Annotated in this window: 53 protein-coding genes and 1 riboswitch (1 of these 54 running past the window's edge); of the genes, 39 read left to right on the top strand and 14 right to left on the bottom strand. The window is 41.8% G+C overall.

Translation table 11 applies throughout. The features are described 5' to 3' along the window. The 9 genes from mnmG to rpsD all read left to right on the top strand — a co-directional run. Positions 1–1612 carry the 3' portion of a tRNA uridine-5-carboxymethylaminomethyl(34) synthesis enzyme MnmG gene (gene mnmG / locus O3602_RS07890; protein WP_371611477.1) on the top strand. 299 nt of this gene lie to the left of the window's left edge, so 1612 of the gene's 1911 nt are visible here — the last part of the coding sequence; the start codon falls outside the window, past its left edge; it ends in the stop codon at positions 1610–1612. 195 nt (positions 1613–1807) lie between these two features. Next, positions 1808–3787: a DHH family phosphoesterase gene (locus O3602_RS07885; RefSeq protein ID WP_003012850.1), complete on the top strand. Its 1980-nt coding sequence runs from the start codon at positions 1808–1810 to the stop codon at positions 3785–3787. After that, entirely contained in the window at positions 3784–4236 is a 453-nt protein-coding gene (rplI, locus tag O3602_RS07880) for a 50S ribosomal protein L9 (RefSeq protein WP_371611476.1), read from the top strand. The genes O3602_RS07885 and rplI overlap by 4 nt, the downstream gene beginning before the upstream one ends. Positions 4237–4261: 25 nt before the next feature. Further along, on the top strand, positions 4262–5620 hold the full coding sequence (dnaB, locus tag O3602_RS07875) for a replicative DNA helicase (protein WP_003012964.1): 1359 nt from the start codon (positions 4262–4264) through the stop codon (positions 5618–5620). A gap of 1 nt (position 5621) precedes the next feature. After that, entirely contained in the window at positions 5622–5894 is a 273-nt protein-coding gene (locus tag O3602_RS07870) for a Veg family protein (protein ID WP_003009183.1), read from the top strand. A 34-nt stretch (positions 5895–5928) separates the two neighbouring features. After that, a riboswitch (TPP riboswitch) is annotated at positions 5929–6030 on the top strand. 74 nt (positions 6031–6104) lie between these two features. Further along, complete coding sequence (locus O3602_RS07865) at positions 6105–6863, top strand: ABC transporter permease (protein ID WP_371611475.1); 759 nt, start codon at positions 6105–6107, stop codon at positions 6861–6863. A 57-nt stretch (positions 6864–6920) separates the two neighbouring features. Further along, a complete protein-coding gene (locus O3602_RS07860; RefSeq protein ID WP_003012915.1) occupies positions 6921–7916 on the top strand; it encodes an ABC transporter substrate-binding protein in 996 nt (331 codons plus the stop codon). Further along, positions 7909–8640: an ABC transporter ATP-binding protein gene (locus tag O3602_RS07855; RefSeq protein WP_003012800.1), complete on the top strand. Its 732-nt coding sequence runs from the start codon at positions 7909–7911 to the stop codon at positions 8638–8640. Before O3602_RS07860 ends, O3602_RS07855 begins: the two co-directional genes overlap by 8 nt. A 205-nt stretch (positions 8641–8845) precedes the next feature. Continuing rightward, positions 8846–9457, top strand: a complete 612-nt coding sequence (gene rpsD / locus O3602_RS07850; RefSeq protein ID WP_003002210.1) for a 30S ribosomal protein S4 — start codon at positions 8846–8848, stop codon at positions 9455–9457. Between the two features lie 189 nt (positions 9458–9646). On the opposite strand, the gene O3602_RS07845 is transcribed toward rpsD, so the two are convergent. Continuing rightward, entirely contained in the window at positions 9647–10180 is a 534-nt protein-coding gene (locus O3602_RS07845) for a TetR/AcrR family transcriptional regulator (RefSeq protein ID WP_003001962.1), read from the bottom strand. A gap of 132 nt (positions 10181–10312) precedes the next feature. Between O3602_RS07845 and O3602_RS07840 the strand changes: the two genes are divergently transcribed. Next, positions 10313–13108, top strand: coding sequence for a YhgE/Pip domain-containing protein (locus O3602_RS07840; protein WP_003012771.1), 2796 nt, complete (start codon positions 10313–10315; stop codon positions 13106–13108). An 86-nt stretch (positions 13109–13194) separates the two neighbouring features. On the opposite strand, the gene O3602_RS07835 is transcribed toward O3602_RS07840, so the two are convergent. Both O3602_RS07835 and O3602_RS07830 read right to left on the bottom strand, forming a co-directional pair. Next, positions 13195–13878 (bottom strand): DUF4947 domain-containing protein, encoded by a 684-nt coding sequence (locus tag O3602_RS07835; protein WP_050807266.1) that lies wholly within the window; start codon positions 13876–13878, stop codon positions 13195–13197. Between the two features lie 89 nt (positions 13879–13967). Further along, positions 13968–15215, bottom strand: coding sequence for a carbohydrate-binding domain-containing protein (locus O3602_RS07830; RefSeq protein WP_151379223.1), 1248 nt, complete (start codon positions 15213–15215; stop codon positions 13968–13970). Positions 15216–15429: 214 nt separating this feature from the next. Here O3602_RS07830 and O3602_RS07825 point away from each other — a divergent pair, with 214 nt between their 5' ends. The 11 genes from O3602_RS07825 (at position 15430) to O3602_RS07775 (ending at position 26215) form a co-directional block, all read left to right on the top strand. Next, on the top strand, positions 15430–16209 hold the full coding sequence (locus tag O3602_RS07825) for a polyphosphate polymerase domain-containing protein (protein WP_155172769.1): 780 nt from the start codon (positions 15430–15432) through the stop codon (positions 16207–16209). Further along, entirely contained in the window at positions 16202–16885 is a 684-nt protein-coding gene (locus tag O3602_RS07820; protein ID WP_270299950.1) for a DUF4956 domain-containing protein, read from the top strand. Before O3602_RS07825 ends, O3602_RS07820 begins: the two co-directional genes overlap by 8 nt. 92 nt (positions 16886–16977) lie before the next feature. Beyond that, on the top strand, positions 16978–18237 hold the full coding sequence (locus tag O3602_RS07815) for a S41 family peptidase (RefSeq protein WP_371611474.1): 1260 nt from the start codon (positions 16978–16980) through the stop codon (positions 18235–18237). Positions 18238–18406: 169 nt separating this feature from the next. Then, positions 18407–18535 carry a teichoic acid D-Ala incorporation-associated protein DltX gene (locus tag O3602_RS07810; protein ID WP_003002102.1) on the top strand — a complete coding sequence of 43 codons (129 nt, stop codon included), beginning with the start codon at positions 18407–18409 and terminating at the stop codon, positions 18533–18535. 18 nt (positions 18536–18553) lie between these two features. Next, positions 18554–20104 (top strand): D-alanine--poly(phosphoribitol) ligase subunit DltA, encoded by a 1551-nt coding sequence (dltA, locus tag O3602_RS07805; protein ID WP_151379226.1) that lies wholly within the window; start codon positions 18554–18556, stop codon positions 20102–20104. Beyond that, positions 20101–21354: a D-alanyl-lipoteichoic acid biosynthesis protein DltB gene (dltB, locus tag O3602_RS07800; RefSeq protein ID WP_003009160.1), complete on the top strand. Its 1254-nt coding sequence runs from the start codon at positions 20101–20103 to the stop codon at positions 21352–21354. The genes dltA and dltB overlap by 4 nt, the downstream gene beginning before the upstream one ends. A gap of 15 nt (positions 21355–21369) precedes the next feature. Further along, positions 21370–21609, top strand: a complete 240-nt coding sequence (gene dltC, locus O3602_RS07795) for a D-alanine--poly(phosphoribitol) ligase subunit DltC (RefSeq protein WP_003002265.1) — start codon at positions 21370–21372, stop codon at positions 21607–21609. Then, on the top strand, positions 21602–22870 hold the full coding sequence (dltD, locus tag O3602_RS07790; protein WP_371611473.1) for a D-alanyl-lipoteichoic acid biosynthesis protein DltD: 1269 nt from the start codon (positions 21602–21604) through the stop codon (positions 22868–22870). Before dltC ends, dltD begins: the two co-directional genes overlap by 8 nt. A gap of 251 nt (positions 22871–23121) precedes the next feature. Then, positions 23122–23346: a hypothetical protein gene (locus tag O3602_RS07785; protein ID WP_003002041.1), complete on the top strand. Its 225-nt coding sequence runs from the start codon at positions 23122–23124 to the stop codon at positions 23344–23346. Between the two features lie 97 nt (positions 23347–23443). Next, positions 23444–25198 carry an aspartate--tRNA ligase gene (aspS, locus tag O3602_RS07780; protein WP_371611472.1) on the top strand — a complete coding sequence of 585 codons (1755 nt, stop codon included), beginning with the start codon at positions 23444–23446 and terminating at the stop codon, positions 25196–25198. A gap of 75 nt (positions 25199–25273) precedes the next feature. Further along, positions 25274–26215 carry a YitT family protein gene (locus O3602_RS07775; RefSeq protein WP_151379229.1) on the top strand — a complete coding sequence of 314 codons (942 nt, stop codon included), beginning with the start codon at positions 25274–25276 and terminating at the stop codon, positions 26213–26215. 27 nt (positions 26216–26242) lie between these two features. On the opposite strand, the gene pulA is transcribed toward O3602_RS07775, so the two are convergent. The 6 genes from pulA to O3602_RS07745 all read right to left on the bottom strand — a co-directional run bounded on the left by pulA (position 26243) and on the right by O3602_RS07745 (position 33806). Continuing rightward, positions 26243–28318, bottom strand: a complete 2076-nt coding sequence (gene pulA / locus O3602_RS07770; RefSeq protein WP_371611471.1) for a type I pullulanase — start codon at positions 28316–28318, stop codon at positions 26243–26245. Positions 28319–28326: 8 nt separating this feature from the next. Continuing rightward, entirely contained in the window at positions 28327–29310 is a 984-nt protein-coding gene (locus O3602_RS07765) for a LacI family DNA-binding transcriptional regulator (protein WP_371611470.1), read from the bottom strand. Positions 29311–29321: 11 nt separating this feature from the next. Continuing rightward, positions 29322–30134, bottom strand: a complete 813-nt coding sequence (locus tag O3602_RS07760; RefSeq protein ID WP_371611469.1) for a DUF1189 domain-containing protein — start codon at positions 30132–30134, stop codon at positions 29322–29324. Between the two features lie 143 nt (positions 30135–30277). Then, on the bottom strand, positions 30278–31120 hold the full coding sequence (locus O3602_RS07755; RefSeq protein ID WP_270299959.1) for a sugar ABC transporter permease: 843 nt from the start codon (positions 31118–31120) through the stop codon (positions 30278–30280). 1 nt (position 31121) lies between these two features. Next, the gene (locus tag O3602_RS07750) at positions 31122–32417 is read right to left on the bottom strand and encodes a sugar ABC transporter permease (protein WP_151379233.1); all 1296 of its coding nucleotides are present in this window, start codon (positions 32415–32417) and stop codon (positions 31122–31124) included. Between the two features lie 132 nt (positions 32418–32549). Next, a complete protein-coding gene (locus O3602_RS07745; RefSeq protein ID WP_371611468.1) occupies positions 32550–33806 on the bottom strand; it encodes an extracellular solute-binding protein in 1257 nt (418 codons plus the stop codon). A gap of 449 nt (positions 33807–34255) precedes the next feature. Between O3602_RS07745 and malQ the strand changes: the two genes are divergently transcribed. The 4 genes from malQ to nrdI all read left to right on the top strand — a co-directional run bounded on the left by malQ (position 34256) and on the right by nrdI (position 39305). After that, entirely contained in the window at positions 34256–35785 is a 1530-nt protein-coding gene (gene malQ, locus O3602_RS07740; RefSeq protein ID WP_003012781.1) for a 4-alpha-glucanotransferase, read from the top strand. Between the two features lie 45 nt (positions 35786–35830). After that, positions 35831–38089: a glycogen/starch/alpha-glucan family phosphorylase gene (gene glgP, locus O3602_RS07735; RefSeq protein WP_003012930.1), complete on the top strand. Its 2259-nt coding sequence runs from the start codon at positions 35831–35833 to the stop codon at positions 38087–38089. Positions 38090–38273: 184 nt separating this feature from the next. Continuing rightward, positions 38274–38789 carry a hypothetical protein gene (locus tag O3602_RS07730; protein ID WP_003012953.1) on the top strand — a complete coding sequence of 172 codons (516 nt, stop codon included), beginning with the start codon at positions 38274–38276 and terminating at the stop codon, positions 38787–38789. A 48-nt stretch (positions 38790–38837) separates the two neighbouring features. Further along, positions 38838–39305 (top strand): class Ib ribonucleoside-diphosphate reductase assembly flavoprotein NrdI, encoded by a 468-nt coding sequence (gene nrdI / locus O3602_RS07725; RefSeq protein WP_141561986.1) that lies wholly within the window; start codon positions 38838–38840, stop codon positions 39303–39305. Between the two features lie 194 nt (positions 39306–39499). Here the strand turns inward: nrdI and O3602_RS07720 are convergent, their stop codons facing one another. Together O3602_RS07720 and argS are read right to left on the bottom strand one after the other, a co-directional pair. Continuing rightward, on the bottom strand, positions 39500–39745 hold the full coding sequence (locus O3602_RS07720; RefSeq protein ID WP_003002110.1) for a hypothetical protein: 246 nt from the start codon (positions 39743–39745) through the stop codon (positions 39500–39502). Between the two features lie 153 nt (positions 39746–39898). Continuing rightward, a complete protein-coding gene (argS, locus tag O3602_RS07715; protein ID WP_003012876.1) occupies positions 39899–41587 on the bottom strand; it encodes an arginine--tRNA ligase in 1689 nt (562 codons plus the stop codon). A 104-nt stretch (positions 41588–41691) separates the two neighbouring features. On the opposite strand from argS, the gene argR reads away from it, so the two are divergent. Together argR and mutS are read left to right on the top strand one after the other, a co-directional pair. After that, on the top strand, positions 41692–42132 hold the full coding sequence (argR, locus tag O3602_RS07710; protein WP_371611467.1) for an arginine repressor: 441 nt from the start codon (positions 41692–41694) through the stop codon (positions 42130–42132). Positions 42133–42252: 120 nt separating this feature from the next. Beyond that, positions 42253–44802, top strand: coding sequence for a DNA mismatch repair protein MutS (mutS, locus tag O3602_RS07705; RefSeq protein WP_371611466.1), 2550 nt, complete (start codon positions 42253–42255; stop codon positions 44800–44802). Between the two features lie 305 nt (positions 44803–45107). Here the strand turns inward: mutS and O3602_RS07700 are convergent, their stop codons facing one another. Continuing rightward, positions 45108–45563, bottom strand: a complete 456-nt coding sequence (locus tag O3602_RS07700) for a DUF3021 domain-containing protein (RefSeq protein ID WP_371611465.1) — start codon at positions 45561–45563, stop codon at positions 45108–45110. After that, entirely contained in the window at positions 45557–45997 is a 441-nt protein-coding gene (locus tag O3602_RS07695) for a LytTR family DNA-binding domain-containing protein (protein WP_003012880.1), read from the bottom strand. Before O3602_RS07695 ends, O3602_RS07700 begins: the two co-directional genes overlap by 7 nt. Before the next feature lie 248 nt (positions 45998–46245). Between O3602_RS07695 and mutL the strand changes: the two genes are divergently transcribed. Genes mutL through O3602_RS07680 form a run of 3 tightly spaced genes read left to right on the top strand, consistent with a single transcriptional unit; the run spans position 46246 to position 49379 of the window. Beyond that, on the top strand, positions 46246–48189 hold the full coding sequence (mutL, locus tag O3602_RS07690; protein ID WP_270299965.1) for a DNA mismatch repair endonuclease MutL: 1944 nt from the start codon (positions 46246–46248) through the stop codon (positions 48187–48189). A gap of 20 nt (positions 48190–48209) precedes the next feature. Beyond that, positions 48210–48803, top strand: a complete 594-nt coding sequence (gene ruvA, locus O3602_RS07685; RefSeq protein WP_003002260.1) for a Holliday junction branch migration protein RuvA — start codon at positions 48210–48212, stop codon at positions 48801–48803. Positions 48804–48812: 9 nt separating this feature from the next. Then, positions 48813–49379 (top strand): DNA-3-methyladenine glycosylase I, encoded by a 567-nt coding sequence (locus tag O3602_RS07680; RefSeq protein WP_371611464.1) that lies wholly within the window; start codon positions 48813–48815, stop codon positions 49377–49379. A gap of 51 nt (positions 49380–49430) precedes the next feature. On the opposite strand, the gene O3602_RS07675 is transcribed toward O3602_RS07680, so the two are convergent. After that, positions 49431–50468 (bottom strand): S66 peptidase family protein, encoded by a 1038-nt coding sequence (locus O3602_RS07675; RefSeq protein WP_151379239.1) that lies wholly within the window; start codon positions 50466–50468, stop codon positions 49431–49433. Positions 50469–50798: 330 nt separating this feature from the next. Between O3602_RS07675 and O3602_RS07670 the strand changes: the two genes are divergently transcribed. From O3602_RS07670 to O3602_RS07630, 9 genes are all read left to right on the top strand, one after another. Next, positions 50799–52067 (top strand): competence/damage-inducible protein A, encoded by a 1269-nt coding sequence (locus O3602_RS07670; RefSeq protein WP_371611463.1) that lies wholly within the window; start codon positions 50799–50801, stop codon positions 52065–52067. Positions 52068–52187: 120 nt separating this feature from the next. Continuing rightward, the gene (gene recA, locus O3602_RS07665) at positions 52188–53333 is read left to right on the top strand and encodes a recombinase RecA (protein ID WP_003002082.1); all 1146 of its coding nucleotides are present in this window, start codon (positions 52188–52190) and stop codon (positions 53331–53333) included. An 87-nt stretch (positions 53334–53420) separates the two neighbouring features. Further along, positions 53421–53819 (top strand): transcriptional regulator Spx, encoded by a 399-nt coding sequence (spx, locus tag O3602_RS07660; protein ID WP_003002116.1) that lies wholly within the window; start codon positions 53421–53423, stop codon positions 53817–53819. A gap of 135 nt (positions 53820–53954) precedes the next feature. Further along, positions 53955–54551, top strand: coding sequence for an SP0191 family lipoprotein (locus O3602_RS07655; RefSeq protein ID WP_369087926.1), 597 nt, complete (start codon positions 53955–53957; stop codon positions 54549–54551). Between the two features lie 124 nt (positions 54552–54675). Then, complete coding sequence (locus O3602_RS07650; RefSeq protein ID WP_003002070.1) at positions 54676–54942, top strand: IreB family regulatory phosphoprotein; 267 nt, start codon at positions 54676–54678, stop codon at positions 54940–54942. Further along, the gene (gene ruvX, locus O3602_RS07645) at positions 54942–55361 is read left to right on the top strand and encodes a Holliday junction resolvase RuvX (protein ID WP_003002199.1); all 420 of its coding nucleotides are present in this window, start codon (positions 54942–54944) and stop codon (positions 55359–55361) included. The genes O3602_RS07650 and ruvX overlap by 1 nt, the downstream gene beginning before the upstream one ends. A gap of 22 nt (positions 55362–55383) precedes the next feature. Continuing rightward, the gene (locus O3602_RS07640; protein ID WP_003001941.1) at positions 55384–55689 is read left to right on the top strand and encodes a DUF1292 domain-containing protein; all 306 of its coding nucleotides are present in this window, start codon (positions 55384–55386) and stop codon (positions 55687–55689) included. Between the two features lie 208 nt (positions 55690–55897). Beyond that, positions 55898–57130 (top strand): folylpolyglutamate synthase/dihydrofolate synthase family protein, encoded by a 1233-nt coding sequence (locus tag O3602_RS07635; RefSeq protein ID WP_371611462.1) that lies wholly within the window; start codon positions 55898–55900, stop codon positions 57128–57130. A gap of 76 nt (positions 57131–57206) precedes the next feature. Continuing rightward, complete coding sequence (locus O3602_RS07630; protein ID WP_371611461.1) at positions 57207–57617, top strand: SP_0198 family lipoprotein; 411 nt, start codon at positions 57207–57209, stop codon at positions 57615–57617. The last annotated feature ends 54 nt before the right edge of the window (positions 57618–57671 follow it).

Genomic DNA, 57671 nt, shown 5'->3' with positions numbered 1-57671 from the left:
AGCAGACAAAGAACTTTACTCAAAAGAAATGCGTAAGACAGTTGAGAATCAAGAAAATCTCACTCTTCGTCAAACTATGATTGATGAGATTTTGGTGGAAGATAGCAAGGTTGTCGGTGTTCGTACAGCGACTCATCAAGAGTATGCTGCCAAGGCTGTTATCGTGACAACAGGGACTGCACTCCGTGGGGAAATCATCATCGGAGACCTCAAGTACTCATCAGGACCAAACCACAGCCTAGCTTCGATTAACCTAGCTGACAATCTCAAGGAACTGGGTCTCGAAATCGGTCGTTTCAAGACAGGAACCCCTCCACGTGTCAAGGCTTCCTCTATCAACTACGATGTGACAGAGATTCAGCCAGGAGATGAAACACCAAATCACTTTTCTTATACATCGCGTGATGAAGATTATGTAAAGGATCAGGTTCCTTGTTGGTTGACTTATACCAATGGGCATAGCCATGAAATTATCCAGAATAATTTGCACCGGGCACCTATGTTTACAGGGGTTGTAAAGGGAGTGGGTCCTCGCTATTGTCCGTCCATTGAGGATAAAATTGTCCGTTTTGCTGACAAAGAGCGTCATCAACTATTCTTAGAACCTGAGGGACGAAATACAGAAGAAGTCTATGTTCAAGGGCTGTCAACGAGTTTACCAGAGGATGTTCAACGGGATCTCGTCCATTCTATTAAGGGACTTGAGAAGGCAGAAATGATGCGAACGGGTTATGCGATTGAGTATGATATGGTTTTGCCTCATCAATTGCGCGCAACTTTGGAAACCAAGAAAATTTCAGGTCTCTTTACAGCTGGCCAAACTAATGGAACGTCTGGCTATGAGGAGGCAGCTGGTCAAGGGATTATTGCAGGGATCAATGCGGCTCTAAAAATCCAAGAAAAACCGGAACTCATTTTGAAACGCAGTGATGGTTATATTGGGGTCATGATCGATGATTTGGTAACAAAGGGAACGATCGAACCGTATCGTTTGTTAACAAGCCGTGCAGAATACCGTTTGATTTTGCGTCATGATAATGCCGATATGCGCTTGACAGAAATGGGACGAGCAATTGGATTGGTAGATGATGAACGTTGGCAACGTTTCGAAACTAAGAAGTATCAGTTTGAAAACGAGATGAAGCGTTTAGATAGCATTAAGTTAAAGCCTGTAAAGGAAACCAATGAGAAGGTTGCTGCAATGGGCTTTAAACCATTGACAGATGCTGTCACCGCTAAAGAATTCTTGAGACGACCAGAAGTCTCTTACCAAGATGTGGTAGAATTTATCGGTCCTGCAGCTGAAGAACTGGATGATAAAATCATTGAATTGATTGAAACTGAAATTAAATATGAAGGCTATATTTCAAAAGCAATGGACCAAGTCGAAAAAATGAAGCGTATGGAAGAAAAACGAATTCCTGCGAATATTGACTGGGATGATATTGACTCTATTGCAACCGAAGCGCGTCAAAAATTTAAATTAATTAATCCAGAAACGATTGGTCAAGCAAGTCGTATCTCAGGTGTCAATCCAGCGGATATCTCTATTTTAATGGTTTACTTGGAAGGTAAATCGCGGAGCATCTCCAAAAACAAAGCAAACCACTAATCAAATGGGGCTGAGATGATGTTTCAGCCTCAATTTTATGGATTGAAATCTGTTGTTGCCATTTACAAAGTTGTAAATGATGTTTACAAAGTAGTGAAGCAGAGGAAGAGCTTTTTACGGGTCGATCTTCTCTGTAATATAGAGAGAAACCTCGCTTTTTACCTCTATTTATGGTATAATTCCGAGAAGAGGTTTATGATGAAAAAATTTCGTTTATCGTTCATCCATTATGTATTAATTGGTTTTATTTCATTTGCAATTTTAGCAATTTTTTTAAGAATCTTTGGCAAAGGCTATGTAACTCTCGTTGCAATTTTTTTAGTCTTAGCTGGATTGATTGCTTTATTTGAATACCAGTTACAAATTTCAGAGTTAGATGAATTAGAACAAATACAATATGTTAACCATCAGGCAGAAAGCGGATTAGCATCCCTCCTTGATAAAATGCCTGTTGGAGTTATCAAAATTAATGAAGAGTCAAATGAAGTAGAGTGGTTCAACCCTTATGCTGAATTGATTTTTTCAACAGATGATGGGGACTTTGATGTTGAATCATTGAAAAAGTTACTCAATACTCTGTTCGAGGATAAAGGTCATTATGTCACTGTAGCCGATAAGAAATATTCTGTTTACTTTGATCAGACGTCTAGTGTTGTTTACTTTTTTGATGTTTCAAGTGAGTATGAAGCAACTGTGGGATTGGTGACAACTCGTCCTGTTATCGGTATTATTTCTGTTGATAACTATGATGATCTAGAAGATGTCATTTCAGACTCTGATATTAGCAATATCAATAGTTTTATTGCCAACTTTGTAGAAGAGTTTACAGCTCATTACCATATGTTTTACAGACGTGTGGGGATGGATCGTTTCTATTTGTTTACAGACTACACGGTCTTAGAACAGTTGATGGAATCAAAATTTTCAGTTATCGATCAATTCCGTGAAGAAGCTAAAAATCGTGAGCTACCTATTACCTTAAGTATGGGATTCTCGTACGGTGATGGAGAGCATGATGAGATTGGTAAAGTGGCTCTCTTGAACCTAAACCTTGCGGAAGTTCGTGGTGGGGATCAAGCAGTAGTCAAAGAAAACGATGAACAGAAAAACCCTATTTTCTTTGGTGGGGGAACAGCTTCGGCTGTGAAGCGGACTCGGACTCGCACACGCGCTATGATGACAGCTATTTCGGATAAGATTAAATCCGTTGATCAAGTCTTCATTGTTGGACATAGAAACTTGGATATGGATGCTTTAGGAGCGTCTGTGGGAATGCAGTTTTTCTCTAGCAATATTTTGGCTTCCTCTTATGTGGTCTATGACCCGCATGCAATGGCTAGTGATATTTCAAGAGCAATTGCGAAACTAGAAGAAGAGCAGGTAACGAAAATCCTTACCCTAGAGGAAGCCATGCAAATGGTGACGGATCGCTCTTTGTTAATTATGGTTGACCATTCTAAGACAGCCTTGACTCTTTCAAAAGAGTTTTATCAGGAATTTCAACAGATTATTGTCATTGACCATCACCGTCGGGATGATGATTTCCCTGAAAATGTTCTGATCACCTATATTGAAAGTGGAGCAAGTAGTGCGAGCGAATTGGTTAGTGAACTGATTCAGTTCCAGAAGTCGAAGAAAAATCGGTTGACGAAGATTCAAGCTAGTGTCTTGATGGCTGGAATCATGCTGGATACTAAGAACTTCTCCACTCGTGTTACAAGTCGGACCTTTGATGTGGCGAGTTATCTTCGTTCAAGAGGTAGTGATAGTGTAGCCATCCAGGAGATCTCTGCTATTCAGTTTGATGAGTACCGCGAAGTGAACGAACTGATCTTGACTGGTGAAAAGATTTTTCCGCATATCATCGTAGCTTGTGCTAATACAACTAAAGCCTATGATTCAGTAACCATTAGTAAGGCTGCTGATAGTATGCTTGCCATGTCTGAGGTGGAAGCAACCTTTGTCATTGCTTGTAATCAAAGTGGAACTGTCTCAATCTCTGCACGAAGTCGAAGCAAAGTCAATGTACAGCGTATCATGGAACAGCTTGGTGGAGGAGGTCATTTCAACTCGGCGGCCTCTCAAATTGAGGGTCAAGATTTGATGAGTATTCGTCAACAACTGATTGAGACTATTGAAAGCGAAGTAACTATGGAAAAGGAGAATGTAGAATGAAAGTTATTTTCTTAGCGGATGTAAAAGGTAAAGGTAAAAAAGGCGAAATTAAAGAAGTGCCTACTGGTTATGCACAAAACTTTTTGATCAAGAAAAATCTTGCGAAAGAAGCCAATGCCCAAGCAATCGGTGAACTTCGTGGAAAGCAAAAGTCAGAAGAAAAAGCGCATGCTGAATTGTTAGCGGAAGCGCAAAAGATTAAAGCAAAATTAGAAGAAGAAGCAACTGTTGTTCAATTCACTGAAAAAATTGGGCCAGATGGCCGTACTTTCGGCTCTATTACCAATAAAAAGATTGCAGAAGAGCTTGAGAAACAATTTGGCATTAAAATTGATAAACGTCATATCCAAGTTTCCTCTCCAATTCGTTCAACAGGTTTGATTGACGTTCCTGTAAAAATTTATCAAGATGTTACAGGTGTGATTGATATTTGTGTAAACGAAGGGTAAACACGATCGATAGAAAGGTTATTTTATGGCTGAGTTAGAGGAATTACGAACACAACCTCAGGATATCCAAGCGGAGCAATCAGTGTTGGGAGCCATCTTTATTGATGAGGGGAAATTGGTCTTTGTTCGTGAATATATCGAGCCTGGCGATTTCTTTAAGTATTCGCACCGTTTGATTTTTAAAGCCATGATCGATCTAGCTGAGCGCGGGGATGCGATTGATGCGACGACTGTTCGAAATATTTTAGATAATCAAGGGGATCTTCAAAATATTGGCGGACTCTCTTATTTGGTAGAAGTCATTAATTCGGTACCAACTTCAGCTAACGCGGAGTATTACGCGAAGATTGTTGCCGAAAAAGCTGTCTTACGTCGGTTGATATCTCGATTGACGGAAAGTATTAATCAAGCTTATGATGGTGCAAGTCCTTCAGATGAAATCATCGCGGGTGCTGAAAAAGCTCTGATTGATGTTAGTGAAAACGCAAATCGTAGTGGATTTAAAAATATTCGAGACATCTTGAATAGTAACTTTGGTAGCTTAGAAGCCCGCTCGCTTCAAACCTCTGATATCACGGGTATTGCGACAGGCTATCGCGATTTGGACCATATGACGACAGGGCTACATGAGGAAGAGTTGATTATTTTAGCGGCTCGTCCTGCAGTAGGGAAAACAGCCTTTGCTCTAAATATTGCTCAAAATATCGGGACAAAGTTGGATAAGACAGTGGCTATTTTCTCATTAGAAATGGGTGCTGAAAGTTTGGTTGACCGGATGTTAGCAGCTGAAGGCTTGATTGAATCCCATTCGATTCGTACAGGTCAATTGACGGATGAAGAGTGGCGAAAATATGCCATTGCTCAAGGGAATTTGGCCAGTGCGAGTATTTACATCGATGATACTCCAGGAATTCGGATCACTGAGATTCGTTCGAGAGCAAGAAAATTAGCGCAGGAAACAGGCAATCTCGGTCTTATTCTGATTGACTATCTGCAGCTGATTACAGGGACTGGAAGAGAAAACCGTCAACAGGAAGTTTCAGAAATTTCTCGTCAGTTAAAGATTTTGGCTAAGGAACTAAAAGTTCCCGTTATTGCTTTGAGTCAGCTGTCACGTGGTGTGGAACAGCGCCAAGACAAACGTCCTGTTCTTTCTGATATTCGTGAATCTGGATCGATTGAGCAGGATGCGGATATTGTTGCTTTCTTGTACCGTGATGATTATTATGATCGAGCTGGTGAAGAGGAAGAAGATGGAATGCCCAATAATACGGTTGAAGTAATTATTGAGAAAAACCGTTCAGGTGCGCGTGGGACAGTCGAATTAATATTCCAAAAGGAATACAATAAATTCTCAAGTATTTCAAAGAGAGAGGATCAATAAGATGAGTGATGCATTTACAGATGTTGCAAAAATGAAAAAAATTAAAGAAGAAATCAAGGCCCATGAAGGACAAGTGGTTGAAATGACGCTTGAAAATGGACGGAAACGTCAAAAAAATAAATTTGGACGCTTGATTGAGGTCTATCCTTCTTTATTTATTATCGAGTATACGAACGACAATAGCTTACCAGGTGAACCAGCCAATACATACGTGGAGTCTTACACCTATTCAGATATTTTAACAGAGAAGAATTTAATTCGTTATTTGGATTAATTTCTTGCTTTTATCGTCTAAATCAGTTATTATAATAAATACATATGGGAGTCTGTGTACAGTCTGAGAGGAAGTGTAAGCTTCGACCGCACCTGATCTGGGTAATGCCAGCGTAGGAAACAAATGAAATGTATTTTTCGTTATGAGTGACCTTGTGCAATCCGTCTCCTATTTTGGAGGCGTTTTTTATTTGTGAGAAAGGAGGTTACGATGTTTCTTGTAAAAAGATATTCAAAACAGTTGATAGGATTTGCAGGTTTTAGCAGCCTTCTTGTCTTATGGCAGTTAGCAGGATTTTTAAATATCCTCCCCAAATTTGTATTACCAACGCCAATTGAAATTGGGAATGCCTTTGTACGAGATCGAGCTCTCCTGATTCATCACAGTTTGTCTACTCTTCAAGTGGCCTTGATTGGACTTATTATAGGGGTTCTTCTTGCTGCTGGCTTTGCGATTATCATGGATAGTTTTCAATGGGTGAATGATCTGGTCTATCCTTTTATGGTTGTTATTCAAACCATTCCGACGATAGCCTTGGCCCCTATCCTGGTTCTTTGGTTTGGTTATGGTATGCTTCCAAAATTGGTTTTGATCATTATTACGGTAGTATTTCCCATCGTAGTCAGTCTGTTAGATGGTTTTCGGCATTGCGATCAAGATATTCTGAGATTGTTTCAGATTATGCAAGCCAATCGCTTTCAGGCTTTAGTCCATTATAAAATTCCTGCAGCGCTTCCTTATTTTTTTGCAGGGTTACGTGTGAGCGTTTCCTATGCTTTTATCAGTACGGTAGTTTCAGAATGGTTAGGAGGTTTTGATGGATTGGGGGTCTATATGATCCAATCGAAGAAGTTATTTCAGTATGATACGATGTTTGCGATCATTGTATTGATTTCTGCTATTAGTTTACTCGGTATGTTTCTCGTTGACCAATTAGAACGAACCATTCTAAAATGGAAAAAGGATTGACAAACTTGTAAATGGTGTAAAAATTAAATTGACAAAAATGTAAAAGAGGTATAGCTAATGAAAAAGTCAATAGGTTTATTTTTCTCAATAATATTGGGATTTGTTTTCTTGAGTGCTTGTCAAAATTCTGTCAAGCAATCGTCAAGTGGTTTGAAAAAGATTGATTTTATTCTAGATTGGACCCCGAATACTAATCATACGGGTCTCTATGTAGCTAAGGAAAAAGGGTACTTTAAAGAAGCAGGACTGGATGTAGATATAAAACTTCCTCCGGAAGACAGTAGTTCTGATTTGATTATCAATGGGAAAGCTCCATTTGGAATTTATTTCCAAGATTCTATGGCCAAGAAATTGGATAAAGGTGCGGGTATTACCGCTGTTGCGGCCATCGTCGAACACAATACGTCAGGGATTATTTCAAGAAAAGATGCAGCGATCACAAATCCAAAAGATTTGGTGGGTAAGAAGTATGGTACCTGGAATGATCCGATTGAGTTGGAAATGATCAAATCGATGATGAAAAAAGAGGGGGCTGATTTTAATCAAGTAAAATTGGTTCCAAATAGTGATTCAAATTCCATTACTCCGATTGAAAATAAGGTCTTTGATGCTGCTTGGATTTATCACGGTTGGGATGGAATTTTGGCTGAGCAAAAGGGAATGAAGACCAATTTCTTCTATATGAAAGATTTTGTTCCTGCATTTGACTACTATTCGCCTGTTATTATTGCTAACAATGACTATTTGAAATCTCATAAAGAGGAAGCAAAAAAATTCATTCAAGCGGTAAAAAAAGGCTACCAATATGCTATAGAGCATCCAGAAGAAGCTGCGGATATCTTGATTAAACAGGCCCCTGCCCTAGCTAATCAGCGTGATTTTGTACTAGCTTCCCAAAAATATCTTTCCAGTCAATATGCTTCAGACAAGGATAAATGGGGACAGTTTGACTCCAAACGTTGGAATGCTTTTTATGCTTGGGCAAAAGAGCAAGGATTGGTTTCAAATGATTTAGAAGACAAAGGTTTCACAAACGAATTGGTAGGTGACTGATATTTTAACCGTAAAAGATGTAAGTTTCTCTTTTGGAGATAAAGCAGTTTTAAATAATGTATCACTAGAAGTGCAAAAAGGAGAAATCGTCTCTATTCTAGGTCCGAGTGGGGTAGGGAAATCAACCTTGTTCAATTTAATTGCTGGGATCCTTCCCTTACAAAAGGGTACCATAGAAGTAGATAATGCTCCGATCTCCTTTGGGAAAGTCAGCTATATGCTACAAAAGGATCTTTTGTTGGAACATAAGACAGTATTGGGAAATATTATTCTTCCCCTTCAATTAAAAAAGGTTCCTAAGGAAGAGGCGGCATCTACAGCTCTAAAATTGTTAGATGAATTTAAATTGGGAAGTATCGCCAACCTTTATCCCAATGCGCTGAGTGGGGGGATGCGGCAACGGGTGGCGCTATTGAGAACCTATCTTCTGGGTCATTCTGTCTTCCTATTAGATGAAGCTTTTAGTGCCTTAGATGAATTGACAAGGCAGGATCTTTATCACTGGTATCTAGACAGTAAGGAACGTCTTGGTCTCACCACTCTAGTGATCACCCATAGTATCGAAGAAGCTTTGACTTTGAGTGACCGGATCTATATCTTGAATCATAATCCCGGTGAAATTATTGCAGATCTTCCTTTAAAATGGGATCCAGCAACGGATAGAGACTGGCAACAATTGCAATATAAAAAACGAATCATAGAATTATTGGCTGAATTTCATTGAAATTGTTTTGAAGGACTTTACAAAGTTTCTATTCCGTGATAGAATAGAGTTTGTGCGAAATGACAGCAGGACAAAATGAAGCTCGTCAACAGGAAGTCAGCTAGAAAAGTAACCTTTGCTGTTTGGGCGAAGGCTTTCTGAACGAATCAGGTTTGTCTAAAACGTTATTTCCTACAAAAATTATTTTTATAGGAGGACATTTCACATGTCACGTTATACAGGACCATCTTGGAAACAATCTCGCCGTCTTGGCTTGTCACTTACAGGTACAGGTAAAGAATTGGCACGTCGTAACTACGTACCAGGTCAACACGGACCAAACAACCGTTCAAAATTGTCAGAATACGGTTTGCAATTAGCTGAGAAACAAAAACTTCGTTTCTCTTACGGACTTGGTGAAAAACAATTCCGTAACTTGTTCGTACAAGCTACTAAAGTTAAAGAAGGAACTGTCGGTTTCAACTTCATGCTTCTTTTGGAACGTCGTTTGGATAACGTTGTTTACCGTCTTGGACTTGCGACTACTCGTCGTCAAGCTCGTCAATTCGTTAACCACGGTCACATCCTTGTTGACGGAAAACGCGTTGATATCCCTTCATACCGCGTAACTCCAGGTCAAGTGATCTCAGTTCGCGAAAAATCAGCTAAAGTTCCAGCTATCCTTGAAGCTGTTGAAGCTACAGTTGGGCGTCCAGCATTCGTATCATTCGATGCTGACAAACTTGAAGGTTCATTGACTCGCCTTCCAGAACGCGATGAAATCAACCCAGAAATCAACGAAGCACTTGTCGTTGAATTCTATAACAAGATGCTTTAATTTTAAGATATACCTTACAGAAAGCCTACAACAGTGGGCTTTTTGTTTTGTCTTAAAGGGTTGATTTCTGGGTTTGTTCAGTTATAAGCTACCTAAAGCTGTTTCATTAGATGAGACAGTTTTTTGTTTTCTTAAAACCTAAACCTGCTAATAAAAAAACTCCTGATCTAGATCGATCAGGAGAGACTGTTACCGTAACATTTTCATTAAAAATTCAGCCATTTGTTGAGGGCTTTCTTTTTTTCCGCGCGAAACCCACATTTGACAGACTCCGAAGAAGGCATTGGTCAGATAGACAGAACTGTATACTCTTTCAATATCTGTTAATGATTTATGACTATAGCGCTCTTGCAGACTATCAACCAGAAGAATCTGTAATTTATGTCGTAAGAAGGTTTGGATCTCCTTGGTTCCATTCTCTGTCAGAAGAACCGCAAAGAGTGGCTCCTTGGTTAGAAATTCGAACACTTCTGTAATCGCTTGGCGCTTGTCGTCTTGGTGTTTATCAAAAATATATTCAAGCTTGTGAAAGAGTGCTTGTTGGTAGCGCTCGATCATGTCGTACTTGTCTCGATAGTGGGTATAAAAGCTAGAGCGACTAATGCCGGATTCTTGTGCTAGCTCAACCGTTGTGATTTGGTCGAATGATTCCTTTTCGAGTAGTCGAACCATCGCCTCCTCGATATTTCGTTTTGTTTTTAATCGTTTATTGCTCTCAGTCATCTGTTCATCCTTTTTGCACAAAATTATACACAGTGTCTAAAAATAAGATTTTATACTTGTGAAAATTTCTAGAAACTGTATAATCTATTATATCAGAAATTTAGACAATGTGTATAAAAAGGAGACAAAAATATGATGAAAGAATGGAAGGCTATTCTTAAAAAGCCAACATTTATCATTGTCATGATTGGAGTTGCTTTGATTCCAGCTCTTTATAATATTATTTTTCTATCTTCCATGTGGGATCCATATGGAAAGGTTTCGGATCTTCCTGTAGCGGTTGTCAATAAGGATCAATCTGCTACATATAATGGACAAAAGATGGAAATTGGAAAAGACATGGTGTCCAATTTGAAGGACAATGACTCACTTGATTTTCATTTTGTAGATGAGAAAGCTGCGAAAGATGGTCTCAAAAATGGCGATTATTATATGATTGTAACCCTGCCTGAGGATCTTTCAAAGAAGGCTAGCTCCATTCTAACCAATCATCCAGAACAGATGACCATTGATTACCAAACGTCCAGTGGTCATAGTTTTATCGCAGGAAAAATGAGCGATACTGCGATGACAAAAATGAAGCAGTCAGTGGCTGAAAAAGTGACCAATACTTATACAACAGCTTTATTTTCTAAAATGGGATCGCTTAAAACTGGTATGGGGACAGCGGCAGATGGAAGTGCTAAATTAGCAGATGGTGCAAGTAAATTGGAAGATGGTGGTCAAACACTATCTACTAATTTGAATACATTGGCTCGTTCAAGCTTAGCATTTTCAGATGGTGCGACTACTCTTCGTACAGGTCTAGCAGCCTATACAGATGGTGTTGGTCAATTAGGAAATGGTCTCAATCAAATGGCTGGTCAACTTCCAAACTTGGTATCTGGCGTCAATCAATTAAATAATGGGTTTGGTACATTTCATACAGGCTTGATGGCTTACACTACCGGAGTAGATCAATTAGGAAATGGTCTCAATCAAATGGCGAGTCAAACCCCTCAGTTGGCCTCAGGAGTTGGTCAGTTAACTAGCGGTATGGGGACCCTCAATGATGGTCTTGGGAATTATACCAATGGCGTGCGTCAATTGAATTCAGGCCTATCAAACTTTTCAAATGGTTTGGTGACCTATACAAATGGAGTCGCTACTTTATCAGAGGGAGCGGGTCAATTAAGTAGTCAATCTGCTACCCTTCGAAATGGGGTTTCACAATTAGAATCAGGTATTCAAACATTATCAAGCCAGCTACAAGCTTCTACAAGTCAATCCGCTCAGATTGATCAATTGGCAGCAGGTTTAAACCAATTAAATGCAGCGATTCAAAATGCTACAGTAGATACCAGTCAACTTTCGTCTGGATTGACGAGTATTGCGAATTCAGCTCAAACAATCCTTGCTTCAGCCCAAGCGGATCGTGCAAATGCTCTTGCAAGTGTGCAAGGAACAGCAGCCTATCAAGCAATGACAGCTGACCAACAAGCGGAGATCAATGCGGCGATCTCATCGAGTCCAAGCTCGAGTGAAACGGCGGCTCAAGGAATCTTGACTACGATTCAAACGATCCAAGGTAGTTTGAATACAGGGAATAGCTTGACACAACTGCAAACAGCAGCCAATCAAGTTTTACCGACAGCTTCTTCTACCTTGACAGACTTGTCAAGTGGTTTGTCTAAGATCCAATCCGCAGTTAGTGGACAATTGTTGCCAGCTAGTCAAACCATCAGTCAAGGGATCGACGCTTATACAGCTGGTGTTGATAAAATTGCTAATGGAGCAGCCCAACTTCAGACGAATAGCAGTACTTTAACAAATGGGGCTAGTCAGTTAGCAGCAGGTGTTGGTCAACTAGATAGTAAATCATCAGAATTACTTGCAGGAAGCAATCAATTAGCTTCTGGTCTAGGTGAGTTAAATGGGAAGATGCCTGCCTTGACATCAGGCATGAATCAACTGGCTTCAGGCGCGACTCAATTAACAGGTAAGTCGGGTGAATTGGTTGCTGGTGCTGGAAAATTAGCTGACGGTGTAGGACAATTGAACAGCAAAACTCCAGAGTTGGCAGGAGGTGTCAACAAACTTGTCACTGGTGTCAATCAGTTGACAGAAAAATCAGGTCAATTGGTGACTGGTGCTGATAAACTAGCCGACGGTGCAAATCAAATCTCAGATGGGTCCAGCAAATTAGCAGCAGGTGGCCAAACATTGACAAATGGTTTAGGTGAATTAGCAACAGGAAGCCAAACCTTGAGTCAAGGATTAAACGATGCTAAGGGACAATTGAATGTGGCTACAACTGAAAAAGAAAACGCTAAAACCTTAGCAAATCCAGTCACTATGTCTAAAACAGACTATGACAATACCCCTGTGAATGGTGTCGGAATGGCTCCTTATATGATCTCGGTAGCTCTCTTTGTTTGTGCCTTGTCAACCAACATGATCTTTGCAAAATTACCATCCGGCAGTCACCCTGAAAGTCGCTGGGCATGGTTTAAATCTCGCTTTGAGGTCAATGGAACGATTGCGGTGATTGCAGGAGTCTTGGTCTATGGTGCCGTTCACTTGATTGGTTTATCAGCCAATCATGAAATGGCTACGCTCTTCCTTTGTGTGATTGGTAGTGTATCTTTCATGTCTATCGTAACAGCTTTAACGACATGGCAAAGCAAAGTCGGTGCTTTCCTTTCCTTGATCCTCTTGCTCTTGCAATTGGCTTCTAGTGCAGGAACCTATCCTCTTGCTTTGACAAATGGATTTTTCCAAGCCATTCATCCATTCTTGCCAATGAGTTATACCGTTTCTGGTCTTCGTCAAACGATTTCGATGACAGGAGAAATTGGAAATCAAGTGGCCTTCCTTCTGATAACCATTGCTCTTTTTGCAGGGCTAGGAATGTGGTTCTATAATCCAAAAAAATATGAAGAGGACTAATCTTCGGGAACTCCCAACAGAATGTGTTGGGAGTTTTTTGTTTCATGTGAAACAAAAATTCTCGCTTGTTTAAGCGAGAATGTTCATTATTTAAAGAAGACAACATCAGGATTCGGTGTAATATAGAGAAGTTGCTCGTTTTTAAAGACCAGTTGAATGGTGTTGTTTTTATAGGTGTAAATGGTGTAGTTTACTCCGAATTTAGACGCTTGTTTGAGATCAACAGCTCCCATCAAAAAGGCATGAGCTTGTTCCTCTGTGATTTTCCCCTCGTGGTAGAGCCCTTTAATATTTTCTAATTCGGTATTTTCAAAAGATTCGGCAATATAAGCAGGGTCTGTTATTTGTTTCTCTGGATTTCCAAGAATTGTTTGGACAAGAGCGGTGGTATATCCTTCATAATCCGGCGTCTGTGCAAAAATTTTATCGTCATTTCTAGAGTAGGCTACTTTTAAGTTCCCTGTCGCATAAATTTTATCTTTGGGTGCTTCTTGAGCATTTCTAGGGAGTCCTTCGGTTGTGACGATGTCAGAAGTGGTTTCCGTAGTAGTTGAGGGAGAGCTAGAGGAGTTGCTTGAGCTATTTGAACTGGTTGAGCGACTCGGGAGGCTAGAACGACTCGAGCTACTTTTTTTAAAGGTTTTCTTTTTTGAGCTGGTAGTTGTTGGTTCTTTTTTAAAGTTGATCTTAAGATCCGGCACACAGGCTGATAGAAAAAGAAGAGACAGCAAGAGTGTGAAGAAAAGAGGGAGTGTTTGTTTTTTCATCATGTTCCTTTCGATAAGCTGATTGATTTTCTATTCTATCATAAAAAGGGTAAGAAAAAAAGGTCAGGAAGAAATCCTGCCTTTATTTGTTATTATGGATGCCCACCTCCAGGTCCACCGCCTTGAGGTCCGCCACCACCTGGAGCCCCACCGCCTCCAGGCATGGAGTTGACAATTTCCGTTTGTTTTTCACCGTTGATATAGATGTCTCCGCCAGTGTAGGTAGCAGTACCATCAAAGTCGAATCCAGATTGACCCGTTAATTTAATGGTTCCTCCGGTAACAGTGATATTTCCATTCGAATCAATTGGATCGGTATCACCTTGACCAACTTCAACGTTGAGGGTTCCACCATTCATAGTGAAGAAAATTTCATCTTGGTTAGCATTGGCATTGGCAGCATTGACACCGTCATCGGTTGCATAGATGGTGATATCACCACCGTTGATGGTGATCGATTTTCCTTCGAGACCTTCGACAGACTCGCTTACCTTGTAGGTTCCGCTATCGATGACCAGATCACCAGAAGCATGGATTCCATCGTCCCCTGCTGAAATGGTCATGGTATTGTCAGACAGATACATGGTTCCGACCGAAGTATCTTCATCATTATCCACCTTGACTGCATCTTCATCTGCATCGATGGTCATGGTCGTACCGGTGATATTGAGTTCGTCGTTGACGTTGAAGGCATCTCCTACAGCCGTGATCTTATAGGTTCCACCTGTGATATGGAGAGTGTCATTGGCCTTGATCCCGTTGTTCTTCTTGGCATTAATGTTGAGCGTACCCGAACCATTGATGGTGAGGTCGCCTTTAGAGAAGATGACCGCATCAGCATCTTCATCATTGTTTGAACTTGAATCAGACAAGGTATTGGTCGTGCCGTCTGCTAGAGTGAGGTAGACATGCCCTGCTTTCGTAGCAGAAATTGGCGCGTTGGTGTTGGTCATGGTAACGCCTTTCAAGACGATGTGAACATCGTCTGAGTCACCCGCTTCAACCTTGATTTGAACCCCATCGGATTCACCAGAGATGACATAGGTTCCAGCCTTCGAGATGGTCACAGTTGATCCAGAAACGGCTACGCCGTCACCTGATACAGTTGCAGAAGATCCAGATAGTTTTACAGTAGAGGCTTTACTTTCATCATAAGAGCTGTCCTTGTCCTTATCTGTAAAATAGTTGGAATTGTTTGTTTTATTTTTTGAAGTAGAAGTAGCGGTTGTTTGAGCAGTATTGCTTTTTGTAGTTGATTGTGATGACGCCTGGGTACAAGCTGTCAGTAAGGTGAGGGTTGCGGCCCCCGTTAATAAAAATTTCCATTTGTTTGATTTCATAAGCTTTTCCTCTCGTTCAATTGATATGCTCCTAGTCTAAAGTTGCTAGCTGAAAGTTTCCTAAAGTTTTTCTGAAAGGAACCTTAACTTTAGTTTTCTTTAAGTTTGGCTTAATGACCAGTTAAGAAAGTCCCATTAAACTAGAAAGCACGTAAGTCGTATTCATACTGACTGAAGGTTAGAAATAATAGATCCCCCTTAAAGGAGAAGAAACATGAAAAAAACAATTGAGACAAGTTTCAAACGAATCGAAACAAAATATATCGTCGCAAAAGATGACGTGAAGGACTTGATTAAAGACTTAAAAGAATACGTCGTAGAAGATGATTACCCAACCTCAACCATTTCAAACATTTATTTTGATACGGAAAATTTTGATGTCATTCAAGATGCTCTTGCCAAACAACACTGCCGTGAAAAAATTCGGATGCGGACTTATATAGAAAAACCTCAAGCAGACAGCCCAGTGTTTCTAGAGGTGAAGTCAAAAGATGAAGAAGGAATTGGCCATAAATTCCGTCTAGTTGCCACTTCGAAAGCCATTATCAACTTGATGACAGATGGGAAAGTAGATCATCAGATACAAGATCCAGACTTAGTGCAAGAGATTCAGAGATTGCGCAAACGTTATGGTCATCGATTGGAACCGCGGATGTTCATTTACTATGATCGTCTGTCTCTCAAAGAAAAGAAATCCATTCAGGGTTATCCTTATCAAAAGATTCGCGTGACAATCGATCAAAACCTAGTCTTTCGAGATCAGGCTGTTAGCCTTTTTGATGGGAAGAAAGGAGAACCTCTACTAGAGGATGACTTCGTGATCATGGAAATAAAGGCTCCCGGTCAAGAACCTAAATGGCTAAAGGATATTTTAGAGAAGTATGGTTTGGTGAAGCAGAAATTTTCAAAATATAGCTGTGCTTACCATAAATCACAAGGCTTGGATTATGCCCCAAGACCAGTTCAAGAAACGGTAGGTGCAGCCTATGTCTAATCTATTTGATTCTATTTTTAATAATGCCACAGCAACGGTGGATCCCTTGCGCTTACTGCTGGCCCTTTTGGTCAGCCTCTTTCTAGGGATGGCCCTATCTTGGACCTATAAATACCGAACGCTTTACACTCGAGAGTTTGTCATTAGTTTGACCTTGCTTCCTTGTATGATGACCTTAGTGATCTTTTTGGTCAATGGAAGTTTGGGAACCTCGATTGCAGTGGCAGGGACCTTTAGTTTGATCCGTTTTCGTTCGGCTACGAGTGGTTCTCGAGAGTTGATTGCCATTTTCTTAGCTATGATTATAGGACTGGCAGCTGGATCTGGCTATCTTTTATTGGCCATTTTAACAACCCTCTCTTTACTAGGGGTGTGGCTGGTATTGGAGAACAAACAGAGTAAGGCAGACCATCAACGACGCCGCCATTTGACTATTACCGTCTCAAAACAAGATTCTGTTGCAGAACAAATCAGCCAGTTGTTGGACCAAAGTTGTTCAGAAATTGACTTTATTTCTGTCACAACGGCCCAAGCTGGAGAACAACTGACCTTGAACTATGAGGTAAATATGAAATCGAACATCGATGATTTTGGCCTTGCCAATCTATTGATTAGCGAGATTGAAAATTGTGATGTCGCTCTGACAAAGAAAGCGAAGAAAAGAAAGAATCTATAACGGCTATCCTACTTTAGGATAGTTTTTTAGGGTTTTAAGAACTTTTTAAGAAAAAGTGGTATACTGTTTCTAAAAAATTGAAGGAATCCTTTATGAAAAAGACTGCTATTTTTGAAGATGTCGTCTCTATTATGACCCATGATTCATCTACCATCAAGGATCGAAAAGGATGCGATCCAGAGCCTTTTCGAGAAAACATTACAGATGATATGACAGATGATGCCTTTCTCTATCAAGTTAAGACTTACCTAGCTAGTTTTGAGGTGATCGGGCATGTTTCCTTTCGAGATAAAAAGGCCAGTCAAAAAGGGTTTCTTTTGAGAATATATGGACAGAAACTGTATGTTGAGGAAGCTAATGAAGATACGGGTCTTCAAGTAGGAGATCAAATCCTAGCTCTGAATGGAAGTGACTTGGATCAGATAGCTTCTCTCCATAAAGACTATTTTATCAGCAAGACCTCTGAAAGACACTACCGAGAATGGGCAGATTTGGTCTCTCAGTCAACGAGTGTCACCCTGCTTCGAGAAGGGATAGAAAAGACCATTGAAGTAGTACCCAGTCGAGAACCGATCCAAGATCAGATTTTTTGGAAAAGATTAGGCGATGAAATCCTTTATCTTCGTCTGGATAACTTTATGGATGAAGGAGCCATTAGTCGGGTATATCAAGAGTGTTTACCTATGATGACGGAAGTCAAGTTTCTAATCATTGATGTCCGACAGAACGGCGGAGGGACAGACTCTTTATATATCCCTCTATTACATCTAGCCTTAGAGAAGGATCAGGGCTATGATTCGCTTGACTGGGACGATGATGGCATGGAAATTCTCTATACGGAACGCAATGTTGACCTGCGCTTGAAAGACTTTGAGGACTGGATGCAACAGGAAGAAATTAGCCCTGAAACAGTTAAGCTGCTTGAAGATATGAAAGAGAATTTGATCCACCATCGGGGGAAAGGCTATGTAACATATCAGCAAGAAAGCGAGGAATTCTTCCCAGAGGTAAGAGGTGGCCACTATCCTGAACAGATCTTTATCTTATCAGATATTTATTGTCGATCATCTGGTGATAATTTTGTCCAGATGATGAAGCAGTTTAAGAAGGTAACGGTGGTAGGTAGACCAACTCTAGGAATTTTAGACTATTCCAATTGTTGTACTGTTGATTATGGCGAATATCAATTGATGTTTCCTACCTCTCGCTGTCTAAGCTTGGATCAAGGAAAAGGAATGACGGATCAAGGTGTGGAGCCGGATATAGAGGTTCCCTGGAGTCCCGACTATTTTGAAAGAGATGTAGATCTAGACAAGTGTTTGGAGTTGATTCATCAGGGTAATGTGAAATAGAATAGGATTTCAACCAGAAAACTGATTAAAGAAAACTACTTTTGTTAGACGGCTTGAATGATCTGAAATGATAACGTTTTCTAATACGTTCTCACTATGTTTAAAATTGCTTACTTGGTATAAAAAATGGTAAAATAGTGAATAACAATCAAAATGAAGAGTGAAACTTATGAAACATAAAACACTTTATAAATTTATCGGGCAGACGGTCTTGTATTTCGCCATTTTCCTAGCCCTACTTTATTTCTTTAGTTACCTTGGTCAAGGTCAGGGTGGCTTTATCTATAACGAATTTTAGAAAAGGAGATTCCTAGCCGTGTCAAACCAACCAATTACTGATATGATCGAGACAATTGAACGTTATGCGCAACTACAACCAGACTATCCTGTCTACAATGTCCTTGGTGAGGAGCATACCTATGGCCAATTGAAGGCTGATTCAGATAGCTTGGCTGCCCAAATCGACCAAATGGGACTTCCTGAAAAGTCACCTGTAGTGGTCTTTGGTGGACAAGAATATGAAATGTTAGCAACCTTTGTGGCCTTGACAAAATCTGGCCATGCCTATATCCCAATTGATAGCCACTCTGCCTTGGAGCGCGTGTCTGCCATTGTTGAAGTAGCAGAGCCAAGCTTGATTATTGCCATCAATGAATTTCCATTGGAAAACTCAGCTGCTCCAATCATGTCCTTGGAGCAAGTGCGTGAAGCTTATGCGGCTCAGCATGCCTATGACTTGCAACATCCGGTCAAAGGGGATGATAACTACTACATCATCTTTACCTCAGGGACAACTGGGAAACCAAAAGGGGTGCAAATTTCGCACGATAACTTGCTCAGCTTTACCAACTGGATGATTACGGACAAGGAATTTGCAACGCCTGAGCGTCCGCAAATGTTGGCGCAACCGCCCTATTCCTTTGACTTGTCTGTCATGTACTGGGCACCGACCTTGGCTCTTGGAGGAACGCTTTTTGCCCTTCCATCAGCCATTACTCAAGACTTCAAACAACTCTTTGCGACGATCTTTTCTCTTCCGATTGCTATCTGGACTTCAACACCATCTTTCGCAGATATGGCCATGTTGTCTGAAGATTTCAATGCTGAAAAGATGCCAGGGATCACCCATTTCTACTTTGATGGAGAAGAGTTGACCGTTAAAACCGCTCAAAAATTGCGCGAGCGTTTCCCAAATGCGCGTATCATAAATGCTTACGGGCCAACAGAAGCAACTGTAGCTCTTTCGGCTGTAGCCGTAACAGATGAGATGTTAGCTACTTTGAAACGTCTACCAATTGGTTATACCAAAGAAGATTCTCCAACCTTCATCATTGATGAGGCAGGAAACAAATTGCCAAATGGTGAGCAAGGGGAGATCATCGTATCTGGCCCAGCTGTTTCAAAAGGTTATATGAATAATCCAGAGAAAACAGCAGAAGCCTTCTTCGAATTTGAAGGTCTTCCAGCCTACCATACGGGAGATGTCGGAACCATGACGGATGAAGGCCTTCTTCTCTATGGTGGTCGGATGGACTTCCAAATCAAATTTAACGGTTATCGTATCGAGCTAGAGGATGTCTCTCAAAACTTGAACAAATCGAAGTATATTGACTCAGCAGTCGCAGTGCCGCGCTATAATAAAGATCACAAAGTCCAAAATCTCTTGGCCTATGTCATCTTAAAAGAGGGCGTCAAAGAACAATTTGAGCGCGAAATTGATATCACGAAAGCCATTAAGGAAGATTTAGAAAACATCATGATGTCTTATATGATGCCTTCAAAATTCCTCTATCGTGACAGCCTGCCATTAACACCAAACGGGAAAATCGACATCAAAGGGTTGATTAGCGAGGTTAACAACCGATGATCGAGTTTTTGAAACAGCTCCCTCATTTAGAACACTATGGAACACCGATCTATTTTATCTACCTCATTCTAGCTTTTTTGCCGATCTTTGTGGGCCTCTTTTTCAAAAAGAGATTTCCGATCTATGAAGGACTGGTGAGTCTGATCTTTATCATTTTGATGCTGACAGGTTCGAATCTCAAGCAAATTTATGCCCTGCTCTTTTACGTAGTCTGGCAAATCTTGATTGTGTATTCCTACAAGATCTATCGTCAGAAAGCGGACAATAAGTGGATTTTCTATCTTCATTCCTTCTTGTCTGTCTTGCCCCTGATCTTTGTTAAGGTAGAGCCAGCAATCAAGAATGGGCACCAATCCTTGTTTGGATTTTTAGGGATTTCGTATTTAACCTTCCGGGCTGTCGGAATGATCATCGAAATGCGAGATGGTGTCTTGAAAGAATTCACACTCTGGGAATTCTTACGCTTTATGCTCTTTATGCCGACCTTCTCAAGTGGGCCGATTGATCGTTTCAAACGTTTTAATGAGGATTATAAAACCATTCCTGAGCGTGAAGAATTATTGGATATGTTGGAGCAAGCTGTTAAGTATATCATGTATGGCTTCCTTTATAAATTTATCCTAGCTCATATTTTTGGCCACTTATTGTTAGGTCATGTGCAGACCTATGCCTTGTCTCAAGGTGGATTCTTCAATATCGGAACGCTGGGAGTCATGTATGTTTATGGCTTTGACCTCTTCTTTGACTTCGCGGGCTATTCGATGTTTGCTTTAGCAGCTTCAAATCTGATGGGAATTAAAAGTCCCATCAACTTTGATCGTCCCTTTAAATCACGTGACTTAAAGGAATTCTGGAATCGTTGGCATATGAGTTTATCTTTCTGGTTCCGTGATTTTGTCTTTATGCGTCTCGTGATGGTATTGATGCGCAATAAAGTATTCAAGAGCCGGATTACCACCTCAAATGTTGCCTATATTATCAATATGTTGGTCATGGGCTTCTGGCACGGGGTGACCTGGTACTACATCGCTTATGGGCTCTTCCATGGGCTTGGACTGGTTATCAATGATGCTTGGATTCGTAAGAAAAAGACCATCAATAAAGAAAGAAAAGCAAAAGGATTGGATCCTATACCGGACAATCGTTGGACCAAAGCTTTGGGGATCTTTATCACCTTTAACACAGTGATGCTGTCTTTCCTGATTTTCTCAGGATTCTTGGATCAACAATGGTTTCCAAAATTGAAATAAAAGGAGAATAGAAAAATGGATGTAAAATCACAAGTAATTGAAATTATTGACGAATTGTTTATGGAAGATGTCTCAGACATGATGGATGAGGATCTCTTTGATGCGGGTGTCCTTGATAGTATGGGGACAGTCGAATTGATTGTGGAACTGGAAAATCGCTTTGGCATTCGTGTTCCTGTATCTGAATTTGGACGCGATGATTGGAATACTGCTAACAAGATCGTAGAAGGTGTAACGGAGCTTCAGAATGCTTAAGCGTTTGTGGCTGATTTTAGGGCCCGTATTTTGCGCGCTCCTCATGGTAACAGCTTTATTATTCTTTTATCCAATCAATCATAAGCACAACTATACCGAAGAGAAAAAAGCTGCGGTAAGCCTGAATGCAGAAGGATTCAAGAGTCGTACAAAGAAACAAGAAGCACTTTCTGATCCACAGCATCGCTTTGTCCCTTATTTTGGCTCAAGTGAATGGTTACGTTTTGATGTGGTGCATCCAGCGGTTTTAGCTGAAAAATATGACCGCAATTACAGACCCTACTTTTTAGGAGAACGTGGTGCGGCTTCTTTGAACCAGTATTTTGGGATGCAACAGATTTTGCCAGAACTCAAGGACAATACAGCTGTTTATGTAGTTTCTCCGCAATGGTTTACCAAGAAGGGCTATGATTCCTCTGCCTTTCAACAATTCTTTAATAGCGATCAGTTGAATAGCTTTATTGCCAATCACCAACAGGATGCTGCATCCCAGTATGCTGCAAAGCGTCTGTTACAACAGTATCCAAATGTCGCCTTTCAAAGTGTTGTAACGAAAATTTCTCAAGGAAAGAAAATTTCCAGATTTGATCAGTCTTTGAACCAGTTTGTTTCCCACCTTGTCCAACGCGAAGATGCTTTGTTTAGTAATCTTGCAACGCGTACAAACGGGAATTACGATAAGAAGGTCAAAAAACGTCTACAAGATTTACCAGATCAATTCTCATATGAGAAATTGGAAGAAATTGCAACGGCTGAAGCAAAAGTCAAAACCAATAACAACGACCTTGGAATCAGCAATCATTTTTACAATACTCGTTTAAAAATGAAGTTGAAGAAACTAAAAGGTTTCCAAAAAAACGAATCCTATGTTCAATCTCCAGAGTACAATGACTTGCAGTTGGTTCTAGACCAGTTTGCTAAATCTCGGACCAATGTCATCTTTGTCATTCCTCCAGTTAATGCAAAATGGATGAAATACACAGGCTTGAGTCAAGATATGTATGACCAGGCTGTTCAAAAGATTCGTTACCAATTGGAAAGTCAAGGATTCACCAATATTGCAGACTTTTCTAAAGATGGTGATCAGCCCTACTTTATGGAAGATACGATTCATATGGGATGGAATGGTTGGCTAGCCTTTGATAAAGCGGTCAATCCCTTTGTTACAAAGGCTGAAAAAGCACCAACTTACCATCTAAATGATCGCTTCTTCAGCAAAGACTGGGCCCAATATAAAGGGACACCAGACGAATTTAAATAATGCTTGATCAAAGGGGGCAGGATCAAATCCTGGCTCCTTGATTTGTGAGGAAAGTGACGAGAAAGTCATAAATATGCAAGAGAGTTATCCACAGGCTGTGGGAAACTTGCTTGTAAATGGATGAAAACAAGTCCTGATACTGCTGACACTTCCTCTTTTGAGGGGGCAAAAGGTGAAAGTTATCCACATTTTTGTGGATAAGTGATAAAAAACAGTGGATAAGTCAGCTAGTTTGTGAAAAGGAGAATAGTGTGAAAAAAATTTGGTTTTACGCAATCGTTCAGGGAATTGTGATCTTTTTTATTGTGGGTGGCATGACCTTTGTACTTAGGGGAGATTTCTTTTTCCGCTACCTATCCCCTATTTTTGGACTAGCAGCAGCTGTCTTGCGATTTGGGACGGCGACTTTAATGAAGGTGCTAGCACCTACTCTCTACGATGATCCCAAAAAGAAAGAAGAGAGCCACGATAATTAAAGAAGTTGGTGACTTAAAAAGTTGAGCTAAAGGCCACTTTCTGCTGGTCTTTATGGTAAAATAGAAGGAAGAATATTAGTTTGGAGATTAATTAGAAATGAAACGTTCAATGTATGCTGGACGTGTTCGTGAAGAACACATTGGAACTCATATTACTTTGAAAGGATGGGTTAGCCGTCGTCGTGATTTGGGTGGTTTGATCTTTATTGATTTACGAGACCGCGAAGGAATCATGCAATTGGTGATCAATCCAGAAACAGTTAGTGCAGAAGTGATGGCCACAGCTGAAAGCATCCGCAGTGAATATGTTGTAGAAGTGACAGGTCTTGTGGAAGCTCGTGAACAAGCGAATCCGAACTTGCCAACTGGAGCAGTAGAACTTAAGGTAGAGGCTATTACGGTTCTTAATACTGCCAAAACAACGCCATTTGAAATCAAAGACGGAATTGAAGCCAATGATGATACTCGTCTTCGTTACCGCTACTTAGACCTTCGTCGTCCTGAGATGTTGGAAAACCTCAAACTCCGTGCAAAAGTAACTCATTCAATCCGCAATTATTTAGATGAATTAGAGTTTATTGATGTGGAAACACCGTTCCTTTCTAAGTCAACTCCAGAAGGAGCACGTGACTACTTGGTTCCTTCCCGTGTCAACAAAGGCCATTTCTATGCCCTTCCACAAAGTCCTCAGATTACAAAACAATTGTTGATGAATGCTGGATTTGACCGCTATTATCAAATCGTGAAGTGTTTCCGAGATGAGGATTTACGGGGAGACCGTCAACCTGAGTTTACACAGGTCGACTTGGAAACTTCTTTCTTGAGTGATCAAGAAATCCAAGATATCACAGAAGGCTTGATTGCCCGTGTCATGAAAGAAACTAAAGGAATTGAAGTAACACTCCCATTCCCACGGATGAATTATGATGACGCGATGGCCTTGTATGGTTCAGATAAACCAGATACACGTTTTGAAATGTTGCTCCAAGACTTGACAGAACTTGTCAAGGGTGTAGATTTCAAAGTCTTCTCAGAAGCTCCAGCAGTTAAGGCGATTGTCGTTAAAGGTGCAGCAGACCATTACTCTCGTAAAGATGTCGATAAATTGACGGAAGTTGCGAAGCAATACGGTGCAAAAGGTCTTGCTTGGGTGAAATATGCTGAAGGTGCTTTGAACGGTCCTGTTGCGAAGTTCTTGACAGACTTGACAAGTGACTTGACAGCTGCTTTACAGTTAGAAGACAAAGATCTAGTTCTCTTTGTAGCAGATACTCTTGAAGTAGCCAATGCAACGCTTGGTGCTTTGCGTGTTCGTCTTGCGAAAGAGCTTGACTTGATTGACAACAATCAATACAACTTCCTTTGGGTAGTGGATTGGCCAATGTTTGAATGGTCTGAAGAAGAAGGCCGTTATATGTCTGCTCACCATCCATTTACACTCCCACAAGCTGAAACAGAGCATGAATTGGAAGGCGATCTTTCAAAAGTTCGAGCAATTGCCTATGATATCGTCTTAAATGGCTATGAATTAGGTGGAGGAAGCCTACGGATTAATCATAAAGATTTACAAGAACGGATGTTTAAGGCACTTGGATTTACAAAAGAAGCTGCCAATGAACAATTTGGTTTCTTGTTGGAAGCAATGGATTATGGTTTCCCACCACATGGAGGATTGGCAATTGGTTTGGACCGCTTCGTGATGCTTCTTGCAGGTGAAGATAATATTCGGGAAGTCATTGCCTTTCCTAAGAATAACAAGGCGACAGATCCAATGACACAAGCTCCTTCTGTCGTTTCTGAAAAGCAATTGGATGAGTTAAATCTTCAAGTAGAAGTAGCAGAGCAAGAATAGGACAAGAGAGAAAAGGGAAAGTCTAGGAATCAGTTGCTCTAAGATTTTCCTTTTCTTCTAATCGATGGATTGAAAATGAAAAAAACTCGCTTTCATAAGCTATTTCGCTATCATGTGCGGCGACTAGCTTATAACATTAAATTATTGCGCGTGCTGAAGAGCATCTCCCGTGAGAAATACGATGAAAAAGTGTCAGCTTCCTTGCTGTATGGTTTTCTATCAGCGATTGCCGTCAACTTCTTCTTTCAACCAGGACATGTATACTCCAGTGGTGCAACAGGGCTAGCTCAGATTTTATCTGTTCTGAGCCAACGCTTTATTGGCTTTACGATTCCCGTTTCCTTAACCTTTTATGCCATCAATATCCCTTTGATGATTGTGGCTTGGTATCAAATTGGCCATAAATTTACCATCTTTACCTTTATTACGGTTTCGATGAGTTCCCTCTTTATTCAGTTCGTGCCAGTGGTAACTTTGACCAATGACCCGATCATGAATGCCCTATTTGGTGGGGTTGTCATGGGAACAGGGATTGGTTTTGCTCTTCGGAACAACATTTCCAGTGGGGGAACGGATATTGTCAGTTTGACGATTCGAAAACGGACAGGAAAGAATGTCGGCAGTATCTCTTTTTTGGTCAACGGGACCATTATGTTGATTGCTGGTCTGACTTTTGGTTGGAAATATGCTCTTTACTCTATGATTACCATCTTCGTATCGAGTCGAGTAACGGATGCTGTCTTTACCAAGCAAAAACGAATGCAGGCAATGATCGTAACGAGCCAGCCAGATGCCATTATTGAAAAGATTCATAAAAAATTGCATCGTGGAGCGACTATTATCCACAATGCAGAAGGAACCTATAACCACCAGGAAAAAGCGGTTCTGCTGACAGTTATTACGCGTGCAGAGTTTAATGAATTCAAATATATTATGAAAAAAGCTGATCCTCAGGCTTTTATCACCATTTCAGAAAACGTTCATATCATTGGACGCTTTGTGGAAACAGAAGAATAAAAATAAGGTCACCACATTGTGGTGACCTTATTTTGTTGATTCAGTTTCGTGGAGAAGGAGCCAACTATGAGCAGATATAGAAAGTTCCTTTCCTTTAGGAATAGGCGTTTTTAGATTGGCATGAGGATAGGCAAATAACAGCTGACTATCGCTCGGATGTTGATAGGTCTGTTCTTGATCGCCGATATTGACGAGAATCGTTATTTTTTCACGATTTTTTTCAATCGTGTAGATCAAATGATGTTCAGACAACCATTTGACATCACAGTAGTCGCGAATCTCTTGCCCTTTTTTCAAATGAAGGAGTGGCTGTGATTTCCGATAAGCAATCAATTCTTCAAGAAAAGCAATTTCTTCTTGGCATTTTGAAAGGGATGTCCAGTCCAATTGGTTGAGACTATCTGGCAAGTTATAGGTGTTATCTTCGAGCCCTTTTGTGCGGTAATGTTCTTGGCCAGCATGGATAAAAGGCACTCCTTGAGATAATAGTACCAAATGAAGCGCGAGGCGAGAGAGAGCTTTTCGATCTTCTAGACGAATCTCTTCCTTTTCAAGTTGGAAATAATCAAAAACAGTAGCATTGTCGTGGCATTCGACGTACTGAATGGCTTGTTGAGGTTGGGTGAAATGAGCAGGCCCTAGCTTCCCGACATTCGCCGCTAGAATGTTAGCAAAATCATTTGCGGGATGTTGACTCTCACGACGGTGACCGGCTACAAGTGTTCTCTTGATCGTATCCCGGAAGTTATCACTGAAAAAGCCAAAGGCTGGTAATTGTTTAGCGTTATACTGGTGAGCGAGCTGGTCTTCAGAGAGGCCCGTATCCATCTTCCACCCTTCCCCATAGAGATGGATGTTAGGATAGATTTCACGGAGCTCTTCTGCAATCTCTGTCATGGTTTGAATATCTAGGATTCCCATCAAATCAAAGCGAAAACCATCAAAGCCGTAGAGGGAAACCCATTGTTTGAGGGATTGCTTAATATACTGTCTCACCATGGAACGTTCACTTGCCACGTCATTTCCACAGAAGGTTCCATTGGTCCGCTCTCCCTCTGCATTATAGCGGTAGAAATAACTAGGAACGATCTGTTCAAAAGCGTACTCATCTGCCTGGTAGACGTGATTGTAGACTACATCCATGATGACACTCAGATTAGCCTGGTGATAAGTGTCAATGGTGTCTTGGAGCTCTAGGATTCGTGCATAAGGATCGTTAGGATCGCTCGCATAGCTTCCTTCTGGAACATTGTATTGGACAGGATCATAGCCCCAGTTGTAGACTTTCCATTGATCCTCTTCATCGACACTACCGAAATCATAGACAGGAAGTAACTGTACATGGGTAATGCCCAGTTTTTGAAGGTAATCAAATCCAAGGATCTGACCATTGAGTTGAGGCGATTCTGTCAACCCTTTAAACTTACCAGGGTGTTTAAAGCCGGCCTCTTTTTGGACAGAGAAGTCCCGAACGCTCATCTCGTAGATGATTGCTTCTGTCGGGTCTAGTTGACGAGCAGCACGTGTGATAGGACGTGTGATCTTCTTGCGGTCGATGACCAAGCTATCTCCAGAGTTTGCTAAAGAGGATAGAGCATAGGGATCGTGGATCCGACGTTCTAGGCCATTGACACGGAACTCATAGTGGTAGGCAGCTCCTTCCCAGTCCCCTTTAAGCAAAAGTTCCCAGACTCCATTTTCTGTACGATGCATTGGATAGACCTGATCTTCGATATGAAGGGTCACGTCTTGCGAAATGGGTGCCCAGAATTTAAATTGCGTCTGATTTGGTGTGTAAAAACTTCCTAAATCCTCTCCAGTATAGGTGAAGGTTTGATCGAAAATGGGTTTGCGAACGATGTTTCGATAGTGGAGTATAGAAGAATTTCCAGTAGCATCGTAGATGGTGTACTCTTCTCCGAGTTCAAGTGGAATAGGGCTTAAGAAATAGTCTCCTGTGTCAGTCGCTGCACTTGACGTTTTGACAGGGATTAAGGCAAGATGACCTTGGTTCGTTTCCAAATAAAAAGGAAGGATATGCTCCTCTCCTTTTTGGATAAGAATCAGGTCTTGGTCATCTAAATAAGCAGTAAATGTAGACATAAAGACTCCTAAAGTTTCGTAATGGTATGGTCAATCAATTGACGGTAGCAAACGGTTTTTCCTTCTTTGTGATCCTTGATAATTTGTAGAATCGTTCGAACAGATTCGCGTCCGAGTTCAACCGCATTAATGTCAATATAGGCTTCAATATCGAGTCGTGGCTTGATCGAATCAAAGGAAATAATCGGGATTGTCAGCTGGTGTTCTAATAGGTATTGGCGCACCCCTTCAGCAACGAGAATATCGGTCGTCATAATCGCATCTAGTTCTGTTAATGGTAGACTCTCCATCATTTGATAAGAATTATCTTCTAACATAAACCCAAATGAAAAATGAACGAGTTTTTCATCGAGAGGAATCCCTGCTTTTTGGAGGGCTTCTTTATAACCTTGGTAGCGGTCTTGAGACACAAACAGCTCTTTGTTTCCCCCGATAAAAGCAATTTTTCGATAGTTTTGTTGAATGAAATAATCCGTCGCATCAAATGCAGCCTTAATATTATCATTATCCACTAGCGATACAAAAGGAGAAGCTGCCTTTCCAAGGATGAGGAAGGGGAACTTGTCTTTGATCGCAAAGTCAACGAGGGGGTCATTCGGGTTGGAATAAAGGAAAATCAAACCATCTACACGATTTCCGTAGATGAGTTGTTTGAGGTTGTTGAGCCGACGTTCTTCATTTTGCCCCGTACAGATTTGGATGGCATAATCATTGTCTGAAGCGATCTGGGTAATCCCTCTTAAAACAGTTGGGAAGAAAGGATTCTGGTAGAAGACGTCACTGTCGATTGGTAGGACCAAAGCAATGACTTGACTAGATTGGCTGACAAGGCTGCGAGCATTAAGATTGGGATGGTAATCCAATTCGACCATGGCCTCACGGACACGTTTTTTTGTTTCATCACTAATCGTGGATTTGTTTTGGATGACGCGCGTGACAGTTGAAGGCGCGACGCCAGCGAGTTTTGCTACATCTTTGATGGTAACACGCATGAGAAAACCTCCTAGCGGTGATAGTCTGGATCACGGAAGTGGGTCTTATAAAATACCATAGCAAGATAGAGTACAAATAAGACATTTTGGATCATGATTGTCGTAGTAAATACTTGATGGAATAGTAAACTGATGAGGACACTCAATAAAATAGGGAGTCCCAAGCAATTCAGAATACAATTGAAACATTCCTTGAAAGTTTGTAGTGAAAAAAGTCGAGATTTTCGTGTCAAGTAGAGGAAGAAAGATGCCCCTACGATGAGTATCAAATAATTAACTGTTGATAAGAAGCCGGAGAAAATGACGAGAAAGAGACTGACGGGGAGTCGATTCTCACGGAACCAATCGCTAGAAATAGCTTGAGTGAAGCTTTTTTTATCCCGAAGGCTCTCTTGATTGATAGCCTGGTATGAGACGGTAGCGAGTTCTTTATTTTCTTTTGAGATGATCAACTGTTTTCGATCAAAATGGAGTGTTAACTCCTTGCCCTCACTCGCCTTTGCTTCTTGGCCTAAGACAACCTGTCCTTTTGAAGTCTTGTGTACAGGGTTAGTTCCTGTATAGGTGAGCTCTTGGTCTTTGATCACAACGTGTTCTTGGATATCTTTCATGACGTCATTTGATAAGGGGTCAAACACATCACTAACAAAAGTTGTTAAAGGATAGGTTTTGAGTTGAGCATTTTGAAGAGCCACTGGTAATAGTGTGACAGAAATCAGAAAGAAAGAAGTAAAAATCATTTGGAACCAGCTCAGCTTTTTGCGGTTTGCAAAAGAAGAGCGGAAATTGAAGATACTTGCGAAATAATTAAAAGGATAGGGCATGCAATGACCTTTCTAAACATAAGAGAATCAGAGATGCAAAGAGAAATCTCTTTGATTGATTTTATTCTTAACGAAGGGTAGTAAAGCATTACCCATACTACCCTTAACTTAAAAATAAAATGTGTTTGAAATAAGGATCTATTTTATCCTTTATCCCCACCAGCTGTCAAGCCTGAAACAAAGTTCTTTTGTAGGAAGAAGAATAGGATACAGATTGGAACCGCGATCAAAATAGCACCGGCTGCAAAGAAGGCGATCTTTTGATCTTTTTGGTCGCTGATAAAGGTTTGAAGACCAACGGCTACCGTATAGTTTACTTCATCACGAAGCAAGAATTTAGACAAGATATAGTCTCCGAAAGGACCCATGAAAGCCCAAAGTGCTTGAACGGCAATCATTGGACGAACCAGGGGAAGAACGATTTGCCAAAAGCGGCGGAAGTGCCCTGCACCATCCAATTTAGCAGACTCATCAAGTGAGATTGGAACGGTATCGAAGTATCCTTTCATCAACCAAGCATTCATTGGGATACCTCCACCAACATAAAGGAAGATCAAGAACCAAGGTTGGTTCAAGGCATTCAGCATCAAAGCCATAACGAAGAAGGCTGTGAGGGCTGCCATGGTTGGGACCATTTGAATGATCAAGAAGAAGACCAAACTTTGTTTACGCGCCAAGAAATTGTAACGGCTGTATGCGTAACCTGCGAAGGTAACGATACTGGTTTGCACAATCATGGTGATAATGGCGATAACCAAGGTGTTCATATACCAAGTGCCATAAGGTGTTTCAGAGAAAAGTTTTGAGAAGTTATCAAAATTAAGATTGCCACTAAAATCAAGTGTAAAGGCACTGACATTCCCCGATTTGAAGGCTGATAAAACCGTAATCAACAATGGATAAATGATAACGATTGAAAGAACCACCATGTACAGGTAAGTCAAGAAATGATTGAGGCGGCGTTTAAATTGAACCGAATTTTTCATTTTATACATCCTCCATATCAAATGCGTGTAGTTTCTTGAAGGCAATCATAGAGATTGAGATCACGATCACAGAGATAATCAAGGTTACCGCTGCAGCCATTGAATATTGAGGAGAGGTATTGGTTGTCAACTTATAGATCCAAGAAATCAAGATATCTGTAGATCCAGCGTTTCCTCCGACAGAACCAGGTCCCCCATCGTTAAACAAGTAAATGATGGAGAAGTTGTTGAAGTTGAAGGTATATTGACTAATCAAAGTTGGAGCTGCAACCGCCATAATCATTGGGAAAGTGATGTTGCGGAATTTTTGCCAACCATTGGCACCATCAATATAAGCAGCTTCGTAAAGATCGTTTGGAATCGATTGAAGAATCCCCAAAGTCAAGACGTAGATATAAGGGAAACCAAGCCACCCTTGCATCATAATCAAAGCGATTTTTGTCCAAGTAGGATCTGTCTTCCAAGGAATCAAGACGCCATCTAAGAATGGGAAGATCTTCGCAAACAATGGGAGAACTTGGGCGTTGATGGCACCGACACTATCGTTAAACATATTTGAGAATGTGAGGATAGTGATGAAGGCAGGGACAGCCCAAGGAAGCAAGAAGATAACCCCAAAGATTCGTTTTCCTTTTACGAATGGTTGGTTTGCCACGATGGCTGTCAAAATACCGAGTACAATTTGAAGGGTTGATGCTGCGAGAGCCCAAATCAAGGTCCAGCCAAGAACAGATGTAAAGGCTGAACGGAAGGTACTCAAGGTCCACATGTTAGTGAAGTTTTGGAATCCGATCCAATCCAACAAGGTTGTTGGTGCGGTATGTTTGAAGTCGTAGTTGGTAAAGGCGATCATCAAGGTAACCAAAACTGGGAAGATAATCGCAAAGGTCATAGCGATATAAGAAGGGATAATCAAAAGATAAGGGAATCCATTTTCATAGATCGCATGAACCATTTCTTTTCCAGTTTTTGGAACGGCAATACCATTGTTAATGCGTTTAGCAACTGTTCCTGCATCCTTAATATTTAAGGCATAAAATAGGAAGTAAACAATGGTAATGATCAAGTGGAAGGCGCCACGAATCAAGATAAAGAGGGAATTATCTTGTCCACGGACTGTTCCAAGTGTAACCAATTTCGCTAATTCTCCAGCTCCGATTCCAATGAAGTAAACGAGAAAGAGAACGGTTACGGCAAGAAAAATATAGCCTTTGGTTTTTTGTTTGTTATAAATTTGCCCAAGACCCGGGATCAAAGAGAGCCACATAGCCTTTTTAGGATTTTGTTCTGTAGTCATTCAAATCTCCTTATAATGTCCTTGCCAGAGAGCAAGAAGACAAGTTTGACAGTGATCTAGTAGAGGGTTCATAATTGAACATAAGAGGTTGGGACTTTGTCTCCAACCTCTTACTCAAACCTAAAAACTGTCTTATTTGCTACCGAATTTTTGTTCGATGGTTTCTTTAATCAATTTCACTGCATCGTCAGCAGCATCTTTTGCAGATTTTTTACCACTTACAGCATCGAAAAGCATAGTAGCAGCTGGATCCCAAACAGCACTCATTTCAGAGATGTTTGGCATTGGCTTAGCGTTCTTGAACTGATCAACAACGGCAGTTGTCAATTCATCGTTTTTACTAACCGCATATTTACGAGCTTCTGTGTTGGCAGGAACTTCATTTGTCTTGTCAAACAAAGCTTTTTGTTGGTCAGTGCTTGTCAAGAAGTCAATGAATTTTTGAGCGCCATCAAGGTTTTTCGCACCTGCAGGGATAACCCAAGCTTTACCACCACCAAAGGCAGAATATTGTTTTCCGTTTGGAAGAGTTGGAATAGTTGCAACACCGTAGTTTACTTTAGCTTCTTTCAATGAAGCAGCTTTCCAAGGGCCATCGATGATAGCAGCTGTTTTACCTTCTTGGAATTGTGTTTGGATGAAGTTAGCAGCACCTTTTGTATCTTGCAAACCTTTAGGCCATTTAGCATACCAAGTTTTCGCATATTCGATACCGTCGATAGAACCTTGGTTGTTCAAACCAATATCTTTAGGATCTGTACCATCTTTACCAAATACATAACCACCATTACCTGAAAGCAAACCGTAAGTGTAGTAGAAGTTTGTCCAGTCAGCTAAGAAGGCAGTTGTTTTACCAGGTTCGCTAGCAAAATCGTACTTGCTGTCTTTTGCAAGATTTTCAAGGTCAGCAAATGTTTTTGGAGCTTCGCTTACAAGATTTTTGTTATAGTAGAGAACCAAAGTTTCGATGACGGCGGGTGCACCGTAAACTTTACCACCGTTTGTGACAAGTGCCTCAGTTGTTTTATCGGTGTGGCTATCTTTGTTCAATGTCACTTCAGCCAATTGACCATCGTTACCGAGACCACCTACACGGTCGTATGGTGCCATCATAACGTCTGGAGCTTTTTTAGATTGGTTATCAAGAGAAAGGTTATCCAATCCACCAAGGGCATCACCAGTTTTGATTTTAACTTTTACGCCACTTTCTTTTTCAAAAGCTTTTGCAGCTTCTTCAACATAAGATTTGTAGCCTTTGTCTACATAGACGTTGATTTCTTTACTTGCCTCAGAAGAACCTGATGAGCTATTGCTACAAGCAGCAAGTAAGAAGCCGGCAAAACCAACTGTACCAAGTACAGCAGCACTACGTAAAATTGTACGTTTCATGATTTATTCCTCCTAAAGAATAAAAAAAGATAATAATTAGAAACCGTTTTAGACAAACGTTTTCCTAAAACGTCTTAAGTATATCACAAGGCGAAAACGTTTGCAAGTAGTTTTAAACAATTTTTTTAAAAATATTTTAATTCCGAACTTTCTTCTATAAAGTACATCAAATTTGTTGACATTAGCCAAAGGAAAGAATACACTAAGGGGGTGAGGACATTCTGAAAAAAGTTAAAAAAGTTTTTAAGAAATCCCTTGCAGAAAATAGGGAAAAAGTTTATAATAACATGGTACGCAAACGTTTTCGCAAAAATTGCGTAAACTGAGTTGCGCCTGTTCGATTTTTAACAAAGAGTAGAGCCGCTTGAGAGCTGGATACGACTCTGCAACGATACCCATACCGTGCACCGAATCGCAGGTTTCAAAGAAATAAAAAGAGGTGGTAACCCATGAAAAAACGTCAAAGTGGTGTTTTGATGCACATTTCTTCCCTTCCTGGACAATACGGGATTGGATCATTCGGTCAATCAGCATATGATTTTGTTGATTTCCTCGTTCGGACCAAGCAACGTTACTGGCAAATCTTGCCGCTTGGTACAACTAGTTATGGAGATTCTCCATACCAATCTTTCTCAGCTTTTGCTGGGAACACTCATTTTATTGATTTCGATCTTTTGATTGAACGAGGTTTGTTGACAGAAGCAGATCTTAAAGGAGTGGACTTTGGTCAAGATCCTACTCAAGTGGATTATGCAAAGGTTTTCGAACAACGTCGTCCGCTACTTGAAAAAGCCGTTGCGAATTTCTTGAAATCAGGTGATCAAAAAGAATTCCAAGCCTTTTGCGAAGCCAATGCTTCTTGGTTGGAACTATTTGCAGAATACATGGCTATCAAAGAACACTTTGATTTAAAAGCCTGGACAGAATGGCCAGATGCAGCTATTCGTGCACGTGAACCAAAAGCTTTGGCTCAATACCGTGAAGAATTGGCGGATCAATTGACTTACCATCGTGTGACTCAATTCTTCTTCTTCCAACAATGGTTGGCCTTGAAAGCTTATGCCAATGACCATCACATTGAAATCGTCGGAGATATGCCAATCTATGTAGCGGAAGATTCAAGTGACATGTGGGCGAACCCTCATCTCTTCAAAACAGATAAAAATGGGAAAGCGACTTGCATCGCAGGATGCCCGCCAGATGAATTCTCAGCAACTGGTCAACTTTGGGGGAACCCAATCTATGACTGGGAAGCAATGGACAAAGATGGCTACCAATGGTGGATTGAACGCTTGCGTGAAAGCTTCAAGATCTACGACATCGTGCGGATCGACCACTTCCGTGGTTTTGAGTCTTACTGGGAAATCCCTGCTGGATCAGATACAGCAGCACCAGGTAAATGGGTCAAAGGTCCTGGCTACAAACTCTTTGCAGCCGTGAAGGAAGAGCTCGGTGATTTGAACATCATCGCTGAGGACCTTGGCTTCATGACAGACGAAGTCATCGAACTTCGTGAACGCACTGGCTTCCCAGGAATGAAGATTCTTCAATTTGCCTTCAATCCTGACGATGAAAGTATCGATAGCCCTCACTTGGCACCAAACAACTCTGTGATGTACACTGGAACACATGATAACAACACAGTTCTTGGATGGTACCGCAATGAAATCGACGATCCAACTCGTGAGTACCTTGCTCGTTATACCAACCGGAAAGAGTACGAATCTGTCCCACATGCTATGCTTCGCACAGTCTTTGCTTCCGTCAGCTTCATGGCGATTGCTACGATGCAAGACTTGCTTGAGTTAGAAGGCTCAGCTCGGATGAACTTCCCATCTACTCTCGGTGGCAACTGGTCATGGCGAATGACAGCGGATCAATTGACTCCAGCTGTCGAGCAAGAATTGCTTGATTTCACAACGATCTATCGTCGTGAAAACAAAGACTTGAAAAAAGAAGTTAAGAAAACAGAAAAATAATCTTTCCCCCCTATTAAAATTGTTGAAACAAAGGAGACTCTCAACATGGAATCATTACAAAAATATGTGATTGATCATCATAAAAAAACAATTGCTGAATGTTCAAATGAAGAATTGTACATTGCCTTGCTAAATTACACGAAGCAAGCAAGCGCTCAAAAGAAAATCAATACTGGTAAGAAAAAAGTTTACTACATCTCAGCTGAGTTCTTGATCGGTAAACTCTTGTCTAACAACTTGATCAACTTGGGTCTTTACGACGATGTCAAACAAGAATTGTCAGATGCTGGTAAAGACTTGATCGAAGTAGAAGAAGTGGAATTGGAACCATCACTTGGTAACGGTGGTTTGGGACGTTTGGCAGCCTGCTTTATCGACTCTATCTCAAGCCTTGGTTTGACAGGGGATGGGGTTGGTTTGAACTACCACTTTGGTCTGTTCCAACAAGTATTTAAAAACAACCAACAAGAAACCATTCCAAATGCTTGGTTGACTGACCAAAGCTGGCTTGTTCGTTCAAGCCGTAGCTACAAAGTGCCATTTGCACACTTCACATTGACTTCTACCCTTTATGATATCGATGTTCCTGGTTACAAGATCGATACCAAGAACCGCTTGCGTTTGTTCGACTTGGATTCAGTCGATTCATCTATTATTGAAGATGGTATTAACTTTGACAAGACAGATATCGCTCGCAACTTGACGCTCTTCTTGTATCCGGATGATAGTAACCGTCAAGGGGAATTGCTCCGTATCTTCCAACAATACTTCATGGTATCAAATGGTGCACAATTGATCATCGACGAAGCTATCGAAAAAGGAAGCAACTTGCATGACCTTGCTGACTATGCTGTTGTACAAATCAACGATACTCACCCATCAATGGTCATCCCTGAATTGATCCGTCTTTTGACAGAACGTGGTATTGGAATGGATGAAGCTATCTCTATCGTTCGTAGCATGACGGCTTACACTAACCACACAATCCTTGCGGAAGCCCTTGAAAAATGGCCACTTGATTTCTTGCAAGAAGTGGTTCCTCACTTGGTTCCAATCATTGAAGAATTGGACCGCCGTGTTCGCGCTGAATACAAAGATCCAGCTGTTCAAATCATCGATGAGAATGATCGCGTACACATGGCACACATGGATATCCACTATGGATTTAGCGTAAACGGGGTAGCAGCACTTCACACAGAAATCTTGAAGAATTCTGAGTTGAAAGCCTTCTACGACATTTACCCTGAAAAATTCAACAACAAAACAAACGGTATCACATTCCGTCGTTGGCTCATGCATGCTAACCCAACCTTGTCACACTACTTGGATGAGATTCTCGGACGTGACTGGCACCATGACGCATCTAAATTGGAAGACCTTCTTTCTTATGAAGATAAAGATGCAGTCAAAGCAAAATTGGAAAACATCAAGTCTCACAACAAACGGAAATTGGCTCGTTTCTTGAAAGACCATCAAGGTGTGGAAATCAATCCAAATTCTATCTTTGATACCCAAATCAAACGTCTTCACGAATACAAACGTCAACAAATGAACGCTTTGTATGTGATCCACAAATACTTGGACATCAAAGCTGGAAATATCCCTGCTCGTCCAATCACTGTTCTCTTTGGTGGTAAAGCAGCTCCTGCCTACACCATTGCACAAGATATCATCCACTTGATCCTTTGCTTGTCAGAAGTAATTGCAAACGATCCAGCGGTAGCTCCACACTTGCAAGTTGTTATGGTAGAAAACTACAACGTAACTGCTGCAAGCTACTTGATCCCAGCTAGCGATATTTCTGAGCAAATCTCTCTTGCTTCGAAAGAAGCTTCAGGTACTGGTAACATGAAATTCATGTTGAATGGTGCATTGACACTTGGTACGATGGATGGAGCCAACGTGGAAATCGCTGAATTGGTTGGACGTGACAACATCTACATCTTCGGTGAAGATTCAGAAACGGTTATCGATCTTTATGCCAAATCAGCATACAAATCAGCAGACTTCTATGAACGTGAAGCTATCAAACCATTGGTAGACTTCATCGTCAGCGATGCCGTTCTTGCAGTTGGGAACAAAGAGCGTTTGACTCGTCTTCACAATGAATTGATCAACAAAGACTGGTTCATGACTCTTCTTGACTTGGAAGACTATATTGTCACCAAAGAACGCATGTTGGCTGACTACGAAGACCGTGATGCATGGTTGGATCAAGTCATCGTTAACATTGCGAAAGCAGGATTCTTCTCATCTGACCGTACGATCGCTCAGTATAACGAAGATATTTGGCACTTAAACTAATCACTATTTGTTAGACCAAGGTTCTTAAGACCCTGGTCTTTTTCATCTTTTGCACACATTATTTTCCAAATGAATTTCATTTGAACGTATCAGTGATCAGGCAAGTGCTTCCACGGTTTTGAGGCGCTTGCCTTTCTATCTGTATCGCGATATAATAGGTTGTAAGAAATGAAAAGGAGTTTGTATGAAAAAGAAACCTATCTATCTTTACATCCTGTTATTTTTCTCTACGGTTGGAACCCTAACATCAGCTGTCTCAACCTTTGGAGCTTCAAAGAGCTTTGAATTGACAGAGAATTTCGCAAACCAACTTGGTTTAACAACGGCTCAAGACAAGGCTGACTACGTGGCGTATTATGAGAAATCAGCCCAACTCAATCAGTCTCCACTAGCCTTTTTATTTGTTTCCCTAATTCTGATTGCCTTACTGGCAACTTTCTATTTTCTCTTTATGAAGCAGGATCTGTTAACAGCCCATTATACTTATATGGGGCAGATTTTGTTAAGTCAAGCCTTCTCTTGCTATAATTATTTTGCAGGGCGTCCGCTATTGGCTAGTTTTTCAAGCCCAGCACTTCGTCAACGATATCTGGCATCTTCATTGTTCGCTTTGTTGCTCTTGACTGCATTGACTCTTCTCTTCCTTGGAATTGTTTTGTATAAAACCTTGCGTTTGAGAAAAGCTCAAGCTACGGCGTAATAGATCAGTTTGAATAGAGCTCTCTTAGAGGATAAGAGAGCTTCTTGATTGGAGAAAAAGATGAAAGTATCCTTTGTTTATATTAGTCTGAGTGGGAATACAGAGAGTTTTGTCCGCCGCTTAAGTGACTATTTGCTGGAAGCCCATCCCGGACTTGAAATTGAGAAAGTTCATGTGAAAGACCTGGTCAAAGAGGGCCAACCCTTCTTTGAAATGACCAATCCTTTTATCACTTTTTTGCCAACCTATTTGGAAGGTGGAAATGGTGTTGACAATGGCGATGTGGAAATTTTGACGACAGATGTTGCGGCTTTTATTGCTTATGGAGACAACGCCAGTAAGTGCTTAGGAGTGGTTGGATCAGGCAATCGGAATTTTAACAATCAATATTGTTTAACCGCTAAGCAATACAGTCAACGCTTTGGTTTCCCCATGTTAGCCGATTTTGAAATGCGGGGGATGTTGGGAGATATAAAAAAAGTAGCTGCCATTGTAGAAGATTTGTACCATCTTTAAAACAAAGAGAGGCTGGGACAAAAGTCCTAGCCTCTTAATTGTTTTTGGATTGTCGAGCAAGACGCAGTGGTTGAGTGGGCTCTACTACGCTGATTTCATCAGCTTTTACAGCCCTACTCAACTGTGCGGAGGTGGGACGACGAAATCGAATTCTAACGAATTACCGATTTCTGTCCCACTCTCTCTTTTACGCTTTATTTTAATTTTTCTGTGATTTCTTTAGCAAGTAAGAGCCCTAATCGATAGTCTTTATTGATGGTATGGATGACATCGTTGATATTGTCGGTCTCTTGGATTTTTTCCTTGATGCTATCTTTGAAAGCTTGATCTTTCAAGAGTTGTTCTTGTAAGAGCCGTTGTAGTTTTTCTCTTTCGTACTTGTTAAATAAAAAGAGGACCACTAAACTGATGAGGATTAAGATGTAAACGGTTTGATTCATAGATTTCTCCTGTATATAAAGGATCTGAAAATGTAGAGAATGAAGGGCATTGGACACGAGAAAAGGAGTGAGAAAGAACTAAATTGAATTGCATTTAGTTTCTCCTCTCACTCCCATAAGAGATGTTCTACTTATCAATCATTAGATAAGAAATTACATTTTCTCAGGTGCATCGACACCAAGTAAGCGAAGGGCTTCTTTTAAGACGACTGCTGTTGAGTAGCTGAGAGCAAGACGGCTTTCGCGTTCTGGGCTTTCATCTAAGATACGAGTGTGTGCATAGTATTTGTTGAAGGCTTGGGCCAAGTTGATGGCATATTTTGCGATCAAAGATGGATCATAATTTTCAGCAGCACGTTTGACAACACGAGAGAAGTCTTGGAGAAGCTTGATGATTTCCCAGCTTTCAGGATCGTTCAAGCTGTACGTAGCATCTGTTGATGGTGTAAAGTTGGCTTTGCGAAGAATAGATTGGATACGAGCGTAAGCGTATTGGACATAAGGTCCAGTTTCTCCTTCGAAGGATACCATGGCTTCGAGGTCGAAGTCATAACCGTTGCGACGGTCTGTCTTCAAGTCGTAGAATTTAACCGCACCAACACCGACTGCATGTGCCACTTCTTCCTTGTTTTCAAGGTCAGGATTCTTTTCTTCGATCTGAGCTTTGGCACGAGAGATGGCTTCTTGAAGAGTTGGTTCGAGAAGGATGATATTTCCTTTACGAGTTGACAATTTTTGGCGGTTTTTTGTCACCAAACCAAAGTCAACGTGAACCATATCGTCGCTCCAGTCAAATCCCATTTTCTTCAAAACAGCTTTCAACTGACGGAAGTGGTTAGATTGTTCTTGACCTACAGCATAAATGTTTTTCACAAAGTTGTAAGTCCGTGCACGGTAGATAGCGGTTGCGATATCGCGAGTGATATAAAGAGTAGCACCGTCTGATTTTTTGATCATAGCTGGTGGAAGGTTCACATCATCCAACTCAACGATGCTAGCACCCTTAGACTCTTTCAACAAGCCTTTTTCTTCAAGGATTTGAACCCCTTCATCCATCTTGTCGTTGTAGAAAGCTTCCCCGTTTAAGCTATCAAACTCAACACCGAGGAGTTTGTAGATACGGTTGAATTCCACCAAGCTTTCGTCACGGAACCATTGCCACAATTCTGTTGCTTCTGGATCCCCATCTTCCAATTTTTTGAACCATTTACGTCCTTCTTCATCAAGCTCAGGATCGTTTTCAATTTCAGCGTTGATTCGAACATAAAGTTTTAGCAATTCATCGATTGGGTTGGCTTCGACAGCTTCCTTGCTACCCCATTTTTTGTAGGCCACCATCAAGAGACCGAACTGTTTACCCCAGTCCCCCAAGTGGTTGATTTTAATCGTGTTGTAGCCCATTTTGCGGAAGATGTTTGAAAGAGCATCCCCGATAACGGTTGAGCGCAAATGACCAACTGAGAATGGTTTTGCGATGTTTGGACTTGAAAGGTCGATGGTGATGTTTTGACCATGTCCTTCGTCTTGTTGACCGTAGTCTGCACCTGCTTCAATGACAGATTTGATTACTTGATCAGAGATCTTAGATTTGTCTAAGAAGAAGTTCACATAAGGTCCAGTTGCAACGACTTTTTCGAAGGCGCTTTGGTCGATCTTTTCAGCAATATCTGCAGCGATTGCTTGAGGAGCCTTGCGTTCCACTTTTGCAAGTGAGAAGGCTGGAAAAGCAATGTCACCAAGATCAGATGATTTTGGTTGTTCAAGCAAGTTTAAAATAGCATCTTGGTCAAGAGAGTCAATCACTTTGGCCAATTCACTAGCAATGAGTTCTTTATTGTTCATATTAGCTCCTTAGTCCTTTTAACTATTATTTTAACACAATTCTGAGCGAATTTTCAATTTTTTTGGTATAATTTAAAGTATATTTATTCAAAAGTGGAGGTCCAATGAAAAAGACAGAACGTCACCTTTTGATTCAACAAATGATTCGAAATGAAAAATTGTCGACTCAAAAAGAGATTCAGGATCGATTAGAAGCAAAAGGAATTGCTGTAACGCAAACAACTCTGTCACGAGATTTGCGCGATCTGGGTCTAGTCAAGGTGAAACGAAAAGACCAGTTGTATTATATTTTGCCCAATGAGCCTGAGGTGGCAGAGATTTATATTATGTTGTCCAGCCATGCCAAGTCGGTCTCACGTGCAGAATTCACCTTGGTCTTGCGGACAGAGCTAGGAGAAGCAGCTCTCTTGGCCAATGGTGTAGATGAAATGGCAGATGAGCGTATTTTGGGAACAGTAGCAGGGGCCAATACCCTCTTGATTGTTTGTCGAGACCAAGATGCAGCCATTGAAATTCAAAATGAAATTTTAGGGATGATGCAGTAGTCAAGCCCCGTTGGAGAGAAAGAGAGATGTCAAAAGGAGGAAGATAGTGAGCTATCTACTCCTGTTTTCATCTATGGAGCTTGTGTCAGAAAATGATGCAACAGTAAGGAATAAAGAAGTATGGCAGTAGAGAAAATATCCCCTGGAATGCAGCAGTATCTAGATATCAAAAAAGACTATCCGGACGCCTTTTTGCTGTTTCGAATGGGAGATTTTTACGAATTATTTTATGAAGATGCAGTGAATGCAGCTCAAATTTTAGAGATTTCCTTAACCTCACGGAATAAAAATGCAGAGAATCCGATCCCCATGGCGGGTGTTCCCTACCACTCGGCCCAGCAGTATATTGATGTTCTCATTGAACAGGGGTATAAGGTCGCGATTGCAGAACAAATGGAAGACCCCAAAGAAGCCAAAGGGGTCGTTAAGCGTGAAGTCGTACAGGTGATTACGCCGGGGACAGTGGTGGATTCGACCAAGCCAGATAGTGAGAATAACTTCCTAGTTGCTTTGGATCGGTCAGGAACTGATTATGGACTAGCCTATATGGATCTGGTGACAGGGGAGTTTCAGGTGACGACCCTCAATGACTTTAGCATGGTTTGTGGAGAAATCCGCAATTTACGTGCGCGTGAGGTGGTCCTGGGTTATGAGTTGCCAGAACAGGAAGAGCGTGTTTTTGTTAGCCAGATGAATCTCTTGCTGTCACATGTAGAGACGGCGCTTGATGATGTTCAACTCTTAGGGGATCAGTTGAGTGAGCTCGAAAAGAAAACAGCTGGGAAACTTCTCCAGTATGTCCACCAGACACAAATGCGGGAATTGAGCCACCTCAAAAAAGCCCATCATTATGAGATTTGCGATTTCTTGCAGATGGACTTTGCGACCAAGGCTAGTCTTGATTTGACAGAGAATGCGCGAACTGGGAAGAAACATGGTAGCTTGTATTGGTATTTGGATGAAACCAAGACGGCCATGGGAGGTCGTTTGTTGCGATCCTGGATTCAGAAACCCTTAGTCGATTTGAAACGGATTCGAGAGCGCCAGGACATCATTCAGGTCTTTATGGATCATTTCTTTGAACGGAGCGATTTGACCGACAGTCTCAAAGGGGTCTATGACATTGAACGCTTAGCGAGTCGGGTTTCCTTTGGTAAGATCAACCCTAAGGATCTCTTGCAGCTAGGAGATACTCTGGGGCATGTGCCGACGATCAAGTCGATTCTACTGGGGATTGGTGATCCGGTCTTAGATGTCTTGATTGCACGCTTGGATGAACTTCCCGAGTTGCACCGCTTGATTACCTCAGCTATTGCTCCGGAAGCGTCTGCTTTTATTACAGAGGGAAATATTATCCGTACTGGTTTTGACGAGCAATTGGACCAGTATCGTGTCGTTCTTCGGGATGGTACGGGTTGGATTGCTGAGATTGAAGCCAAGGAGCGCGAAGCCAGCGGCATTACAGGTCTAAAAATTGATTACAACAAGAAGGATGGTTACTATTTCCATGTCACCAATTCACAATTGAGCCACGTTCCAGCTCATTTTTTCCGCAAGGCGACCTTGAAAAATTCAGAACGCTTTGGTACGGAGGAATTGGCACGCATTGAAGGAGATATGCTAGAGGCGCGTGAGAAGTCTGCTAATCTGGAATATACGATTTTTATGCGGATTCGTGAAGAAGTTGGTAAGTATATCCAACGTCTGCAACAGTTAGCTCAGGCGATTGCGACGGTTGATGTTTTACAAAGTTTAGCCAGTGTCGCTGAGTCGCAACAGTTGAATCGTCCCTTCTTTCATGAAGAACGACGAATCGCGATCGACAAAGGCCGCCATCCGGTTGTTGAGAAAGTGATGGGAGCCCAGTCCTATATTCCTAATAGCATCTTTATGGATGAAGAACGGGACATTCAGCTGATTACGGGGCCAAATATGAGCGGGAAGTCTACCTATATGCGCCAATTGGCGATCATTGTGATTCTTGCCCAAATTGGCTCTTATGTTCCAGCGCAAAGGGCTGAATTGCCAATTTTTGATGCGATTTATACCCGGATCGGAGCTGCTGATGACCTGGTATCGGGTCAGTCTACCTTCATGGTGGAAATGATGGAAGCCAATCACGCCATTCGCAAGGCAACGCCTCAGTCCTTGATTTTATTTGATGAGTTGGGACGGGGAACGGCGACCTATGATGGGATGGCTCTCGCCCAGTCCATCATCGAATATATCCATGATCGGACCGGAGCCAAAACCTTGTTTGCGACCCATTACCATGAGTTGACGTCTCTCTCAGAGACCTTGTCCCGTTTGGAAAATGTTCATGTTGCGACCTTGGAGCGAGATGGTCAGGTTACCTTCTTGCACAAGATTGAACCCGGCCCAGCAGATAAGTCCTATGGGATTCACGTGGCTAAGATCGCTGGTTTGCCAGAAGAGTTGCTAAAGCGGGCGGATGCGATTTTGACCAAGCTCGAAGGACAATCCCAGCAAGTACCACTTGTGGACGCAACCCCTAAAAAGGAAGTACCTTCACAGGTTGCTGAACAAATGTCCCTCTTTGAGGAGGAGGCAGAAAATACAGTGATTACAGAATTGAAGAATCTGGATCTCTACAATATGACTCCCATGGAAGTCATGATGGCAGTCGCCGAATTGAAAAAGAAATTGTAAAAAGAAGATCCTCGTAATAGCGAGGATCTTTTATTGAAGACAAAGTCATCTTAGAAACTTTCCTTAGGTGAGTACGGACGTCAGCGAACTTCTTCGAAGTTCCAAGACTAATTATTGAGCCTAAGGTCTCAATAATTCCGAGTGCCTGAAACAATTGTGTTTCAGGCACTTTTCTCACAGCGGAAAGTTTCAGTAGATGATTGAATAACTATAACGAGTATAATTTTTATAGAATTTATTAGATTTGTATAAATGAACAGTTTATCTCCACTTTCAGATCCTCGTAGCACTGAGGATCTTTTTGCTTAGTGGTTAGTAATGCTTTGATTGATTTCTTGGACTTGTTTTTTATAAAAATGATAGGAGACCAACCAGATGATCACGTAAACGAGGGTGAATTCGACAACGAGTGAGAGGTAAAATCCGAGTCGTGCTGGAAACCAGCCAGCCAAAGTAGCCAGAGGAATAAACCCAAGTAACATGAGTAGGTAATGGCTCAGAGTAGCCCGTAAGAGACTCCAGTCTTTTTGAAAGAGGAGACTTCCGAAGCTAAAGAGGACCCCAATCGCACCCCAAACGAGGGCGCAATAGAGCATGACCAGTGAGCCGTGAACATGATGCAAGAACATCCAGCGGCCGACTGCAGAGTTGGGGCTTAAGGGAAGGTACAACTCAGGTGAGAAGAGGTAGGAAAAGAAGATGGATAAGATGAGCCCGATGAAAATCCCTTTTAGGGCGTCAGAAAAAGATTGTTTTAGCATGATAATTTCTCCTTAATGGCTTTCAAGTAACGACGGGAGGAGTAGGTCAGACTCCCGTTTTTAAGATGGATTTGCACAGATCCTCCACCGGTAAAGTGCAGGTGATCGATGGATTGGGTGTTGATAATTTCAGATTGGGAAATTTTGAGAAAGAAGGTCGGCAAGTCTTCAGATAGCTGATAGAGTGGTCCAGTCAGAATAAATTGATCTGTCATGGTCTCACCAATTACTTGCCGATTTTCAATGTAAAAACGTTGGAATAGCTGGCTTTCGATCAGGTAAGCTTCCCCATCCTTTTTGGCACGTAAGCGCCCTTTTTGATCCAATTCTTCCACAAAGTCACGGATTTTCTCAACACGCGCAGACAGTGCAGGTGCTGTGATCATCACCGCTTCTTCTTGGAAGTTGGAATCAATGTGTACTTCTACTTTCATAAGATATTTTCTCCCTCCTTTGGGTAAAGTCGGTTGGTCTGCTAGCCCGGCTCCTTCTTTACACTACTATTAAACACTTTTTCCAAAGGGAAGACAAGGAGATTTGTCTATGTGGTCGTTTTCTTTGCCTATGCGGTTTTTAAGGAAGAAGATGGGACTGGCCTCTATTTTTTAAGAAAGGGAGTCTTGTAGATCTGTGGTATAATAGAGCTACATGTATCGGTGAAAAAATAGGTAAAGGAGCAGACATGTCACAGATTATTGAATTGCCAGAAGTCCTCGCCAATCAGATTGCGGCAGGTGAAGTAATTGAACGACCTGCAAGCGTGGTCAAGGAATTGGTTGAAAACTCGATCGATGCTGGAGCTAGCCAGATCGTTGTTGAAATCGAAGAAGCAGGATTGAAGTCGATTCGGATTACAGACAATGGGGAAGGAATTGCGCATGATGAGGTCGCTTTAGCCCTCCGTCGACATGCGACCAGTAAGATCAAAAGTCAAGCGGATCTATTTCGTATTCGAACGCTTGGTTTTCGTGGTGAGGCCATGCCTTCCATTGCTTCTGTCAGTATTCTAACCCTTCTAACGGCGCAAGAAGGAGCTGCCCACGGGACCAAATTGGTCGCAAAGGGTGGCGAAATTGAGGAATTGGAGCCAGCGACAAGCCCTGTCGGGACCAAGATCACAGTGGAAGATCTCTTTTTTAATACCCCTGCTCGTCTCAAGTATTTAAAGAGCCAGCAGGCAGAGCTATCCCATATCGTGGATATTCTCAATCGCTTGAGCTTGGCCCATCCTGAGATTGCCTTTACCTTGATCAATGATGGAAAAGAAATGACCAAAACAGCGGGGACGGGTAATCTCCGGCAGGCGATTGCGGGCGTCTATGGCCTGGCGTCTGCTAAGAAGATGGTGGCCATTGAAAATCGCGACCTAGATTTTGAAGTGACGGGCTTTGTGTCTTTGCCTGAATTGACTCGTGCCAATCGCAATTACATCAGTCTCTTTATCAACGGCCGTTACATCAAGAATTTCTTGCTCAATCGGGCTATTTTAGATGGCTACGGTAGTAAACTCATGGTGGGGCGCTTCCCGCTCGCGATCATTAATATTCAGATCGACCCTTACTTAGCGGATGTCAATGTTCACCCTACCAAGCAAGAGGTTCGTATCTCCAAAGAACGGGAATTAATGGCCTTGATCTCCCAGGCGATTGCGAATGCTTTGAAAGAGCAGGATCTGATTCCGGATGCTCTAGAAAATCTAGCCAAGTCGACCATTCGCCGAACAGAAAAGCCAGTACAGACAACCCTGCCTTTAAAAGAAAACCGTCTCTATTATGATCGAGAAAGCCAAGATTTCAAACTTCGACCAGAAGTGGAAGATCCTCAACTGCCTCTAACAGATGAGGTTGTTACTGAAGCTAGAATCCAAGAAAACCTAGTAGAAAAACCGACAAGCGCGATCAAGTTTGCGGAAAGAAAGACTGTGGTTTATGATGAACTGGATCACCCAGAGTTGGATCTTGCTAGTCTAGACAAGGCCTATGATAAGTTGGATGGGGAAGAACATTCGACCTTCCCAGAGTTGGAATATTTTGGTCAGATGCATGGAACCTATCTCTTTGCCCAAGGAAATGGGGGCCTATATATCATTGACCAGCACGCGGCCCAAGAGCGGGTCAAATACGAAGAATACCGGGAGAGCATCGGGGACGTAGACGGCAGTCAGCAACAACTGCTGGTGCCTTATATCTTTGAGTTTCCTACAGACGATCTGATCCGCCTGCAACAGCGCAAGCACCTCTTAGAAGAAGTGGGCGTCTACTTAGAAGAATACGGAGCTAACCAGTTGATCTTACGGGAGCATCCGATCTGGATGAAGGAAGAAGAGATCGAGTCGGGGATCTATGAAATGTGTGATATGCTCCTTTTGACCAAGGAAGTGTCCATCAAGAAATACCGGGCTGAGTTGGCCATCATGATGTCCTGCAAACGCTCCATCAAGGCCAATCACACACTGGACGATTACTCCGCACGGGATCTCATCTACCAATTGTCCCAATGTGACAACCCTTATAACTGCCCTCACGGTCGTCCGGTCTTGGTCAACTTCACCAAGTCGGATATGGAAAAGATGTTCCGACGCATTCAGGAAAATCACACCAGTCTGCGGGAATTGGGTAAATATTAATCAAACAATAAAGGAATCTTATGTACGAATACATTAAAGGAATCTTAACAAAAATCACCGCTAAATACATCGTGGTAGAAACAGCTGGAATCGGCTATCTCTTGCATGTGGCCAATCCCTATGCATACTCTGGTAAAATGAACCAAGAGGTGCACGTCTATCTGCACCAAGTGGTTCGGGAAGACGCTCACCTTCTCTATGGCTTTGCGACCGAAGAAGAGAAACAGCTCTTTTTAAACTTGATCTCAGTCTCTGGGATTGGACCTGTCTCAGCTCTGGCCATCATTGCTGCGGATGACAATGCAGGCCTTGTCCAAGCCATCGAAAGCAAGAACATCACCTACTTGACCAAGTTTCCAAAGATCGGCAAGAAAACAGCCCAACAGATGGTGCTGGACTTGGAAGGTAAGATCAATCTTGATCTAGAAGATGCACCGGCTCAGTCCAAAGCCAAAGTTGCAGAAGAAAATCAAGCCCTGGAAGAAGCTATGGAAGCCATGTTGGCTTTGGGCTACAAGGCAACGGAACTCAAGAAAATCAAGAAATTCTTTGAAGGAACTTCTGATACTGCTGAAAACTACATCAAGTCTGCCCTTAAGATGTTGGTGAAATAGGAGAAGAGGATGCCAAAACGTTGTGGATGGGTTAAAATGAACAACCCTCTCTATGTAGCCTACCACGATGAGGAATGGGGACGGCCCCTCCATGATGACCAAGCGCTTTTTGAGTTGCTTTGCATGGAGACCTATCAGGCTGGCCTATCTTGGGAAACGATGCTCAATAAACGCCAGGCCTTCCGTCAAGTTTTTAATGGTTACCAAATTCAAGCTGTTGCAGACATGACGGATGAAGAGCTGGAAGTTTTGATGAATAATCCAGCAATTATCCGCAATCGAGCGAAGATCTTTGCGACACGTACCAACGCCCAGGCCTTTTTACAAGTCCAGGCAGAATTCGGCTCTTTTGATGCCTATCTGTGGTCTTTTGTTGAGGGGAAAACCATCAACAATGATGTTCCGGATTACCGGCTGGCTCCTGCGAAGACAGCTCTTTCCGAGAAGCTTGCTAAAGATCTCAAAAAGCGTGGTTTTAAGTTCACTGGACCAGTCGCTGTCTTGTCCTATCTGCAGGCTGCAGGGCTAGTTGATGACCATGAGAATGATTGTGAATGGAAAAGTGGAAATAAGTGACGTTAGATGTCTAGAACATCGGAGAATATAGAAAAAGCTGAGAGTTCTATCTCAGCTTTCTTTGTTATAGTCAAAGCGAATGACCTGCTCCGTTGCATCTACATGGGCGTGGACTCCAAAGGGAACAATCGCTCTTGGTGTGGCATGGCCGACGTTTAGATTATAGACAATCGGGATATTGCTATCAATGATCTCCAATAGTGCCTCTTTATAGTCGTCATAGAAAGTTTCATCCATAGGTTTTCCGACCAAGAGCCCACTGATGACCGCGAATATGCCCGTGTCCTTTAAAGTCCGCAACATCTTTTTGAAGTCGTCAGGTTCAGGCTTTTCTTGGCTGGTTTCTAGCAAGAGGATTTTTCCTTCCCAATCTGACAAGTCAGGGAAAAGTTTGTATTTTTGGCAGAGGTCCGTGCTATCTGCGTGTAGAGAGTTGTCAAAAATATCATAGAGAGACTCAAGACAACCACCGAGGATTTCTCCCTCAAACTGAGCATTGCCTTGTAACAAGTCAAAACCAGTATTTGCATGGCTGACACGAGGTGTTCCCAAGGCTTTGGGACTAAAATCAGTCCGTTCCTCGTACCAAACGTTACTAGGGCGAATTTCTGAGATTTTTCCAGTCTCAATCAATTCTTTAAAGTAGTGGCAGCTATATGGCAACATTTCTTTGTCTAACTCACAAATGTCTGCTAAGAAGGATTGACCATAAAAAGTCTTGATTCCTAGTTTATGCAACATGAGATGGTTCATGGTCGTATCCGAGAAGCCAAGAAAAATTTTTTGCTTGATAACCTTTTGTAGCTGGTCATTTTCAAAAAGATGGGGCAATAAACGATAGGTATCGTTTCCACCGATGGCGCATAAGATCATGTCGATGCTATCATCAGAAAAGGCCTGAATCAAATCCTCTGCACGAGCTTCAGGATGTTCTTTGATAAAATCTAAGCCTTTTAGCGAATGAGGTAAAAAGATAGGATTGAGTCCGAGGTCCTTGAGACGTTGAATACCCAAGTCCACTTCGTGCTTGACAAAGTCTTCACCCATAGTCCCACTAGATAAACTTATAATACCAATAGTAGAAGTCATATCTCATCCTCCTAAAAATAAATTGATGCTATTGTATCACAAAAGATGAGGGGAAACAACAAGAATTAGAGTCAGAAGAAGGCTTTTAGATCAAGAAAGTAGTAAAAAGGCAACCGCTCGATATGGTTGCTTCAGAATATAGATAAGCTCTATCAACAATAGAAAATAGCCCTTTAGAAGTTGATTGCCACATAGTTAAAACTCTTAGGGATGCTGATGTAATAGTATTTCTAAGAGTTTTTTACTTTATCTTCAATCTGTTTTTTAAATAATTTAGGAAATTGTGTTAAAATGAAATGAAAATTACGAATAGTATAAGTGGGAGGCACCATGAAGGCGGAAATTATTGCAGTTGGAACAGAAATTCTAACAGGACAAATTGTGAACACCAATGCTCAATTCTTGTCTGAAAAATTGGCTAGTTTAGGGATTGATGTCTATTATCATGTGGAGGTAGGAGACAATGAAGGTCGTCTCTTCTCGACCATTGAGACAGCTTCAAAACGCAGTGATTTGGTGATTTTATGTGGTGGACTTGGGCCAACAGAGGATGATTTGACCAAGCAAACCCTTGCTAAGTTTTTAGGGAAAGAACTGGTTTTTGATACGACAGCGCTTGCCAAACTCGACACCTTCTTTGCCAGTCGCCCTGATTATGTCCGGACGCCCAATAATGAGCGACAAGCACAATTGATTGCCGGTTCAATCCCCCTTCAAAACCGTACAGGTCTCGCGGTTGGAGGTTTGATTGAAGTCAATGGTGTGACCTATGTCGTTCTACCTGGTCCACCAAGTGAGTTAAAACCCATGGTCAATGAACAATTGGTGCCTCATTTGACAACAGGGGAAGAGCTTTTTTCAAGAGTCTTGCGCTTCTTTGGGATTGGGGAAAGCCAGCTAGTTACGATCCTAGCAGATATCATTGAAAAGCAGAGTGATCCGACGGTTGCCCCTTATGCCAAGACGGGAGAAGTAACCTTGCGTCTATCTACAAAGGCGAAGGATCAAGCCTCAGCGGATGCTAAGCTCGATGTCTTAGAAAAGGAAATCTTATCCCGTCATACTCTGGATCATCAACCCTTGCAAGAGTTGTTTTACGGTTATGGGGATGACAATTCGATGGCCAAGGTGGCCTTTGATCTTTTGAAACAGGCTGGTAAGACCATTACAGCTGCAGAAAGCCTGACGGCCGGCCTTTTCCAAGCGACTTTGGCAGATTTTTCAGGTGCGTCCAGCATCTTCGCGGGTGGTTTTGTCACCTATAGTTTGGAAGAAAAAAGCAAGATGTTGTCTATTCCAGCTCAAGAGTTAGAGCAACATGGAGTGGTGTCTCATTTTACAGCTCAAGCCATGGCTTCACAGGCCCGTAAGTTAACAGGATCCGATTATGGTGTTAGCCTGACCGGAGTTGCGGGGCCAGATAGTCTAGAAGGGCACCCAGCAGGGACTGTCTTTATCGGACTTGCGACTCCGAATGGAGTGGATAGTGTCCAAGTTAATATCGCTGGACGTAGCCGGGCGGATGTCCGCGAAATTGCAGTCCTTCATGCCTTTAATTTGGTGCGCTTGGCTGTATTAAATGGTGAAAATTTGGTATAATGAAGCTTGTGCCAAATGAAGAATAATTCTAAAAATGGATAGGAAATATGCCTTTCAAATGGCGGAAACCGTTGGTGAGTTGCATGAATTTCCTGTATAGTAAAAACATAGGAGAAAAGAATGGCGAAAAAACAGAAAAAATTAGATGATATCTCTAAAAAATTTGGAGATGAGCGTGAAAAAGCGCTCAATGATGCCCTGAAGTTGATCGAAAAGGATTTTGGTAAGGGATCGATCATGCGTTTGGGCGAACGTGCAGAGCAAAAGGTACAAGTCATGAGCTCTGGTTCCTTGGCGCTTGATATTGCCTTGGGGGCTGGTGGTTATCCAAAAGGTCGGATCATCGAAATCTATGGTCCAGAATCATCTGGTAAAACAACCGTTGCCCTCCATGCAGTAGCCCAAGCACAGAAAGAAGGGGGCATTGCTGCCTTTATCGATGCCGAGCATGCCTTGGATCCATCTTATGCAGCAGCTCTTGGGGTCAATATCGACGAACTTCTCTTGTCTCAACCAGACTCAGGGGAACAAGGACTTGAAATTGCTGGTAAATTGATCGACTCTGGTGCGGTTGATTTGGTGGTTGTCGACTCTGTTGCGGCCTTGGTCCCACGTGCGGAAATCGATGGAGATATCGGAGATAGCCACGTTGGTTTGCAAGCGCGGATGATGAGCCAAGCTATGCGTAAACTCGGAGCTTCTATCAATAAGACGAAGACCATTGCCATCTTTATCAACCAATTACGTGAAAAAGTTGGGGTCATGTTTGGGAACCCTGAAACCACACCTGGTGGTCGTGCCCTTAAATTCTATGCTTCTGTCCGTCTAGATGTTCGTGGAAATACTCAAATCAAGGGGACTGGGGACCAAAAAGATACCAACGTTGGTAAGGAAACTAAGATCAAGGTTGTGAAGAACAAGGTGGCTCCACCGTTCAAAGAAGCTATGGTTGAAATTATGTACGGGGAAGGAATTTCACGTACAGGTGAGTTGGTGAAGATTGCAACAGATTTGGATATCATCCAAAAAGCGGGTGCGTGGTACTCCTATAACGGCGAAAAAATTGGTCAAGGATCTGAAAATGCTAAGAAATTCTTGGCTGACCACCCAGAAATTTTTGACGAAATCGACCATAAGGTTCGGGTTCATTTTGGTTTGATCGAAGAAGACGAAGCAGTGAAAACCCTTGATAAAACTGAAGAAGCAGCTCCTGTCGTAGAAGAAGTAACTCTAGATTTAGATGACGCGATTGAAATTGAAGATTAATTTTTTTCAAAATAGGTCGCTAGACTGATGGTTTTTGTGTTATAATTTAATACGATAGTATTATCGTGTGGCGAAAGGAGTGCATGCATGATTAAAATTTATACAGTGTCAAGTTGTACGAGTTGTAAAAAAGCAAAGACTTGGCTCAACGCTCACCAGCTAACTTATAAAGAACAAAACCTCGGTAAGGAAGGGATCACCAAAGAAGAATTATTGGATATCCTTACAAAGACTGAAAATGGAGTGGCAAGTATTGTCTCTTCAAAAAATCGATACGCTAAAAGTCTAGGAGTGGACATCGAAGACTTGAGTGTCAATGAAGTCATTGACATCATCATGGAAACACCTCGTATTCTTAAAAGTCCGATCTTGGTAGATGACAAACGTCTCCAAGTGGGTTACAAAGAAGATGATATTCGTGCCTTCTTGCCACGATCAGTTCGAAATGTAGAAAATGCAGAAGCGCGGATGCGTGCAGCCCTTTAAAACGATTGAAAATCAGAAACAGTTTGTTTCTGATTTTTTCTTGTTCAAAATAGAAATGGATAGTAGTTAACTGCACCGATTTACGAAATCTATGATACAATATTTTAGAAAACAATAACTAGTAAGGAATGGAAAATGAAAAGGAAAATCTTCTTATTGGGTGCGCTTGTGTTGTGTTTGGCTGGATGCAGTCAAAAAAAGCAATCAAAAACTCCTACCTCAAGTGAGCAAAAAGCAATCAAAGCGAAAGCAGAACAGCTACAAAAGGATAATAAGAGTATCTTGCAAAAGGCAGAAGAAAATCAAGTGGTCACAAGAACCTTTGTCTTTCCAACAGATGATAAGGGGACACAACAGACGCAAATCGTCACCTATGTGGGGAATACTTTCAAAAAGTTGGAGACCATTAATGTAACGGCAACCAATGAAGAATTGAAAAAAGGGATTCAACAGGTTGGAGTTGAGGAAGCGCAAAAGCAATTGAGAGATTCCTTTAACAAGGATGATGCCTTTAAGGAAGCGTTGACAGTTCCTGGCTTCACAGCTGATTTGACCTTGGAAAATGAGAATGAATACAAGGTAACGATCACCTATAACTTTGAAGCGATGGATGTGAAGAAGGCCGAAGGTATGACTTACTTCAAAAACAATCACTTACCAGAGTTGTTGAAGCTGACACCGAGCCAATTTACGGATAATCTCATCAATGCAGGAGCAAGTGAGCAAAAATAAAAAAACAGTTTAGATAAAATAGCTCAAAAATGCTTGAAAAAGCTGTAAAATCAAGGGCTTGACCATTGTGGAAAACTCTTGATTATGGTATAATAGTAATATTCTAAGGAAAGAGGGTGTTCTTGTGGGATTTACAGATGAAACAGTACGTTTTAATCTTGATGATTCAAATCGTAAGGAAATTAGCGAGACCTTGAAAGATGTTTACTTGTCACTGGATGAAAAAGGCTACAATCCAATTAATCAAATCGTAGGATACGTACTCAGTGGTGATCCTGCCTATGTACCTCGTTATAATAATGCACGAAACCAAATTCGTAAATATGAACGAGATGAAATCGTTGAAGAATTGGTACGTTATTATTTGAAAGGGCAAGGGATAGACCTCTAATGAGAATTATGGGATTGGATGTTGGCTCAAAGACCGTTGGGGTTGCTGTGAGTGATCCTCTCGGTTTTACAGCTCAGGGTCTTGAAATCATCCAAATCGATGAAGACAAAAGAGAATTCGGTTTGGAGCGCTTAGCCGAATTAGTAGCTCAATACAAGGTGGACCGTTTTGTTGTGGGCTTGCCGAAAAACATGAACAACACCAGCGGACCGCGTGTGGAAGCCAGTCAGGCTTATGGCACGATGATTGCTGAAAAGTTTGGCTTGCCAGTCGACTACCAAGACGAACGGTTGACGACAGTTGCTGCAGAGCGGATGTTGATTGAGCAAGCAGATATTAGCCGTAGCAAACGCAAAAAAGTCATTGATAAGTTAGCGGCGCAGCTTATTTTACAAAATTATTTAGATCGCAATTTTTAGAAAGAAAACGAGGAAGAATAGTATGGCACATGATCATAACCACGACCATGAAGAACGTGAATTAATCACATTGGTGGATGAACAAGGAAATGAAACCTTGTTTGAAATTCTTTTGACCATTGATGGCAAAGAAGAATTTGGAAAGAACTATGTTCTTTTGATCCCTGCAAATGCAGAAGAAGATGAAAATGGCGAAGTTGAAATCCAAGCATATTCATTTACAGAAAACGAAGACGGAACAGAAGGCGACCTTCAACCAATCCCAGAAGACTCAGATGCAGAATGGGATATGATCGAAGAAGTCTTCAACAGCTTTATGGAGGAGTAAAAACGTCCGGGGGACGTTTTTAGCCCAGCTCCTAGAAATACGAGAGAGCTGGTAAGTCCAGTGGATGTTTTTACCCCAACTCCTAGAAACTAGAAAGAGTTGGTAAGTCCGATGGACTTGCTGTAAAAATGAGAAAGAAATAACTACAAAAGAAAGGAGCGCAAACGTCAGAAGAGGTTTTGTCGCTTTTTTCTTTTAGGAGGAAGATGTGAATAAGATTGAGCAATGGATGAATAGCCGGATCGGTCTGAATTTTCGATCGGGACTGGATCGTATGGAGCAGGCAGTGAGCCTTTTAGGGAGGCCGGATAAGGCTTATCCGATCCTTCATGTGACAGGAACCAATGGGAAGGGATCCACAATCGCCTTTCTGCGTCAATTGTTGATGGCTCACGGAAAGAAGGTTGGAACCTTTACTTCTCCTCATATGATCAGTATCCATGATCGGATTTGTATTGGGGATCAGCCGATTTCAGATGAAGATTTTACTCGGATTGGCCAAGAAGTCCAACAAATGGAGCAGACCTTGCTTCAAACCCAGGACCAACTCTCTTATTTTGAGATTATCTGCCTCATGGCTCTCTTGTATTTTAAGGAACAAGCTGTGGACGTGGTCTTATTGGAAGTTGGTATCGGTGGGCTTCTAGATACCACCAATGTAGTGACGGGAGAGATCGCAGTGATCACTTCGGTCGGCCTGGATCACCAGGAAACACTGGGAGGGACGATTGCGGAAATCGCCCAGCAAAAGGCAGGAATCTTTAAGAAGGGCAAGAAAGCTGTGGTGGGCCCCTTATCGGATGAAGCTGCAGCCGTTTGTCAAGAAAGGGCCGAGCAATTGGATGTGGATCTCCACGCCTTCCAGAAAGATTTTGGGTTAGAGCAGGATTGTTTTTGGAATGAAAGTGTGGAACTTGTCTTGCCGTCTCTGGGCTTGAAGGGTGATTACCAACGGGAAAATGCTGCAGTAGCTCTGGAGGCCTTTCTCCTCTATATGGAGGGGCTAGATCAAGAAGTGGATATGGATCAGGTCAAACTGGCCTTACAAGAGACGCGGTGGCCTGGACGTCTAGAGTTGTTTGGTGACCAGGTGTATCTTGATGGCGCCCATAATCCTCATGCTATGTTGCGCTTGATCGAGTTTGCCAATAGCTTAGCAGGAAAGCGCGTGAAGATTTTATTTGGGGCCCTCAAGCGAAAAGATTATAGCGGGATGCTCCAAACGCTTCAAGCGGGATTGCCGGAAGCTGAATTGATTTTGACGACCTTTCATTACGGTGAAGTGGTGGCACAAGGCGACCGACAAGACCTGCCCTATGTAGCGGACTACAAGGCCTATATCAAAGAATTTATGGATCAGAGTTCCCCAGATGAAGTCTTATTTGTCACAGGATCCTTGTATTTTATTGCGGAAGTAAGGGCATTTTTATTAGAGGGGTAAACAATTGACCTAAAGACTTTCTTGGCGTATACTGGTGGTAGATAGTATATGGTTATGGCGAAAGGAGCCGATCTTAATGAAAAAAATCATGTCTATACTGACCTTGGCAGTAGCCCTTTTCCTGACTGCTTGTAGCCAGCAAGAAAAAGCGACACAGACTTCGAGCAAACAGACGTCTGCTTCATCACAGACTGTGACTTCAGCGAGTGAAGAACAGAAAGAAGGAGTGTCCATCGATGGCAGTTATCGAGGACAGGACGAGGAAAATACGATTCTCTTAGTTGTGACGGGTCAAAAAGGCACGTTTACGGTGCAAGAAGCTGATGGAGAAGAAGAGACCAAAGAGGTCAGCATTGATCCGGTCAATCAATCCATGCGTATCGGGGATGAGCCTTATCGCTATCGGATCGAAGGAGATCAGTTGTCGCTAGAAGACCTAGAGCAAGCAGAGGATGATCAAGGGATTATCGTTTTGACCAAGCAATAAGGGGCGAAACAAAAGAGAGGCTGGGACAAAAGTCCTAGCCTCTCTTTTGTTTTT

The organism is Streptococcus sp. 27098_8_186 (genome assembly GCF_041432055.1).
Lineage (GTDB): Bacteria > Bacillota > Bacilli > Lactobacillales > Streptococcaceae > Streptococcus > Streptococcus dentalis.
The sequence above is the reverse complement of the archived record's forward strand: the minus strand, read 5'-3'. Positions and strand labels throughout refer to the sequence as shown.

Excerpts from the sequence above, each read along its gene's own strand:
- ruvA (WP_003002260.1), top strand. The coding sequence starts at position 48,210 with ATGTACGAATACATTAAAGGAATCTTAACAAAAATCACCGCTAAATAC.
- O3602_RS07745 (WP_371611468.1), bottom strand. The coding sequence starts at position 33,806 with ATGAAACGTACAATTTTACGTAGTGCTGCTGTACTTGGTACAGTTGGT.
- O3602_RS07825 (WP_155172769.1), top strand. The coding sequence starts at position 15,430 with ATGAAAAAAACAATTGAGACAAGTTTCAAACGAATCGAAACAAAATAT.
- O3602_RS07630 (WP_371611461.1), top strand. The coding sequence starts at position 57,207 with ATGAAAAAAATCATGTCTATACTGACCTTGGCAGTAGCCCTTTTCCTG.
- O3602_RS07830 (WP_151379223.1), bottom strand. The coding sequence starts at position 15,215 with ATGAAATCAAACAAATGGAAATTTTTATTAACGGGGGCCGCAACCCTC.
- O3602_RS07820 (WP_270299950.1), top strand. The coding sequence starts at position 16,202 with ATGTCTAATCTATTTGATTCTATTTTTAATAATGCCACAGCAACGGTG.
- pulA (WP_371611471.1), bottom strand. The coding sequence starts at position 28,318 with ATGTCTACATTTACTGCTTATTTAGATGACCAAGACCTGATTCTTATC.
- O3602_RS07835 (WP_050807266.1), bottom strand. The coding sequence starts at position 13,878 with ATGATGAAAAAACAAACACTCCCTCTTTTCTTCACACTCTTGCTGTCT.
- spx (WP_003002116.1), top strand. The coding sequence starts at position 53,421 with ATGATTAAAATTTATACAGTGTCAAGTTGTACGAGTTGTAAAAAAGCA.
- O3602_RS07680 (WP_371611464.1), top strand. The coding sequence starts at position 48,813 with ATGCCAAAACGTTGTGGATGGGTTAAAATGAACAACCCTCTCTATGTA.
- O3602_RS07750 (WP_151379233.1), bottom strand. The coding sequence starts at position 32,417 with ATGACTACAGAACAAAATCCTAAAAAGGCTATGTGGCTCTCTTTGATC.
- O3602_RS07845 (WP_003001962.1), bottom strand. The coding sequence starts at position 10,180 with ATGACTGAGAGCAATAAACGATTAAAAACAAAACGAAATATCGAGGAG.
- glgP (WP_003012930.1), top strand. The coding sequence starts at position 35,831 with ATGGAATCATTACAAAAATATGTGATTGATCATCATAAAAAAACAATT.
- O3602_RS07870 (WP_003009183.1), top strand. The coding sequence starts at position 5,622 with ATGAGTGATGCATTTACAGATGTTGCAAAAATGAAAAAAATTAAAGAA.
- mutS (WP_371611466.1), top strand. The coding sequence starts at position 42,253 with ATGGCAGTAGAGAAAATATCCCCTGGAATGCAGCAGTATCTAGATATC.
- rpsD (WP_003002210.1), top strand. The coding sequence starts at position 8,846 with ATGTCACGTTATACAGGACCATCTTGGAAACAATCTCGCCGTCTTGGC.
- O3602_RS07700 (WP_371611465.1), bottom strand. The coding sequence starts at position 45,563 with ATGCTAAAACAATCTTTTTCTGACGCCCTAAAAGGGATTTTCATCGGG.
- O3602_RS07720 (WP_003002110.1), bottom strand. The coding sequence starts at position 39,745 with ATGAATCAAACCGTTTACATCTTAATCCTCATCAGTTTAGTGGTCCTC.
- aspS (WP_371611472.1), top strand. The coding sequence starts at position 23,444 with ATGAAACGTTCAATGTATGCTGGACGTGTTCGTGAAGAACACATTGGA.
- O3602_RS07670 (WP_371611463.1), top strand. The coding sequence starts at position 50,799 with ATGAAGGCGGAAATTATTGCAGTTGGAACAGAAATTCTAACAGGACAA.
- O3602_RS07865 (WP_371611475.1), top strand. The coding sequence starts at position 6,105 with ATGTTTCTTGTAAAAAGATATTCAAAACAGTTGATAGGATTTGCAGGT.
- dnaB (WP_003012964.1), top strand. The coding sequence starts at position 4,262 with ATGGCTGAGTTAGAGGAATTACGAACACAACCTCAGGATATCCAAGCG.
- O3602_RS07730 (WP_003012953.1), top strand. The coding sequence starts at position 38,274 with ATGAAAAAGAAACCTATCTATCTTTACATCCTGTTATTTTTCTCTACG.
- argR (WP_371611467.1), top strand. The coding sequence starts at position 41,692 with ATGAAAAAGACAGAACGTCACCTTTTGATTCAACAAATGATTCGAAAT.
- recA (WP_003002082.1), top strand. The coding sequence starts at position 52,188 with ATGGCGAAAAAACAGAAAAAATTAGATGATATCTCTAAAAAATTTGGA.
- O3602_RS07655 (WP_369087926.1), top strand. The coding sequence starts at position 53,955 with ATGAAAAGGAAAATCTTCTTATTGGGTGCGCTTGTGTTGTGTTTGGCT.
- O3602_RS07815 (WP_371611474.1), top strand. The coding sequence starts at position 16,978 with ATGAAAAAGACTGCTATTTTTGAAGATGTCGTCTCTATTATGACCCAT.
- O3602_RS07765 (WP_371611470.1), bottom strand. The coding sequence starts at position 29,310 with ATGCGTGTTACCATCAAAGATGTAGCAAAACTCGCTGGCGTCGCGCCT.
- argS (WP_003012876.1), bottom strand. The coding sequence starts at position 41,587 with ATGAACAATAAAGAACTCATTGCTAGTGAATTGGCCAAAGTGATTGAC.
- dltD (WP_371611473.1), top strand. The coding sequence starts at position 21,602 with ATGCTTAAGCGTTTGTGGCTGATTTTAGGGCCCGTATTTTGCGCGCTC.
- dltC (WP_003002265.1), top strand. The coding sequence starts at position 21,370 with ATGGATGTAAAATCACAAGTAATTGAAATTATTGACGAATTGTTTATG.
- mutL (WP_270299965.1), top strand. The coding sequence starts at position 46,246 with ATGTCACAGATTATTGAATTGCCAGAAGTCCTCGCCAATCAGATTGCG.
- rplI (WP_371611476.1), top strand. The coding sequence starts at position 3,784 with ATGAAAGTTATTTTCTTAGCGGATGTAAAAGGTAAAGGTAAAAAAGGC.
- O3602_RS07640 (WP_003001941.1), top strand. The coding sequence starts at position 55,384 with ATGGCACATGATCATAACCACGACCATGAAGAACGTGAATTAATCACA.
- O3602_RS07755 (WP_270299959.1), bottom strand. The coding sequence starts at position 31,120 with ATGAAAAATTCGGTTCAATTTAAACGCCGCCTCAATCATTTCTTGACT.
- ruvX (WP_003002199.1), top strand. The coding sequence starts at position 54,942 with ATGAGAATTATGGGATTGGATGTTGGCTCAAAGACCGTTGGGGTTGCT.
- O3602_RS07860 (WP_003012915.1), top strand. The coding sequence starts at position 6,921 with ATGAAAAAGTCAATAGGTTTATTTTTCTCAATAATATTGGGATTTGTT.
- malQ (WP_003012781.1), top strand. The coding sequence starts at position 34,256 with ATGAAAAAACGTCAAAGTGGTGTTTTGATGCACATTTCTTCCCTTCCT.
- O3602_RS07675 (WP_151379239.1), bottom strand. The coding sequence starts at position 50,468 with ATGACTTCTACTATTGGTATTATAAGTTTATCTAGTGGGACTATGGGT.
- O3602_RS07810 (WP_003002102.1), top strand. The coding sequence starts at position 18,407 with ATGAAACATAAAACACTTTATAAATTTATCGGGCAGACGGTCTTGTAT.
- O3602_RS07885 (WP_003012850.1), top strand. The coding sequence starts at position 1,808 with ATGATGAAAAAATTTCGTTTATCGTTCATCCATTATGTATTAATTGGT.
- O3602_RS07760 (WP_371611469.1), bottom strand. The coding sequence starts at position 30,134 with ATGCCCTATCCTTTTAATTATTTCGCAAGTATCTTCAATTTCCGCTCT.
- dltB (WP_003009160.1), top strand. The coding sequence starts at position 20,101 with ATGATCGAGTTTTTGAAACAGCTCCCTCATTTAGAACACTATGGAACA.
- O3602_RS07840 (WP_003012771.1), top strand. The coding sequence starts at position 10,313 with ATGATGAAAGAATGGAAGGCTATTCTTAAAAAGCCAACATTTATCATT.
- O3602_RS07775 (WP_151379229.1), top strand. The coding sequence starts at position 25,274 with ATGAAAAAAACTCGCTTTCATAAGCTATTTCGCTATCATGTGCGGCGA.
- O3602_RS07695 (WP_003012880.1), bottom strand. The coding sequence starts at position 45,997 with ATGAAAGTAGAAGTACACATTGATTCCAACTTCCAAGAAGAAGCGGTG.